Here is a 57,671-nt window from a genome sequence, read left to right on the forward strand (position 1 = left end):
GTTTGCAATATTCACGCCGTGATTACCGCAAACAGTACCCAGCCAGCCGATCATGCCCGGCGTGTCATTATTGGTTGTATAAAGCATGTGCTGACCAACTTCCGCATCCAGATTGATACCTTTGATCTGGATAAAGCGCGGCTTACCATCGGAGAAGCAGGTACCGGCAATCGAACGGGTGCGGGTTGTCGTGCGCACAGTGATCTTGATGTAACCGTCGAACACGCCGGATTTATCGCGCTTCACTTCTGATACGATAATACCGCGTTCTTTCACCATTACCGGTGCCGATACCATATTCACATCAGAGACCTGCGGACGGATCAGACCGGCAAGCGCTGCACTCATCAGAGCACGGGTATTCATAGCTGCGGTGGAACCGTCAAACAGGATTTCGACTTCCTGAATAGGTTCATCCGTCACCTGACCGATAAAGGCACCCAGAACTTCAGCCAATTTTACAAACGGCTTGAGGCGCGGCGCTTCTTCCGCAGTGATCGACGGCATGTTGATCGCATTGGTGACAGCGCCCTTGATAAGATAGTCAGCCATCTGCTCGGCAACCTGCAGCGCCACATTTTCCTGCGCTTCCGAGGTCGAAGCACCAAGATGCGGGGTACAGACCACATTCGGCAAATTAAACAATTCGGATTCTGTTGCCGGTTCTACTTCAAACACGTCAATACCGGCACCGGCGACTTTGCCCGACTTCAGGGCTGCAACCAGATCAGCTTCAACAATCAGACCACCACGGGCACAATTGATGATGCGCACGCCGTCTTTCATCTTGGCGATGTTTTCAGCATTGATGATATTGCGGGTCTTGTCGGTCATCGGCGTATGCAGGCTGATGAAATCAGCGCGTGCCAGCAGATCGTCCAGTTCGACTTTCTCAACACCCAGTTCTTCCGCACGGCCTTCGGAGAGGAACGGATCGAAAGCCACCACATGCATTTTGAGGCCAATGGCACGGGTCGCAACAATCGAACCGATATTACCGCAACCGATGACACCGAGCGTCTTGCCGGTGATTTCCACACCCATGAAGCGGTTCTTTTCCCACTTACCGGCGCGGGTTGACTGGTCAGCTTCCGGCAGCTGGCGGGCAACAGCAAACATCAGCGCAATCGCATGTTCCGCAGTGGTGATCGAATTACCAAAAGGCGTATTCATCACGATGATACCGCGGCGCGAGGCAGCCGGAATATCCACATTGTCCACACCGATACCGGCGCGGCCAACCACTTTAAGGTTCTTTGCTGCTGCAATCAGCTTATCGGTCACTTTGGTAGCGGAACGGATCGCCAGACCATCATATTGGCAGATAACTTCGAGCAGTTTTTCTTTGTCTTTTCCGAGATCCGGCAAATAATCCACTTCAACGCCGCGATCTTTGAAGATCTGCACTGCGGTTGGCGACAATTTATCCGAAACGAGAACGCGAGGTGCCATAACGGCCTCCGTAATTGTGTGATAGCAGAAAATAAGGGTGGTGTGCCGCAACCGTCCCAACACAGTTGCAGCGGGCATTACAATTTTTCAGAAGAGCCTTGCGGCCGTATGAATGATCTTAGGAAAGCTGTGCTTTTTGTGTCTGAAATGCCCAGTCGAGCCAATGCAACAATGCCTGCAAGTCTGATGTTTCAACCGTTGCACCGGTCCAGATACGCAGCCCCGACGGTGCATCACGATAGGCACCGATATCAAAGGCCACGCCTTCTTTTTCCAGCAGGGTTACAATCGCTTTCGCAAAAGCAGCCTGAGCATCTGCTGGCAGCGCTGCAACCTGTGCATCTTTGATCGACAGGCAAACAGAGGTATTGGAACGCGTTTCCGGCACAATAGCCAGATTGGCAAGCCAGTCGCTCTTTTCCACAAAATCATTGAGCACGGCAAAATTCTTATTCGCACGCGCCATCAGACCCTGAAGACCACCGATCGACTGCGCCCATTGCAGCGCATCCAGATAATCTTCAACGCAGAGCATCGAAGGTGTGTTGATGGTTTCGCCGGTGAAGATACCTTCAATCAGCTTGCCGCCTTTGGTCATGCGGAAGATTTTCGGCAGCGGCCATTGAGGCTTATAGCTTTCAAGGCGCTCTACTGCGCGCGGGGAAAGGATCAGCATACCATGTGCGCCCTCACCGCCGAGTACTTTCTGCCATGAGAAAGTAACGACATCGAGCTTGCTGTAATCCATATCCTGCGCAAAAGCCGAAGAGGTGGCATCACAAATGGTCAGACCTTTACGGTCTGCCGGAATGAAATCTGCATTCGGCACACGAACGCCGGAAGTGGTGCCGTTCCATGTGAAAACCACATCACGGTCGAAATCCACTTTAGCGAAATCAACAATTTCACCATAAGGCGCATCAAATGTGCGGACATCTTTGAGCTGAAGCTGCTTTACAACATCGGTGACCCAACCGGCACCGAAGCTTTCCCACGCGACCATATCAACGCCGCGCTCACCAAGCAGTGACCACAAAGCCATTTCCATCGCACCGGTATCCGATGCCGGTACAATGCCGATGCGGTAATCTGCTGGAATCTGAAGAATTTCACGGGTCAGGTCAATCGCTGCTTTGAGCTTTGTCTTGCCGAGTTTAGCGCGGTGCGACCGTCCGAGCGGTGCATCTGTAAGCGCTTCCAATGTCCAGCCTGGACGCTTGGTGCAAGGACCTGAAGAAAATTGTGCATTAGCCGGACGGATGTCTGGCTTTGGAAAAGTCGTCATCTGTATCTACCCTTTCAGATAGCACGCTTCCCGTTGGGGAGAAGTGGCCCACTGACGAAGCTATATAAAAGCTGCACCACGCGCAAGTGGGTCAGAAACGAAACCGTCACAGAATTTATCATCTGCGACAAAATTACATCATCCGCATCAATCTTGACATTTAGTTAGGCGCCATACTATATGTTGCCGTATGAATATTTTGGAAATCAAACATCGCGCTCTTCTGGGGACTGAAACGCAGCAAACAAGCCATTATCAGAATATGCGCCTGTGTTTTGAGCTGCTCAGCACTGCCAAAATGATTGATCTGAGCTGCGCACAACGCCTCGCCCCTTATCAGCTCTCCGAGAGCCGTTTTGTGATTCTGTTTTTGTTGCAGCAAGAGCCGGAAGGTCTGGCACCCCATCTTTTGGCAGAGCGTGCCGGAATCACCCGCGCCACGCTAACCGGCCTGCTCGACGGACTGGAGCGTGATGGATTCATCCTGAGGAATCACAGCCAGACAGACCGCCGCTCTATTATCGTGACTCTGACGGACAAGGGAAAACAGACCGCAACATCGCTGGTGAGCGATCATTCACAATGGATCGCCTCTCTGATGGCACCGCTGAATGAACAAGAGAAACAAATGCTCAGTACTTTACTGGGTAAAATCTGGACAGCGGCACAGGAGCCGACAGACCATGACCAAAGCACCCGTTAAATCTGTCCGCCGCATGAGCGACATCACACCGGAACGATTGGCCGAACTGAATAACGGCACCGCTGAAACCACTGTGCTGACTGAATGTCTGGCCATTGATTTCGCCCTTTTGATGCAGGCTGTTTTTCCGGATATTCCGGCAGAAATACATCAACAACTCAGCGGTACTACGGCTGGTATCACCGCCCGCATGGCACTGGCAGCACAATTACTACACAGCCACGGGAAAATCAGCCTGAGTGATCTGAATATCCATCAATCAGACACAATCCGTGGCTGGGCATGTTATTTCATCGCCCAGAAACAGCAGCTTTCCCTGCAAGAGAAGCTGGAACTGATCCGCCCTCTTGCCGATGATCATCATTTTGGCGTGCGCGAATGGGCATGGCTGGCACTACGCAATGATCTTATCGCGCAACCGGAACAGAGCTTCAGCCTATTGCAGCCATGGACGAATGACCCGTCCTATAAAATCCGGCGCTATGCCTGCGAGGCTGTCCGCCCGCGCGGCGTATGGTGCGCCCATTTTAACCTGCTGAAAACACAGCCGGAACTGGTACTACCTATCCTTGAAGCACTGCGCAGTGATCCGGAAATTTATGTGCAGGATTCTGTCGCCAACTGGCTGAATGATGCCTCCAAAACCACACCGGATTGGGTGCGCGCCCTTTGTGAGCGCTGGCAAAAAGAAAGCACATCACCGGCTACCGCCCGCATTTGCAAACGTGCTTTGCGAACACTCGACAAGTAATCCTCCATTAAACGAGACTGATATGACCCATTATCTTGCAGAATTATACAACCCTAAAGCGGCATGGCTTGCCCTATTGCCTGAACAACGACAGGCATTTTTCGCCAGCATTGGCGCAGGCATGGGCAGCCTGTCTGAATTCGGTATTGAACCATTAGCATTTGGTCAGACCGATCCGTCTCAACTCCATCCGGCACAGCAGCAGTTTTTCGCCATCTGGAAATTCACAGATAAAGCGGCCGTTACAGCTTTGCTGGAAGCCATTCATGCAACCGGCTGGCATGATTATTTTGACACCATCAATGCAGCAGGTGAAGCAACCGATATGAACACACATCTGGCACAGCTCGCCGCCTGCTAAACAAAAAATGCCGCGTTTTTATAAACGCGGCATTTCAATAATAGCAGAGATTTTAACCTGCTCACCAGGTTGTCATGCGCAAACCTGCGCGAATCTGATGCGATTCCAAACCTTTATCCGCAATCGTCAGAGACCCGACATTTGCGGCATCACCGGATGAAATACGTGCATAGCGGTAACCAAGATCAAATTTGATATTCTCGGTTACATCAATTGCAGCACCGGCCATCAGCGCCCATTGCAGACGGGTCGTATCACGGCCATTAATGAAATCACCAACTGGTCCGTGCACTTTGTAATCGACTTTCGCCATACCAAGACCGGCACCGACATAAGGTGTTACACCTGAAAAATTACCGATGTCGTAATAGGCATTTGCCATCACATCCCAGATACCGGCTTCAATCGGCTCACCGCTGATCTTCATCTTGCGATAGCCCAAAGTCACATCACCACGAATATTATCGGTAAACTGATAACCGACACCCCCGCTATAAGCAGCTGTGGCTTTGGTGTCGCCGCGTCCTTCGCCCACCCAGTCATAGCCCTTCAGGCGAGACTTAACATTATCGGACGGTACATAGGCGATATCACCGCGCAGATACCAGCCTGATCCGATTTCCACGGGCTTATAAACGTCCTGCTCGACAGGTGTCGCATAAAGAATCTGATCGAGATCGGCGGCCTGCGCCACTCCGCTTGCAGCGGATAGCGCGAAAACTGCAATCACTGCTTTATGCAATGATGTGAATGAAGATTTTTTCATCATCTGCATCCTGTAATTCTGTTTTCCGCCTCACATGAGACTGAAATACTAAATGGAAATCTGTGCGGACTGTGCTGCGCCTTTTAGGGCGCAGCACAAATTCACTTACTTATAAACCGGTGTTGTCACATCATTGTAAGCGACCGGACGGCTGTAACCGCCGAACTGGTAACGCAGACCAACGCGGACATCGTGAATATCAAAGCTGCGATCAAAGCCACGGCCGATATCTTTTGTTGCACCGAACATTTCGCCACCTTCAATGCGGCGGAAGCGATAACCGGCATCCAGCTTCAGGCTCTGTGTCAGATCATAGGAGAGACCGGCCATCAAAGCCCAGGTAAAGCGCCAGCTTGCAGAACCGTAATGAACCGTCGAGCCAGACTGATCAAAGCCAGGATCAATCGTATTGGTCAGATCACCCCATTTGATGCGCGTACCACCGATACCGGCACCGACATAAGGTGTAAAACCGTTGAAATTACCCAGATCAATATAGGCATTGGCCAGAATGGAAAGCGCCGACATTTTCGCTGTGTCGTTAGATACGCAATCGGCATAAGCATTATTGGCTGTGCAAACGCCGCTCGTGGAACCGCTGAACTTCGCGCGGGTCAGATAATCGACCGTCAGATCTGTACGGAAATAATCCGTCACCTGATAACCGACACCACCGCCGAGCAGGAATGAACCTTTCAATTTACCATCCAGTGAATTTTCACCGAAGCTGGTTCCCGAGCAGGTGCTGCCACATCCCTTGTCAATCGTCGCATAATTGGCACCTTTGAATTTCGCACCGGCATAACCGATATCGCCACGCAGATACCAGCCGCCGACAGGCGCAGGCGGAACCACAACTTCAGGAATGATTGGTTCAGGGATATCGACGATATCCGCCGCAAAGACCGAGGAAACAGAGCCCGCCATTGTCAGCCCTGCAACACCGGCGATAAGCAAATTCTTTAAGTTCATCATAGCGTGTCCTATCGCATTTCCACGGCCATGTAGCACCGGGACGACTATTCTCAGACACACCATAATTCGGAAAGGTTAAATGCTACTTAACCTTGTTTATTCACGATATTTATTAATAATTGCACATGTAACCATATAAAAAAGAGGGGCAAAAAATTCCCCTCTTTTTATTGAAAATATTCAGTTTTATACATGAGCGATACAGAGTACCGCATATGAAAACAGGCACAAATTCGTAAATCAGCCCGTTATTTTGCTGCTGTTCTGATCGATGTGATAATATCATCGACGACAGTTTCAACCAGTTTATGGTCGTCACCCTCAGCCATTACGCGGATCAGAGGTTCAGTCCCTGAAGGACGGATCACAACACGGCCAGTGCTGCCAAGAGCATTTTTGCCTTCTTCGATCGCCTGAATAACTGTTTTATTCTCAAGCAATTTTCCGCCGGCAACGCGGATATTTTTAAGAATCTGCGGCACGGGCTGAAATTTACGGCAAACTTCGCTCAGCGGACGTCCCTGCTCCTGCATAACAGCAAGAATTTGCAGCGCAGAGATCAAACCATCGCCGGTCGTACCAAATTCAGACAGCACAATATGACCCGACTGTTCGCCACCGACATTGAAACCGTTCTCACGCATATGTTCAACAACGTAACGGTCACCGACTTTGGTGCGCGCCAGTGTCAGCCCCTGATCGCCGAGGAAACGCTCCAGACCAAGATTGGACATAATGGTCGCAACAATACCGCCGCCAACGAGACGTCCGCTCTTTGACCAGCTTTCCGCAATCACAGCCATCAGCTGATCGCCGTCAATGATGGTGCCGTTTTCATCAACCATCAGCACACGATCCGCATCACCATCAAGGGCAATACCAACATCGGCGCGGGTTTCATGAACTTTACGGATCAGACCTTCCGGATGGGTGGAACCACAATCCTCATTAATATTCGTACCATTCGGTGTATTATTAATGGTGATAACTTCAGCACCGAGTTCCCACAAAGCAGCCGGTGCCACTTTATAGGCTGCACCATTGGCACAATCGACTACAATACGCAGACCATTCAGCGACAAATGACGCGGCATCGTACGCTTGGCAAACTCAATATAGCGATAAATATCACCGTCAACGCGTTTCGCCCGACCAACTTCGCCATGGCTGCTCATATGCGCGCTCATGTCATCATCAATCAGCTTTTCGATCTGCAATTCCAGCGCGTCTGACAATTTGTAACCGTCAGGGCCAAACAGCTTAATACCGTTATCATAATAAGGATTATGCGAGGCGGAGATCATCACACCAATATCTGCACGCAATGAACGGCACAGCATGGCAACAGCCGGTGTCGGGATCGGCCCCAGAAGAAACACTTCCATGCCCATGGAGGTAAAACCGGCAACAAGCGCATTTTCCAGCATATAGCCCGAACGACGTGTATCCTTGCCGATCACCACACGCTGTCCCTGTCCGCCATCACGGAATGACAAGCCTACAGCCATACCGACCCGCATAGCGATATCCGGCGTCATCGGAAAAGAATTAGCCTTACCGCGAATGCCGTCAGTACCAAAATATTTACGGGACATATTCAAGCCTTTTCTTTGCGCAGTGCCATACCTGCCTTATTCTAAAGAACAGAAAACAGGCTTCTCTTAAAACTAGCAATGCAGCGATTTTATATCTCTTGTCAAATATCCAGACCATGAAACTCATCATCTGGTAAACAGATCCGCTCAGGATATTTAAATTGCTGTCTCCGAATGACACAGCGTGCCCGTTCAGATCAACGAAATAAAAAACCGGGCTTTAAAAGCCCGGTTCTTATTTAACACAGTCGTTACCGGTACAAGTCTTATGCCTGTGGTTCAGGCTTCATATCCTGTCCGGCTTCCGGCTCGGCATCAGGCTTTTTGCGCGATGCACCGGCTTTAGGAACACCCGATCCGCGCGATGAGGATGAGTCATCACCTGTGTCGCGGTTCGGTTTCTGACCGGCGATCAGCTGTTTGATCTCTTCACCGCTCAGGGTTTCATATTCCAGCAGGCCTTCAGCAATGGCGACCCATGCATCATGCTTTTCTGTCAGAATACGGCGTGCTTCAACATAGGCATTGTCAATCAGCTCACGAACTTCCGCATCAATCAGCTGGGCTGTTGCTTCAGAAACATTCTGCGTACGCGATACGGAATGACCAAGGAAAACCTCTTCCTGATTTTCACCATAGGCAACATAGCCGAGCTTTTCAGAAAAGCCCCAGCGGGTCACCATTGCACGGGCAAGCTTGGTTGCCTGTTCAATATCGGATGACGCACCGGATGTGATGTTTTCCTTACCGAATTTCAGTTCTTCGGCAATACGGCCACCCATCATGATTGCAAGGCGCGACACCATCCATTTATAGCTCATGGAATATTTGTCGCCTTCCGGCAGCTGCATCACCATACCCAGCGCACGACCGCGCGGAATGATGGTTGCTTTATGGACCGGATCAGCCACAGGCACATTCATCGCCACAATCGCGTGACCGGATTCATGATAGGCGGTCAGTTCTTTTTCTGCCTGCGTCATCGCCGAAGAACGACGTTCTGCACCCATCATGATCTTATCTTTAGCGTCTTCAAATTCCTGCATAGTCACCAGACGCTTGTTACGGCGTGCTGTCATCAGTGCAGCTTCATTGACGAGGTTCATCAGATCCGCACCAGAAAAACCAGGCGTACCACGGGCAAGAACTTTCAGATCGACATTCGGTGCAAGCGGTACATTACGCACATGCACTTTGAGGATCTGTTCACGGCCGCTTACATCCGGATTAGGCACAACAACCTGACGGTCGAAACGACCCGGACGGAGAAGCGCAGGATCAAGCACGTCAGGACGGTTGGTGGCAGCAATCAGAATAATATTCTCATTGGCTTCGAAACCATCCATCTCAACCAGCAACTGGTTCAGCGTCTGTTCGCGTTCATCATTACCACCGCCTAAGCCCGCACCACGGTGACGACCAACGGCATCGATTTCGTCGATGAAGATAATGCAAGGAGAGTTCTTTTTTGCCTGTTCAAACATATCGCGGACACGGCTTGCACCGACACCAACAAACATTTCAACAAAGTCAGAACCGGAAATTGTAAAGAACGGCACATTGGCTTCACCGGCAACAGAACGCGCCAGCAAAGTTTTACCGGTTCCCGGAGGGCCTACGAGCAGCACACCGCGCGGAATTTTACCGCCGAGACGCTGGAACTTCTGCGGATCACGCAGAAACTCAACGATTTCTTCCAGATCTTCCTTAGCTTCGTCAACACCGGCAACGTCCTGAAAGGTCACACGGCCATGCGCCTCAGTCAGAAGTTTCGCCTTGGATTTACCGAAACCCATTGCGCCGCGTGAACCGCCCTGCATCTGACGCATGAAGAAAATCCACACGCCGAGGATCAGGATCATAGGCAGCCATGACAGAAGAATACCGAACAGCGATCCCGAGCCATCGCTTTCAGGCTTTGCGGTAATCGCAACATTTTTCTCTTCAAGGCGGCCGATCAGGCTGGCATCCGAAGGGGAATAGGTCTGGAATGTCGCATTATTATCAGCATAGGAACCGACGATACGCGGGCCGGTAATGGTGACGGATTTAACCCGTCCGCCCGATACATCTTCAATAAATTGCGAATAAGGAATCTCACGAGACGACGCGCGCTGCGCCGGACTCTGAAACAGGTTGAATAATGCAACCAGCAGGAGAGCAATGATCGCCCAGAGGGCGAAGTTGCGATAATTTGGATTCATCTCGGGTCCAATCGATTACCAACGTCTTTCCGGCTCATCTGCCGTTTTGGCGCTTTCCGGAAAAATATTCAAACCTAACATAGGTTCGATGCACGGCCTTGCCAAGGCGGTGTACAGCTTCATAAGTGATTCTTCTGCATTCTTTGCAGAATTTACCTGTAATTATGGTTGAAAGGCATGGTTAAAAGCCCTTTTACAACCTGTGCGACCTCAAAATCATGGCCGGAAAGCACCCTGTCAAAACAGGCAAGAGTGCATTTTATCCGAACTTCAGAACTTTGCGGAACCAGACCGGACAATGCAGGAAAACAGGTCACCACCCCGTCACAAAAGACAGCCGGTGCAGCGAGCAAACTGTTGCGGTCAAAATATCCCTGTTTCCCCTCTCCTGTACCTATCTTGTGCTGTTGCAAATAAGCAGACAACTGCTTTTCACTCAGCGCAGCAATGACAAGCGGTTCTGTTCCCTCATTGCGGATATGATAACGCCCGTCCCACAAGGCCTCTTCTTCCCTCTGCAATGGAATTACGGGCAAATTACGTCGTTCACGGCGGATAATCGTCCCATGACGGGATTTTTCAATCACACAGCGATGCAGGGTTTTCCTTTGTCCGGCCGGTATTGAAGGTTTATCAAGCCAGTTGGTAAGCTCAGCACAATCCCGCAGTGCCGGTAAAAAAGCCTGCCCGCCGATAGCAGCCAGCAAATAACCCAGTGTCAGCGGGATAATATCCCGATCTGATGCGCCCCATCCGGCAGGTAAAAACAAACTGTCACCGGCAAGCAGCCTGATCTGGCTGTTTTCCTGTTTCAGCAAGTCAGCCACGCGGTGATTATCTGCACGTCTTTGCACTGCTGCGGCATCAACGGCCTGCAACAGAGCTGGCTTATCCAGCATTTTCGCAACCTGCCTCACTCGCGGGCGCTCATAGGCCGGATTCTCATTGCTCGGATCATCCACCCAACGGATATTATGTGCTGATAAAAAACCTCTCAGCTCACCCCGCCAGATATCCAGCAGCGGGCGGCACAGCAGAACCTTCGTTTGCAGCAGAGTTTGCACAGCCATAGCGGCAAGCCCGCGCTCAGCTCCGGCAAGACCAGCTGTCAAGCCTTCTCTTTCCCGACGCATCAGATATGTCTCGACCTGATCGTCAGCCGTATGTCCTGTCAGAATAATATCAGCCTGATGGTGGCGTGCAGCCTGTACCAGCAGATCATAGCGTGCAGAACGGGCAGCAGACGCAAGACCACTGGCAGGCTTTTCGCCGGTCCAGCACAAAATCTGATGCGCAATGCCGATGTTCTTACAAAACTCAGCAACACCCGCCGCTTCATCCGCAGATTCCGCGCGTAGTCTGTGATCGACAGTCACTGCGATCAGACGGCATTCCGGCAGCTTTTCTTGTAAATAAAGTCTGGTCTGCAGTAACAGTGCCAAAGAATCGCTGCCGCCTGAAACCGCAACAATCATCACCGACGGATGCTGCCCCGCCAGCGCATTATCAAAGCCTGTAAAAATTCGCGGCAGAAAATCCGGCATTAGCATAGCGGTGCCACCGTCTGAAATTGCCGTCTTCGCAGCATTCACATCCGTGCCCTGCATCCGGCGTCAGCCCCCTGTGCCATATTTTATGAGCAGCGGTTGAGTTTACGCTCTTCATCCGCACGTTTCAGCACTGCCGGAGCGGCTGAAGGAAAACGGCTGCTGATTTTTGCCAGCGTCGCACAGGCAACTTCGCGGTCATTTAGCTTGGCCATAGCCATACCGAGCTTCAGCATATTCTCCGCACCACGCTTAGAATCAGGAAAATCCCGCTGATTGTCGATGAAAACCGTAGCTGATTCCGCAAAACGATCCTGTCCGTACAGTGCTTCACCCAACCAGTAACGGGCATCCGATGTCATAGGATCAGCCGGATAGCGGTCGATATGCGCACGAAATGCCACTTCTGCCGAGCGGTAATCACCGGCAAGAATAAACTGATAGGCGGCATTATAAAGTTCGTTGGGATTGTCGGTCTGCGGCAGGGAAACCGTTTGCTGCGCAGGCTCATCACTCAGACTGCCGCCGATTACATTGCCACTGGAATCAAAGCGGATAGAGCCGAGCGCACGCGGAGCCTGCGATGTGACTGTAACCGGCGTTTGCTGACCAGTAGCAACGGAAGCGGCGGAATTATCTGTATTGGCATCCTGTGCAGGCTGGAAATCAGATGAATCCTGAGCGGTGTTGTCATTATCCGCACTCGCCGAAGCCGTCTGGCGCGGTTCCTTATCTGCTGAAGCACCGTCAGAGGATACAGCGGCAGAATCTGCCGCCGCTGTTTGTGTGGATTGATCAGAACCGGCGTCGGCCTTTTTCTTTTTTTCCAGCTCTTCAAAGCGGAATTCATTGTCTTCCTGAATTTTACGCATCTGCTCCTGCATCTGCAAAATCTGGAAGTTCATTTCTTCAAGCTTGCCGGTCAGGTCACGAACCTGCTCCTGCAACTGAATTACCCGCTGATCACTGGCCTGAGCAAAGGCTGTTGTTCCGCCCGTTGCCATAGCCAGCAGCGGCAGCAAACTGACAGCCAAAGCCAGTCTTTTTATCGCTTTCTTCATTCGCAATACCTCATGCGCCCGAATTCTGTTCCAAGGGTCATCATCACATTCTCAGATGGACCGGTTCAATCTTTATAATCTCAGTTGAAATGGTGCAATTGAGTGCGGCCAAATTTTGGCTTTTATGTTCAAACTGAAAAAAGCGACCCTGAGGCCGCTTTTCCCATAAGTCTGTGTCTTTTTTATCGCGCAATTATTACGAGCAGCGAAAAATGACTTTTTAACTGCAGATTAGCTGCCGGCACCGTTCAGAACGGTTACTGCACGACGGTTCTGCGACCAGCAGGAAATATTGTCGCAAACTGCAACCGGACGTTCCTTACCGTAGGAAACTGTGCGCATACGGTTAACCGGCACGCCGCGGGAAGCCAGATAATCACGGGCAGCAGCAGCACGACGCTGGCCAAGTGCCAGGTTGTACTCGCGTGTACCGCGTTCATCCGAGTGACCTTCAACAGTGATCGAATAGTTCGGATAGCGAGCCAGCCACTGAGCCTGACGGGACAATGTCTGCTGTGCGTCAGCGCGGATCACGGAGCTGTCGAGATCGAAGAACACGCGGTCACCGACATTCACGGTGAAGTCCTGTGCGGAACCGGCAACAGCACCATTGGCACCCATACCGTTCAGACCAAGGTCACCTGCATTGTTCGGCAGGTTTTTCTTGTTGGCGCAACCGGCTACGGCAAGCGACAGGAAAAGGGCAACAGCAAACGGGCTGCGGGCAATCGACTGGGAACGGCGCATGGCCCGTACTCCTTAAGAATAATGCGTTTACATGATGTATGACTAACCAGATGATTAATCATATTGAGGTTAAAAACCGTTCAAATAACATGGTTAATTGTTACTTAATCAGCATAAAAACTCAAGATTTCTCCGTCAAAAATCCGTATTTCGGCTCATTCACAGAGACAGCTTCAAGTGGTTCTTCCCTGATTTCAAAGCGAACCATTTATCGGCAACCTAGAAAGCAATGCGGCAAAAACACGGCTTGTTATCACAAAAGCCTGATTTGACTAAAGCATCAGCCCTCAAAAATAAGCTCTGTGTCCTATTCAGCACACAGAGCTTATCTCAAACTTAATTCAGCAATGGTGACCATGCCGGATCAGAAGCCGCATTCGGCGTCTGGATCTGACGTTCGTTACGACCGGTCAGATCAATCGTATAGAGACGGGATGTACCGCCACTTTCACGGAAGAACATCAGAACACGGCCGTTCGGTGCCCATGTCGGACCTTCATTATGGAAGCCGCTTGTCAGCAGGCGCTCACCTGAACCATCGGTTTTCATCACGCCGATCGAGAACTGACCGCCGGACTGCTTGGTGAAAGCAATCAGATCGCCGCGCGGGGACCAGACCGGTGTCGAATAGCTGCCGTTACCGAAAGAAACACGCTGCGGGTTGGAGCCGTCGGCCCCCATGACGTAAATCTGCTGGCGACCGCCGCGGTCGGATTCAAATACGATCTTGGAACCATCCGGCGAATAGGAGGCCGAAGTATCAATGGCCTGACTGCTGGTCAGACGGGTGGTTGTGCGCGAACGCAGATCCATCGTGTAAATATTGGCGCTACCATCATCCTGCAGCAGGCTCATCACCACTTTCTGACCATCAGGAGAAAAGCGTGGTGCAATCGTCATGCCCGGGAAATTCCCGACAAGTTCCTGCTGTCCTGTTTCCAGCTGCAGCAGATAAACGCGCGGACGGTCACCGGCAAAAGACATATAAGTGATTTCCTGACGGCTTGGTGAGAAGCGCGGTGTCAGCACCAGATCTTTACCATTCGACAGGTAACGCACATTCGCGCCGTCCTGATCCATGATCGCCAGACGCTTGACGCGTTTCTGCGCACTGCCGGACTCATCAACAAACACGATACGTGTATCGAAATAGCCTTTTTCACCGGTCAGGCGCTCATAAATCGCATCGGCGATAATATGGGCAACGCGGCGCTTGTTTTCCGGTGTTGTGAAAAACTGCTGGCCTGCAAGCTGCTGTCCGGCAAAAGTATCCCACAGACGGAACTCAGCTTTCAGACGGCCATCCGGCTGCTTGGTCACGCGACCGGTAACCAGTGCCTGTGCATTGATGACTTTCCAGTCTTCAAAACGCGGTGCCACATCCGGATTGCTGATTTTTTCAATGAATGCTTTTTTGTCGATCGGCGCAAAAAGGCCGGAACGCTCAAGATCCGCAGCGATGATAGAGGTAATTTCCGCACCCAGCGCATCACCGGACAAGAAGTCGGTCAGAGCAATCGGCAGCGGGTCAACATTACCCTTGTTAATATTTACTTCCACAACGGCGCGTGCAGGCAGCACTGCAGCCGTGCTCACTGCCGCAGCGACAGCGAGAACTGAAAATAAGGTTTTAAACAGTGTTTTCATGATGGCGTGGACCTCGTTTGTCCTGATCATATTTGGTTCTGTGAGACGTCTCACATGCTTTGATATTGAAGAGCTTCACAGAAAGCCCCTGAAACCGGCGCTACGCAGCGCCGGTCCGTATTCCGTTTAGAACATTTCGCTCGGGTCAAAATTCACGATGACCGTCGCCCAGGTTTCATATTTATCCCGCGGCAGATTGTAAGGCGCTGCACGCATCACCGCACGCCGCGCACTGTCTGCTGCCGCACGGCCAACGATAGAATCGCCGCCCGTATAGGTGACTTCCGGCGAGCCGTTAATCGAGCCGTCTTCGTTCAGCTGCATCTTAACGGTAATACGCAGATCAGCGGCATCGGCCACACCCGAAGGGATGCTCCATTTGTCACTGATCTGACCTTTCAGAGCATCCATTTCCGTCTGGCTGAGTTTAGCTCCGCCGGTCGTTTTCTTGGCACCAAAGGCTTCCTTGTCGGTAGAGCGTTTAGCTCCGCCACCTGCAGATTTCTCACGGTTCAAAAGAACGGCAACCTCGTCAGCCTTTGCATCTTTATCTTTCGACGTATTCTGCGCGGTTGTGCTTGGCTTTTCCGGTTTCTTCTCGTCTTTTTTCTTATCCTCAGCCTTGGCCGTTTCCGTTGGTTGCGGTTTCGGTTTGGCTTCCGGCGCCGGAACGCGATCCGGCAATTTGACTTCTTCAGCCTGTTCCGGCTGCTGCGCAATTGCTTCCGCAACAGGATCCGGCTTCACCTCAGCCTTTGGTTCCGGCTTCGGCTCCACTTTTGGCTCCGGCGGCTTCACCGGTTCAGGCGGTTTAACCGGCTCCGGTTTTGGTTCCGGCTTGTTTTCCTGTACAGGCTCCGGCTTTTCAGCCGGTTTTTCCGCAGGCTTAGCCGCTTCTGCGGTTTCAACAGGCTTCGGCTTTTCATTCGGCATCGGCGGTGTTTTCAGATCAAGCTCGCTGTCGCCGGCATTTTCCGCCTGCTCAACCGTTTTCGGCTTAGTCGTTGGTTTTGGTGCTGCTTTTTCCGCTTTCGGCGCTTTTTTATCGCCCTGCTGTACCTGTGAAATATCTTCAATCGGTACAATATCGACAGGGAAGGATTCAGTATCAGTCATGTCAAAAGGCTTCGGCGAAGAGAACGAGAATAGTCCCCAGCCGATAATGACCACATGGATGAGTGTTGAGGAAGTCAGACCTGCCTTCATGATGGCGTCAGCTATCCTGCTCCTGGAGGGTCACCAGACCGATATTCTTGAAACCGGCAGCGGAAATACGTGACATCACTTTCATCACAGTACCGTAATCGGCATTTTTATCGCCGCGCACAAAAACGCGCTCTTCATAGCCGGTTTTGGCGATAGCTTCGAGTTTTGGCACCACTTCTGCAATGTCGATCTCGGTTTCCTGCAAATAAACCTGCCCCTTGTCATTCACGGAGACGGTAATCGGCTGAGTATCGGCATTCAGCGCCTTGGCCTGCGTATCCGGCAGATCAATCGGCACACCGGAGGTGAGCAGCGGTGCGGACACCATGAAGATAATCAGCAGCACCAGCATCACATCCACGAAAGGTGTGATGTTGATTTCGCTCATCGGAGCCTTCTTGCCGCCGCGTCTGCGACGACCGCCTGCTCCGCCCTGACTTCCTAATGACATACCCATATCTGGAACCTTCCGGCCTTAATCTTTTGACCTGATATCCGGCCTGAATTTAAAACGACTGACGCACACAAACCGGATAATTTATCCGCGCGGCGTCAGCTTCTCATCAATTTGTCGCGACAGTATGGCCGAAAACTCATCGGCAAAACCTTCCATACGTGCGGTGATTTTTGCCGAGTCTGCGGTCAGCTTGTTATAGGCAATAACCGCAGGGATAGCGGCCAGAAGACCAATCGCCGTTGCAAGCAATGCTTCCGCAATACCCGGTGCCACAACGGCAAGGCTGGTATTTTTGGAAGCGGCAATCGCCATAAACGAGGTCATAATACCAACAACCGTACCGAACAGACCGATAAATGGTGCGGATGTACCAATGGTGGCCAGAAAACCGAGGCGTGATTCCAGCTTGTCGTTTTCACGCGCCAAGGCCACATCCATCGCTTTTTCGATACGCATCTGCAACGCAATCGGGGAACGGGCGCCTTTTTCGAAAGACTTTTTCCACTCGCGCATCGCTGCCATGAAAATGGCGCTCATGCCGGTGGTACGGCGTTCACCGAGATTGCGGTATAATTCTTCTAAAGACTGGCCGGACCAGAAGACCTGCTCAAAACGCTCAATCGCACTTGTTGCACGGCGATAGGCCAGTGTCTTGTCGACGATAATCGCCCATGTCCAGATTGAGGCAGCCAGCAAGCCCAGCATGACCAGTTTCACAACCCAGTTGGCCTGCATGAACAGTCCCCAGAGACTGACATCAGCTGTATGTGCTGCAATGGGTAGCGTTTCCATTTGTCACCTGTCCTCGAATCCAAACGCCCGGCTCATCACCGGGCGGCAAAAGCAAAACGGTTCACCGCGCAGTTTTCTGCGCAACCGTTTCGATCTGTTGTTACCTTAAGCGGTCCGGATGCATTGTTTGCCTGCACGGCCCGCCGAATTGCTTTGCGCCGTATCTGCATAGTGCCGGACACAATCTTGTGCATGACCGGCTGTTTTGCTTTTTACGGTTAATTTTGGTGAAAGGAAGGCGACAGGCAGATTCATGCCCTCACCTCTCCGTCTTAGACTAAAGATGAACTATTATGGTTAAAGATAAGTTAGGATTCGCACTATTGCGGGCAATTTTACGTGCTGCGCCTGATTTTTCGCCGCCGGTTTTGAGGCTGTGCCTATTCAGCACTGCCTGCGCGATCACACCCGATTTTTGATATGCCGCAGGATTATGCCCGCCCAATTGTCCCGGCTTGATGATTAAAATCTCTGCCGAAAATTAAGCTGTAAACAGCGCTTTCCACTCTTTGGGCATCCGTTTCGGACGACCCTGCTTATTAATCAATGCCGCTTCGACCTGTGCTTCAATCAGCAGCTCACCATTTTTGCGCTGAATGCGCTGGCGCATTGTCACCCGCGCACCGGAAGCTTCAGTCACGCAAGTCTCAATTACCAGCATATCATCAATGCGGGCAGGCAAACGGAAATCAATCTCCATGCGCCGCACGATCCAGACAATCGGCTCGCCAAGCTGCCCCTCTTCCAGTTGCGTATGGTGCACACCTTTCAGACGCAGAAAATCAGTGCGGCCGCGCTCCAGAAACTCCAGATAGCGGGCATGATAAACCACGCCGGAAAAATCCGTATCGGCATAATAGACCCGCGCCAGCAACCGGTGCCCTTCCGGTGTCAGCGTGCCATTAATCACTTCAGATTCAGCCGCGCTTAAATCGTCTGGAACTGCTACATCCGGCATCAGGCTTCGTCCTCAAACAGGGTGATCTGCCGTGCAGCCAGATCAGTCGGTGCCGTCAGCCCAAGATGCTGCCATGCAAGTGCTGTCAGCACACGACCGCGCGGTGTACGCTGCAAAAAGCCCTGCTGGATCAGATAGGGTTCAATAATATCTTCAATCGCATCGCGGGGTTCAGACAGACCGGCGGCAATCGTCTCAATTCCCACAGGTCCGCCGCCAAAATTGCGTGCAATCATATTAAGATAACGGCGATCCAGCTGATCAAGACCAATATTATCCACTTCCAGACGGATCAGCGCCTCATCGGCGATTTTCGCATCCACAATGTCTGCTTTTGCTACCAGCGCAAAGTCACGGACACGGCGCAGCAAACGTCCTGCAATGCGCGGTGTTCCGCGTGCACGCCGCGCAATCTCGCGTGCACCATCATCGGAAATATTCAGCTGCATCAGCCGTGCACCGCGGTGCACAATATATTCCAGCTCATCAACCGTATAGAAATTCAGCCGTACCGGAATACCGAAACGGTCGCGCAAAGGCGTGGTCAGAAGACCGAGACGGGTTGTCGCCGCCACCAGCGTGAATTTCGCCAGATCAATCTTGACGGAGCGTGCCGCAGGCCCTTCGCCGATAATCAGATCGAGCTGATAATCTTCCATCGCCGGATAGAGAATTTCTTCCACCGCAGGGCTGAGACGATGAATTTCATCGATAAACAGCACATCGCGGTCTTCAAGATTGGTGAGCAATGCAGCCAGATCACCGGCTTTGGCAATCACCGGCCCTGAGGTGGAACGGAAATTAACGCCGAGTTCCTTGGACATAATCTGCGCCAATGTGGTTTTGCCCAAGCCCGGAGGGCCGACAAACAACACATGATCCAGCGCCTCACCTCGGGTTTTGGCTGCTTCGATAAAAATTTTCAGATTAGCGCGTGCTGCCGCCTGACCGACAAAATCATCAAGGCTTTGCGGGCGCAAAGCCGTGTCCGTATCCTCCCCGCGCTTTTGCGCAGAAATCAGACGATCTTCATCACTCATCAGTTACACCCGCATTTCATTTTCTCAGGCAACGCTCTTATCGCGCCAGTTCTTTCAATCCAAGCCGGATCAGCTTGGCAGAATCTGCATCTTCTCCGGCCTCGCGCAAGGCACTGGCCACCGCATTGGCAGCCTGATCGCGTGAATAGCCGAGATTGCTCAGCGCGGAAACTGCATCACTCACTGCCGTGGAAGCCACACCCTCACCGATTTCCTGCTTCAGTCCGATATTGGCCACAGCATCACCGGCAAATGCAGGCGCCTTATTTTTCAACTCGGTCACAATGCGCTCGGCTACTTTTTTGCCGACACCCGGCGCACGGGACACCATAGCAATATCACGCAAAGCAATGGCATTGGCGAGTTCAGACGGCGTTAATGTGCCCAGCACTGCCAGTGCCACTTTGGCACCAACGCCCTGTACATTCTGCAACAGACGAAACCACTCACGCTCCAATGCCGTGCCGAAGCCGTAAAGCCGCAGCACATCTTCACGCACATAGGTCTCAATCAGCAGAATTGCCGCTTCACCCGCTGAAGGCAGATTGCCCAGCGTGCGCGCAGAACAGAAAGCCACATAGCCGACCCCATGCACATCAAGAATGACGTGATCGTCAGCAATTTCATCGACAACACCTTTCAGTTTCCCGATCATGATATGGCTGCAATCCTCCCGCTTTTCTTCAGTTCTGCCAAATTATACAGGCTGTGCCGGTTATGGGCATGACAAATGGCAATCGCCAGCGCATCCGCCGCATCGCTGGTATCAAAACTCGCCCGCGGCATCAGCACTTTGACCATCATATGAATTTGCTGTTTTTCACCGTGGCCGACACCAATAACGGATTTTTTCACCGCATTCGGCGCATATTCAGCCACTCGCAATCCGGCCTGTGCAGGCACCAGCAGCGCAATACCGCGCGCCTGCCCCAGCTTCAGCGTTGCCGCCGCATCTTTATTGACGAATGTATGTTCAACAGCCGCTTCATCCGGCATCATCTGATGCAGGACAGCGCTCAATCCTTCATGCAGCTGGCATAAACGCGAGGCAAGATCCATTTTGTCATCAGAGGTGACAGTTCCCGCTGCAATAAAATGCAGGGAATTACCCATGGACTCAATCACGCCCCAGCCGGTGCGGCGCAAACCCGGATCAATACCAATAATGCGAATCGCCTGTTTCATATGCTGACCTTACCTTGTGTAAGGTGCATTCAACAATCAAAATGTGAACAAAATGGAAACATCGCAATTTAAAGACAGGAGAAGATGCCAGAGCATGTCTGGCTCAAATGGGTTTATTTAGCGTTCGCGAACATGCGACAATTAAATGAAACCAGAGCGTGTGCATTTAATCATAGCCACTGCGCTCGCTCTGTCTTTATTTTTTACGCATGTCGTTATCAGAAAACCGGTTCCCACTTTTCCGCGACATGCTCCGGCAGATCAATTACTGCCAAATGCTGTGCGCAACAGAACGATCTGATCCGAAACCGGATTACCCTTGCACTCAACCAGTTCACGGATCGGCTGATGATAGCTATCACCATCCATACAGCGCACGCGATCCTGAAGATGCAGCGAATGCGCAATCATATCGCGGAAAGCCTGCGGCAGTTCTTTCCAGCCTGCAGTCTTTTCACCGGCAGAATGGGTTTCCAGACTGACCTTTGCCTTCTCTTTTGCCACCATTTCGCGCGGCATATCGCCGGAACGGCTGGCACGCAATAGCAAAAGCCAGGAGGCAATATGCATCAGACGCGAGGTCAGACGCATGGATTCTGCGGCATAAAGTGTTGCAGCCTTGTGAGACAGAGAACGCGCAGCGTCTTTCCCCTCACCGTCAAGATAAGCGGCGGCTTCTTCCACCAGCGCCATACCTTCACTGTAAAGCGGTTTGAAACTGTCTGAAAACACCATACGCTCCGACAGACGGATCATATTATCCGGCACTCTGTTTTCGCTGCGATGTGTCTGTTCCATCATCTTGTTCTGCTCACTGGCAACTGCAGTTCACTGAACCGCAATTGTAATTTTTGACAAGCATTCCGACCACGTAAGGCACCGTATTTTCTCCGGTTTATAACCGGCCAAACAGGCGAATCCCCTATAATCAGGCTGCACTTCACTCGTTTGCATCACAAAGCGTGATCGTAAAAAACCGTTTGGCTATGGCCTATCCAAGCAAAATGCACGCTCATACACGCTCGCGCAATAATATGGTTAAAGAAAGATGAATTGTGATTTTGTGCTTGCCAGAGCAAATAATGCTATCCAGACGAATAAAGTAAGCCTGTTCAGATAGTTAAACAGAATCGCCCGTATTTTCTGCCAACAGCAACGCCTGCCCGCAAATTTTCTCAGAAACTCTTTATCCACAAAGCGGCTCTCAACTGCGGATAAACAAAGCAGGTCCGGAAATAAAAAAAGAGCCGCAAAAGCGGCTCTCAGAAGTTTAACAGGGAGGCGTCATACAGAGGGACCAAGTCCACTCGGTAAGAATCCGGCAAAACCGGATAGCCTTATATTCTTTTGTTAACTTTAATATTTGGTTAATGCGGTAAGTTCAGTTTCTAGAGCCTATCGCATTTAATTGTATCCGCTGCGCTTGCTCTATTTCCTTATTTCTACGCATGTCGTTATCGGAAAACCGGTGCCCACTTTTCCGCGACATGCTCTGCCACTTTCAAGACGCAGGAACCGAACGCGGCTTCACAGCTATAGGAGCTGGTTTCCGGCTTTCTGCCGCCCGTGCGGATCTTGCGATTTCCGGCACTGGGCTTTTCGAAACTGCTTTGCCTTTCCAGCCGATGCGCGGCAGCCATTCCAGATAATAGACCAGCGCAAACTGAGCCATAATACCGCCTGCAATCAGCAAGGTGTCAAAGGACAGGCTCACCGGATAAACATGGCGCAGCGCCTGACCAACCATCGCCAGAATAGTACCGGCTACAAAAACCGGCAGCGAATGTTTACCCAGCAAGGCCAGCGGATGGTTCATATCAAGACGGGCTTTTTCCGACAGCGCAGGAATACCGGCAATCACATAGGCAAGCGCCAGCACATGCAACAAACGGGTTGCCGAGAGATAGGTCTTGTCAAAACCGGTCAGCACCGCAGGCAGGCCGAAGGAAATATCCCAGTTCGGATGCGTCACACGTAGCCACAGCAGGGAGAAAACCAGATAACCGATCGCCGCAATCATCAGCGGACGGTTCTGATCAAAGCGGCCGCCCTGCTTCACATAGGTCATCGCACCAATACCGATGGCGAACAGAAACTGCCACGACAACGGATTAAGGAACCACACGCCCTGTGTCGGATAATTCACCGGCGCAATATGATAATAGCCGGACAGAAACCAGATCGAACAGGAAATTGTCAGCATCAGCGAAATGCTGATCCGCGACAGATAAAGCATGACCGGCGCAAACAGCATCAGTACCAGATAGAGCGACAGAATATTATTATAGCCGAGCTGGTGGCCAAGCGTGGCCAGACCGACAAAAGCCTGCGCAGGCTGTTCCATCACAGTCTTGATATTAATCATTTCCAGCATTTCCGGCCGTTTCATATAAATGGCCGTAAAACCGAAAATCGCCAGTGTGATGAGCGTTGTCATCATCTGCGCCATATAAAGCGTCATCGACCGGCGTGCCATTTTCAATGACAGCAACAGACGATTGCCTTCAACAAATTTGGAACTATAGGCAAGCGCAACAGCCAGACCGGAAATCAGCACAAAAGCTTCAGCAGAATCGGAAAAACCGAATTCGCGATGCGTGAATTTCTCATAAATTGTGCCCGGAACATGGTTGATGAAGATCGTCAGCAATGCCATCGCCCTGAAAACATCAAGACGCGTATCGCGCATTTTCACCATCTGTCCTGCATTATGTATTGTCATTGCCAGCCTGCCTTTTGCCTGACTTGCCTGAATGTTTTCATCTCTCAAGAAGCGAAAACATGTCCTGCAGACAGTTTTTGTCTGCATACAACAATACGACTCAAATGGGACACGAAAGCGGCTAAGCTACTGCTTACCCCCATCACATTATTTTCCAGAACTAAACAAAACGACAATGACAATAAGTTGTTAGCATCAAGATCGAAGGGAAATTCGGGGAAAAGGACAGCGCTCCGATGTTTTTGCACCTGTCTTTAAAAACCGCGTTATCTTTTGGCAAATATGCTCTAAACAGAAGATAATGACCGGTATATTGCATATTTTACACTATGCAATTCCCGAACTTTGCCATTTTTATGGGCTATTGGCGCCCGCTCAACGAGGCTTTATCTGATGAAATTTCCTGCAAACCGTCCGCGTCTGGTGCTGGTTGTCCCCTCTCCTTCTTCAGAAGGGCATACAGCAGATACGCTGCTTGCCACGCTGGATAAAGCCCTGACTGCAGGCGACATTGCCAGCGTCATTCTCGACAATGGGAAAACCGACGAGGCATCCTTTCAGGCTTTTGCAACATTGGCCGTCGGCAAAATTCAGGCAGCAGGTGCCGCAGCCATTATTCTGAACGATACCCGCACTGCCGGTCGTGTCGGCGCAGACGGCGTGCATATTGAAGGCTCTCTGGCTGATATTGCAGATGCAGTTGAGCGCTATACGCCGAGAATGATTGTCGGCACCGGCAATGTAAAAGAGCGCCACACAGCGCTGGAAGTCGGTGAGTTGCAGCCGGACTATATGTTCTTCGGCAAAATCGGTGCAGATACCAAACCGGAAGCCCATCCGCGCAATCTTTCACTGGCTGAATGGTGGGCGGCAATGGTTGAGATTCCTGCTATTTTGCAGGCCGGTGCAAAACTGGATGATCTCGCGGCTTGTTTTGCCACACAGGCGGAATTTATCGCGTTGGGTACCGCTGTGTTTTCCGCAGAAGATCCTGCACAGGTTATTGCCGATGCAAACCGCCAGCTCGATGAGATGAGTGCGGCTGAGACTGAAGAGTAACAGAGTTAGACCATGCTGAAAAAATCCGTTTTGTTCAACAGCACCTGTGCTTTCTGGTTGGTTGCCGCAGCGGCATCTATGCCGGCAACCACTGTCATGGCTGCAGAGGCCGCAAAACCGGCACCTGAGAAAACAGTGCCTGAAGCTGACAAGTCCAAAGCTGACAAGCCCAAAACGGACAAAACAGAGACGGATAAACCGGCAGATCCGACCGGCGCATCTATGGATGTACCGGCGGTTTCAACCGGCTTCACTATTCCGGAACTTGCCGGATCATGGTCGAAAAATCAGGCTGAAAAATCTGATATGCTTCAGCAACCGGCAACGACCGATGCCATGCCCGCTTTTAACGAGAACCGGTTCGGAGACAAAATTGCCGATCCGGCCTTTGGTGCATTTCAGCGCGGTCTTTATCTGACAGCCTTCAACCTCGGCATGGAACGCGCCAAAGCCGGTGATCCGGCGGCACAAACGCTGGTAGCGGAAATCTATGCCCGTGGTCTTGGCGTCAAATCCGATCAGAAACAAGCAGCGCACTGGTATGGCTTAGCCGCAGAAAAAGGCGAACATGAAGCCCAGTTCCGCTACGCCGCCATGCTGCTTCAGGGCATCTATGTCACCAAGGACGCGAAAAAAGCTGAAGAGCTGATGCAAAAAGCGGCCGAGGCAGGCAATGCCATGGCGCAATTCAATTATGCGCAAATGCTGATGATGCGCCGTCCCGGAGCCAAAGGGCTGGATGAAGCCGCACCATGGTTCCAGAAAGCGGCAGATGCCGGACTGGCCGATGGTGAATATGCTGTCAGTCAGCTGCTTGCCAATGGCACCGCAACAATCAAACGCGACGATGCGCAGGCACGGGAATATTTATTGCGTGCTGCCCGCAAAAATTATGACACGGCACAGCTTGATCTGGGCACATGGCTGGTCGAAGGGCGCGGCGGTGAGCGCAATTATGATGCCGGTTTCCGCTGGATGCTGACAGCAGCGCGGGGCGGCAATATTGCAGCCATGGCGCGTGTGGCACGGCTTTATCGTGACGGTATCGGCACAGACGGCAATTCGGTTGAGGCTGCGGCATGGTATATTCTGGCGCGGCGCTCAAAACTCAATGCCAAAGACCTCGATTCTTTCATGGACGGGCTGACAGATGAAGAAATTCAGCAGGCCATCGCCCGTGCAAACAATCTGCGCTGACCGGTAAAATTGCATTTTGCTAGCATAGAGCGCCATGCGCCCGATTGGGCGCATAAAACTCGCTCTGACACTTTGAATGAGAGCATAATTTTCGCTTAAACTGATTCAAGTTTAAGAAATTATGCTCTAGTGCAGCCCGAAGTCCGGCAAAGCATCGTATCAGACTTGCTAAAATTGCAGATTTATGGTCTTGAAAACCCCGATTGATATGGCTTGAGAGCCCTCTGATACCGCCTGCGGCATTTTTTGCCAAACCGCCACCGGTTTTGCGCGAAGCGACGCAGAATTTCAAAGGGTAAATCAGAGAAAATTTCACACTAATTCCGGATTGAACGAATATGAAGATCAACGGTAACGAAATCCGTCCCGGCAATGTCATTGAGCACAATGGCGGCCTGTGGGCAGCAGTTAAATGCAACGCGGTTAAACCAGGTAAAGGCGGCGCCTATAATCAGGTTGAACTGAAAAACCTTATCGACGGCACCAAGCTGAATGAACGTTTCCGTTCCGCTGAAACTGTTGAGCGCATCCGTCTTGAGCAGAAAGACTTCTCTTTCCTCTATGAACAGGGTGAAGCTCTGATTTTCATGGATACCGAAAGCTACGAACAGCTCGAACTGAACAAAGACTTTGTTGGTGAGCGCGCTGCATTCCTGCAGGACGGCATGATGGTCACCGTTGAAATGCACGAAGAACGCCCGATCGGCATTCGTCTGCCGGATCAGGTTACACTGGCAATCACCGAAGCTGATCCGGTTGTTAAAGGCCAGACAGCGGCTTCTTCCTACAAGCCTGCAATTCTGGAAAACGGCATCCGTATTCTCGTGCCGCCTTTCATTGAATCCGGCGAACGCGTTATCGTTGACACCAACGAACTGACCTACGTATCCCGCGCCTGATCCGGCTCAAATACCCCCTGTACTCTTCAGGATTTAAATATTGTTTCATCCGCAAGGCATGCTTTGCGGATGAAAAAGCTGTTAAGCACATTGACATTTGTGAATAGATCCAGAAAACGAAAGCACTTTTCGGAGAATGTGCGCGTGCTCATATTATCGGGCTGCGTCGATCTGATCCGGCCGTGCCGGACTATGCTCTAAACAGTCTCTCGCTTTTAGCTCAGATATTATTTATGCATGATCTTTATGCATATAAAAGATTATCCGGCGAACAGACGCTGCTCACATTTAACGTCTGTGCCAGCCGGTTTCCACACATGAAAACTGCCCCTCGTCTTTGGTGAGGCTTAGCGGTTTTCTCTTTGACACGAACGCATAAATTGTACCGGCCGGCGATGCAGACTTCAGCCAGCACCGGACTTATGCACTGACAGGACGAAAAATATGGCGCGCTCAGCAATTCTCAACGTTATGGTTCAGGCCGCAATCAAGGCCGGACGCTCACTGGCGCGTGATTTTGGTGAAGTACAGAATCTGCAGGTCTCGCTCAAAGGCCCCGGCGATTATGTAAGTCAGGCCGATAAAAAAGCCGAAGATATTATTTTCAGCGAACTGCGCCGTGCGCGTCCTGATTATAGCTTTCTGATGGAAGAACGCGGCGCGGTTGAAGGTGCTGACAGCCAGCACCGCTGGATCGTTGATCCTCTCGACGGCACCACCAACTTCCTGCACGGTATTCCGACCTTTGCCGTTTCCATCGCTCTTGAGCGTCAGGGACAGGTTGTTGCCGGTGTGATCTACAATCCTGCAACGGACGAACTTTATACCTCTGAGCGTGGTGGCGGTGCATTCCTCAACGACCGCCGCCTGCGCGTTGCAGCCCGCTCCAAGCTTTCCGATGCTGTGATTACCCATGGTATGCCGCATCTGGGTCGCGGCAAGCATGGTCACTACCTCATCGAACTGCGCAATGTTATGGGTGAAGCCGCCGGTATGCGTGCGTTTGGCGCCGCTTCTCTGGAACTCGCTTATGTCGCTGCCGGTCGCGTTGACGGCTACTGGGATGAGCCGCTGTCCCCTTGGGATATGGCAGCCGGTATTCTGATGGTGCGTGAAGCCGGTGGCTTTATCTCCGACAAAAACGGCCAGCAGGACATGTATGAGCAGAAAAACATCGTAGCCGGTAATGAGCTCATTCACGGCCAGCTGCTGCGGACAATCAAAAAGCCGGTCTGATAAAACGATCAGGCTGAAATCACCAATCCCCCGTTCATCTCTGATGCGCGGGGGATTTTTTTATATCCTGTTCCCGTTTTCACCGCTCTAGAGAGCGTCGTATTTAATGATATCCGCAGCGCTCGCTCTATCGCCTTATTTTTACGCATGTCGTTATAGGAAAACCGGTGTCCACTTTTCCGCGACATGCTATAGCTTGCCACAGTCGGAAATATGACAGGAATAAAAGTTTCAGTTTTGAAAATTTTGCAGTAGCGTCCTGTATCACAAAGCGGTTTCAGACAATGCAGAACAGCATCTGAAGCAAAACACATCAGGCTCAGGCGAGAGAATATTATGGCGCAGCGGGATATCAGCATGGGAACAGAATACGACCCGAACCGGCTTTCCAGCCCGCGGCAGGTCATGATGATTATGATTATATTCCTCGCTCTTGTCGCTTTTCTGGCTCTGGTACTGGTACGGCAGATTCAAACTTTCTTCGTCACTAATCCCGGCCTCAACGGCCTGATTCTCGGTGTATTGCTGGTCGGTATCATACTGGCTTTCATTCAGGTTCTGCGCCTTGTGCCGGAAATCCGCTGGGTCAATTCTTTCCGCAACGGTGATGACGGCGCGACGGATCCGGTGCTGCTGGCACCAATGCGGGCGATGATCGGCCGTCGCCAGTCCATGGCACTATCCGCCACATCGATGCGCTCTATTCTTGATTCCATTGCCACACGCCTTGATGAAAGCCGCGATATTTCCCGCTATCTGATCGGGTTGCTGGTATTTCTCGGCCTGCTCGGTACATTCTGGGGTTTGTTGGAAACTATCGGTTCCATCGGTCAGACCATTCAGTCGCTTGATCCGAAATCCAATGATACCGGCACGGTGCTGGATTCGCTCAAGAGCGGATTGCAGGCACCGCTCAGCGGCATGGGGACGGCTTTCTCGTCCTCCCTGTTCGGTCTGTCCGGCTCGCTGATTCTTGGCTTTCTCGATTTGCAATCCGGTCGCGCCCAGAACCGTTTCTATACGGAACTGGAAAACTGGCTGTCCTCGGTCACCGATCTTAATTCCGACCTGCGCGTTGATGCGGAAAGCGGCAATACAACGCTGGAAGAAATCCGCCTGTTCTCCGACCGCCTGCAAACAATGCAGGATGGCAGCGGCACCAGCCAGCGCACAACCGCTGCGCTGGCCAATTTGGCAGACGGCGTACAGGCATTGGTGAAAACCATGCGCCACGATCAGCAGAGCATGAGTGACTGGGTTGAACGACAGGCCGAAGAGCAGAAAGCTCTGCGTCAGGCTGTCGAAAAACTGAACACCATCCTCTCCGCTACCAAGCGCGAACAATAAGGCGGAACCGATGGCCTTATCCCGTAACCGCCGCAGTGAACGCCATGTCGATTACTGGCCGGGTTTTGTGGACGCGCTGTCCACATTGCTGCTGGCGATCATGTTTCTGCTGTCCGTCTTTGTGCTGATGCAGTTTCTGCTCTCACAAGAGGTCAATAACAAGGATTCTGTGCTGAACCGGCTCAACAGCCAGATCAGCGAACTGACCGAGCTCTTGTCGCTGGAACGCGGCAAGGGGCAGGATCTGGAAGATACACTGGCCGGTCTTCAGGCTTCGCTCACCGCCGCGGAAAATGAAAAATCCCGCCTGCAGAGCCTGCTCGCTTCCGGTGGCTCCGGTGCAGCTGCAGAGCAGCGGGCCGGTGAATTATCTGCAACGCTGGATGCTGAAAAACAGGTCAGCGCCCGAGCCTTGTCGCAAGTCGAATTGCTCAATCAGCAGATTGCAGCCCTGCGCCGCCAGATCGGTGCGCTGGAAGACGCACTCAATGCATCCGAAGCCCGTGACCGCGAATCCAATACCAAGATTGCAGATCTCGGCAAAAGGCTAAATGTGGCACTTGCCCAGCGTGTGCAGGAGCTAAACCGTTACCGCTCGGACTTCTTCGGACGGTTGCGTGAGATTCTCTCCGATCGTGAAAATATCCGCATCGTCGGGGATCGTTTCGTCTTCCAGTCGGAGGTGCTGTTCCCGACCGGCTCAGCAGATATCAATCCGCAAGGCCTGATCGAAATGAAAAAACTGGCCGATGCAGTGGTAGAGCTTAACAAGGAGATACCGGACGATATCAACTGGGTGCTGCGTGTGGACGGGCATACGGATAATGTGCCGCTCTCCGGCACAGGCCGTTATCGCGACAATTGGGAGCTCTCCTCAGCCCGCGCAACGGCGGTGGTCAAATTCCTGATTGCCAATGGTGTACCGGCGAACCGGCTGGTAGCCGCAGGTTTTGGCGAATATCAGCCACTGGAAGCGGATGACAGCTCCGATGCCCGCAGCCGCAACCGGCGTATCGAGCTGAAACTCACTGAGAGATAATAAAAAGCCCGCGATAATCGCGGGCTTTTTCATTTCAATGCACCTGCTGAAACTGCAGACTTTGTTAGTTTACCGCCTGCTGAAACTGCAGGCTGGCAAGGCGGGCATAAATCCCGCCGGACTGGCTCAGGCTTGTATGGGTGCCCTGCTCAACAATGCGCCCCTGATCCATAACCAGAATATGATCGGCCTTCAAAACGGTCGCCAAGCGATGCGCAATCACCAGTGTCGTGCGTCCCTGCATCAGATGTTCCAGCGCTTTCTGCACCAGCATTTCACTCTGCGCATCCAGTGCCGAAGTCGCTTCATCGAGCAGCAGCACCGGCGCATCCCGCAGCAAAGCGCGGGCAATGGCAATACGCTGACGCTGACCACCGGAGAGCATTACGCCACGCTCACCGACCGGTGCATCATAGCCACCCTCAAGCGCCATGATAAATTCATGTGCCTGCGCAGCCTTTGCAGCAGCTTCAATTTCCGCATCACTGGCATCCGGCCGTCCGAAAGCGATATTCTCACGAATACTGGCAGCAAAAATCGTCACATCCTGCGGCACCAGCGCAATATTGCCGCGCAGATCATCCAGCGACAATTGCCGCAGATCCTTACCATCCAGCAGGATTTTGCCCTGTAGCGGATCATAATAACGCAGCAGTAAGGCGATCAGTGTCGATTTACCGGCACCGGAGGCACCGACGATCGCAACAGTCTTGCCCGGTTCAATCACAAAGCTCATATCGTGAAGGGCTTGGTGCTCCGGTCGTGTCGGATAAGCAAATTCCACATGGGAAAATTCAACGCGGCCTTCAGCACGGATAAGTCTGACCGGTTGCGCCGGTGAAGCGACAGCTGATTCTTCATTCAGCAACTCCACCAGCCGCTCCGCCGCACCGGCAGCCTGTGCCAGCTCCGCCCAAACCTCCGACAAAGCACCGAGCGAACCTGCCGCCACCACCGCATAGATCAGAAACTGCCCCAACGTGCCTGCAGACATCCGTCCGTTCATCACATCATGAGAGCCGAACCAAAGCACGGCCACAACGCTGGCGAAGATGATGAAGATTGCAAAAGCAGTCAGGATCGAGCGGGAGAGAATCGATTGTTGCGCCGCATCATAAGCATGATCAACAGCGCCGGTATAATGTGCAATCGCCGGTGCTTCATGGGTAAAAGCCTGTACGGTGCGCACTGCGGCAATTTTTTCTCCCGCATAGGCAGTCGCCAGTGCCAGCTCGTCCTGCGCACGGCGTGACCGGCGGCGGACAGAACGGCCAAAGGCTACCAGCGGCAATACGATGAGCGGAATAGCAGCCAGCACAAGCGCCGATAATTTGGGACTGGTGACCACCATCATTACCACCGCACCGATCACCAGAATCAGATTGCGCAAGGCGATAGAAGCCGTAGCACCGACAGCGGATTTTACCTGTGTTGTATCGGCAGTCAGACGGGAAACGATCTCTCCGGACTGCACTTCATCAAAAAAAGCAGGTGAAAGGCGGGTAACATGGGCAAAAACATCGCGCCGCAGGTCAGCAACAATGCGCTCACCCAGCGTAATCACGAAATAATAGCGTGCAGCAGAGGCCACAGCCAGAACCGCTGCCAGAACCATTAAGGCAGCAAAAGACGTATCAACCAGACTGCTCGAAGCCGATATCAACCCGTTATCCAGCAGGCTGCGCACAGCCACCGGCAGAACCAAAGTCGCCATTGCTGCAGTGACCAATGCAACCAGCGCACCGGCAACAGAGCGGGGATATTGACGGACGTAAGGAAAGATTCGCGCCAGCGGCTTTAAGGACCGGCGTGGCTTTTTACCGCTCTCGGCCTCAGAAACCGCTTTGTTTTGTAAATTCGTCGCTGTCATTCTGCTTGCTTGCTATATTGCGCCCTTGTTATTAGCTGCTGCCTGATGTATAGGCTCCCCAACCCTTTTGGAAGCCGTAGCCGTATTGTCTGCAGCTTCAATGAGACAAGTGGGCGTATCTGCCGCAGTTCCGGTGATGGCCGGGGCGTGGCTAAATGCCATAAACCTTTCAGGAAGCTGACTATGAAAGCAGACATTCATCCGGATTACCACACCATCAAAGTTGTTATGACTGATGGTACCGAATATTCAACACGTTCCACCTGGGGTAAAGAAGGCGATACGATGAACCTCGATATCGATCCTTTGAGCCATCCGGCATGGACCGGCGGCAACCAGCAGCTGATGGATCGCGGTGGCCGCGTTACCAAGTTCAAGAACCGCTTCGGCAATCTGGGTATCTAATCCTCGATTTCTTGACAAGAATAAAAAAGCTCCGCAATGCGGAGCTTTTTTTATGACCTGTCTCTTTGTTTTGTGCATTTGCCTGACGCAAAACCGGTTCTCACTTTTGCTGGAAATGCACCAGGCTTTAATAGGGTCGCACCGGCTCAAGTGGAATATCAACGCCAATCGCGCTGAGCATCTTCCGGAATGTCGCCAGATCATAGCGCTCATCTTCCGTCACCAATGCACGGATCTTCCCCTGCCCTTTTGTACCCTGTCCGATCCGTGAAACCATATCTTTGGCAGGATCGAGAAAATGGCACTGCGGACGGGCATTTTCGAAAAACCGGCGCAACCACGGCAAATGCGTACTGGAAAGGGTCAGCACATCAATCTCCGGATATTTGGCAAAAACCTGCGCCAGAAATGCATCAACCGCTGTCTGTGTTTTCTCCGGTGCAAACAGAAACGCACCTGATTCTACCAGCTCCACCATCGGTGAGGCATTAATCAGCGCCACACGGTCACTGTAAGCACTGTGTTCAGCCACGAATTCACCGATCATCGGACTTTCCACCAGCGACTGAACACCCATGATCCCGACATGTCCGCTATGGGATAAGCCCCATGCCTCACGCAAAGGTGGATAGACGCCGAAAAGCGGCAGATGAATATCCTGACTGAGTTCCTCCAGCACCATAATCGACGGCGCATTGGAAGCGATCACAATCGCACAAGGATTGAAGCTTGAGAGATAATCAATCGTGCGGCGCATTACCTGAATCAGTTCCGCGCGGCTTTTGCCGCCATAGGGAAAACTGGCACGGTCAGCAAAATAAATAATATCCTGATGCGGCAAGCGGTTGCGGATTTCCGCAACGACAGCATAGCTGCCGATACCCGCATCAAAAACAGCAATCGGTCTGTGCATAGATCATTCTCCCGTTTCCGTATTGCGGAACGGTGTCCGCCTCGAGAGCGATTGACGCCCCGATTGAATCACAGCAATCGCTCTCGATTCTTAGAGTCGTCGCATTTCATTGCCATCAAACTATTCAACCTGACGGTGAAATGCTCCGGCCAGTCTCAGATATGCTCTATCAATTTAGTGTCCCGATTTTACCTGCCAAGGTCAACAGGACGATTATATGGCACAAAAAGCAAAACCTCCGGCAACATCAGCTGCCGGAGGTTTTAATATTGAATAAGGAGGCTAAATTATACGCTCAGCTTGGCCAGCACTTCTTCGCTGACTTCAAAATTGGCGTAGACGTTCTGCACATCATCATCATCTTCCAGTGTCGAAATCAGACGCAGAACGGACTGTGCCTTTTCTTCGTCAACCGGAGCCGAAGTCTGCGGCTTCCAAACTGCCTTGATGGACTCAGCTTCGCCAAGTGCCGCTTCAAGCGCTTTGGAAACTTCGCCGAGATCTTCAAAAGCACAGATGATGACGTGGCCTTCTTCATCAGACTGCACGTCTTCAGCACCGGCCTCAATCCCTGCTTCCATAACGGTGTCAGCGTCACCGGCAGTAGGCTTATAGACGATCTCGCCAACGCGGGAGAACATGAAGCCCACGGAGCCGGTTTCACCCAGCGCACCGCCGGATTTGGTGAAAGCAGCACGCACGTTGGATGCGGTACGGTTGCGGTTGTCTGTCAGCGCCTCAACGATGACGGCCACACCACCCGGGCCGTAGCCTTCGTAGCGTACTTCATCATAGTTCTCGGAATCGGCACCGGCAGCTTTTTTGATCGCGCGCTCGATATTGTCCTTTGGCATGGACTGCGCTTTAGCGTTCTGAATTGCCAGACGCAGACGCGCATTCATCGACGGATCAGGCAGACCCTGCTTGGCTGCAACGGTAATTTCGCGTGCAAGCTTGGAGAACATTTTCGACCGCATGGCATCCTGTCTGCCTTTGCGGTGCATAATATTTTTAAACTGTGAATGGCCGGCCATAGCACCCCTGTTCAGGTTCTAAAATTTGGGCACGGGATTGAATATGCGGCGCAGCAAGAGCGAGGCATCCGCATTCATCCCTGCGGAATGTGCGCTTTATAAGGAAAATGGTGCGCCACGTCCAGCCACACCACACCGCACTTCTTTGCAGGCTGCGATAATATCGTCTTTTCATTGCAGATGATAGTTTTTTACACCGGTTCCGAGCCCTGCAACTGGACACGCTCTGATATGCGCCTTATCAATAAAGTGAATATATTATGCCGCATCTCTGGCATTATACTCATTCTCAAACCTTTATTTGCCCGTACCTTTATTTGAATCCCATAATGCTCTATCCACGGGCAAGCTCTGAAACTGCCCGTTACACCGGATATAGATTGACGTGACCGAACAGCCAGCCGCACCGCGACAGAAAAACGACACGATAGCCGCACAGATCAGTAAGATTCTGTCGCAGCGTATCATCGCCGGTGAACTGGAACCGGGGGCAAAACTGCGTCAGGATCATATTGCAGATGAATTCGGCACCAGCCATGTACCGGTGCGCGAGGCTTTCCGCCGTCTTGAAGCGCAGGGACTGGCCGTATCCGAGCCGCGCCGTGGTGTGCGTGTTGCCTCTTTCTCGCTTGCAGAAATCCGCGAAGTTGCGGAAATGCGCGCCGCACTGGAAGTGCTGGCACTGCGCCATGCTGCACCGCACCTGACCCGCGCCATTCTGGATGAGGCGGAAGAAGCCACCCATGCCGGTGATAATTCAAGTGATGTACGTTCATGGGAAGCGGCCAACCGCAAATTTCACCGGTTGCTGATTACACCTTGCGCCATGCCGCGTCTGCTGGCGACGATTGATGATCTGCACGATGCCAGCGCACGCTTTCTGTTCGTCTCATGGCGCGCAGAATGGGAAGCCCGCACCGATCATGACCATCTGGCTATTCTTGCAGCCCTGCGGGACGGCGATGTGGAGCAGGCCGCGAATATCCTCACCCGCCATGTGCAGTGGATTGGCCGCAAGCCGGTGACCAGCCCGTCAGGCAAAGTGCGCGATGCCTTTGCGATTGTCGGTTAAAATAAAACCAATTCCGCATAAATTATCTATAAAATATATCAATTCATAAGTCTCAGAGCAGATGCGGGCAGTTTTAAAACCTGCCCTTGCCCGGATAGCTGCAATCCGCTCTGTTTACGACCCGTCTATAAACAATTTTACGACAATTCTGTCTGGCCAAGTCGCGCAAATTGACCTAATGATTTTTACGATAGATGCGCATTGCAAACTATCTATAATTTTCACCAGAGTGTGTCGCATATCATTTTACCCGCTGCACCCGCTCTCAGTTTTTGTTTATTGCATGATCGTGCCCGTCAAATAAGATCATTTGAATACACATCATGCTATAAGGAGCTTTTCATGTCTCTCGCACATGCAGTTCGCAAACCGGCTTTCAGCCCGCTCAATCTCGACAATCGCAGCGCGGCCATGAAATTATTTGCCGTCATTTCCGGCACCATGATTCTCGCACTGACCTCCCAGATCACAGTGCCTATGCTGCCGGTGCCAATCACCCTGCAGACACTGGTTGTTCCGCTGATCGGCGCACTTTATGGCTGGCGTCTTGGCGCACTGACCGTGCTTGCATGGCTCGGTGAAGCAGCAATGGGCATGCCTGTTCTTGCCGGTGGCAACGGCACTCTGGCCGCTTTTGCAGGCCCGACAGCCGGTTACCTGTTTGCATTCCCTGTTATCGCAGCCCTCACCGGCTATCTGGCCGAACGCGGCTGGAACGGCAGCAGCCTGCCAAAAGCTTTCGCCGCTTTCCTGACCGCCAATATTCTGGCTCTGGTTCTCGGCGCAGCATGGCTGAGCCTGTCAGTCGGCGTTGAAAAAGCCGTACTGGTTGGTGCTACACCATTCCTGATCGGCGCACTGATCAAATCCGCTCTCGGCGCTTCGATCCTGAAAGCTTCTTTCCGTAAAGATGCTTAATCGCTTTTGAGCTTCGGTAAAATAAAAGCCCCGTTGCAGCGATCTGCAACGGGGCTTTTTCATATGCGGATTTTATACTGATTTACTCAGCAGGTTTATTACGGCGACGTGCCAGCATATTGAGGATTTCGACCAGCGCCGAGAAGCCCATCGCAGCATAGATATAGCCTTTCGGCACATGATAACCGAAGCCATCAGCAATCAGGGTCATACCGATCATCAGCAGGAAGCCCAGCGCCAGCATAACGATTGTCGGGTTCTTACCGATAAAGTGCGACAGCGGGTCAGCAGCAAGCAGCATCACTGTGACAGCACCGACAACAGCAATCACCATGATCACGATCTCATCGGTCATACCAACCGCTGTGATGATACTGTCGACCGAGAAGACCAGATCAAGCAACAGGATCTGTGTAATTGCAGCACCCATGCTCAATGTCACAACTTTACCTGCACCGGCTTTGGCACCGTCATGAGGATCAACCGTGTGATGAATTTCCTTGGTCGCTTTCCAGACAAGGAACAGGCCACCGGCAATCAGAATAATATCGCGCCATGAGAACTGATTACCGAACAGCTCAATCACCGGATCCTTCATCTGTACGATAATGGAAATTGTGAAAAGCAGTCCGAGACGCAGGATCAGCGCAGCACCAATACCGATTTTTCGGGCTTTTGCCTGCTGATGCAGCGGCAGCTTATTGGTGAGGATCGAGATAAAGATCAGATTATCAATGCCGAGAACAATTTCCATGACCAGCAATGTGACCAAGGCAGCCCATCCCGCAGGGCTGTTCAAAAAACCAAAATACTCAGCGAAAAATTCCATTCAGGCGCCCTTTGCGTCGAAGAATTATTGATAGATCTGTAATGTAAGCATATCCGGCAAATACCATGCGGCTTTGCATCAGATAGTGCGCAAAGCCAAAGAGACAGGTGAGCTGCGTCATTTTACTTATGACAAAACAGTTCAAAACTCAGTCCATGTTCCGGTTATAAACCGCCTATACAGGCAATAAAGACTTGAACACGCACAGATATTCTACAATCTCATGAAATCACGAGACAGGCACATGGGAAAAGAATGCCTGTTTTTCAATAAAACAGAAGCCCAACATTTTATTTCTGCCTGAAATATTTCGCATGTTCAGCCAAACAAAAAACCCGCATATCCGTAAAATATGCGGGTCTTATAATTTTATTCAGCAAAACGATGCTTCAGCGCCAGAAAGACGGAATGGTTTCTTCAAGCCGCGGTCCGATGCGCAATGGTGCCGCCTTTTCTGCCAGACCGGTTCGATCAGAGATTTCAACCCCGATACCGCTGATGGTTGCAGGGCCGCTGGCAGCCTCAAAGCGCCCCTTCGGCACTTTGGAGAGAAAACGGTTGAGCGGCTCTTCTTTGTCCATGCCCAGCGATGAATCATAATCACCGCACATACCGGCATCAGACATATAGGCCGTACCATTGGTCAGAATCTGGCAGTCAGCGGTCGGTACATGGGTATGCGTTCCCACAACCAGACTGGCGCGACCATCAACAAAATGGCCGAAACACTGCTTTTCACTGGTGGCTTCCGCGTGAAAATCAAAGATCACCGCATCTGCCTGTTCACCAAGCGGGCACGCTCCGAGAATTTCCTCACCGGCCTTAAACGGATCATCCAGATCAGGATGCATGAAAACGCGCCCCATAATATTGGCGACCAGCACGCGCGCACCGTTCTTAGCAATATAGAGACCGGAACCTTTACCGGCAGTGCCTTTCGGAAAATTCGCAGGGCGCAAAAAGCGATCTTCGCGGCGGGAGAAATCCAGAGCCTCGCGCTGATCCCAGACATGATTGCCGGTGGTCATGACATCAGCACCTGCACGGATGGTCTCATGAAAGATTTCTTCCGTCACCCCGAAACCACCGGCAGCATTTTCACCGTTAACAACGACAAAATCCAGTTTCAGATCAGAAATCAGACCCGGTAATTTTTCAAAAACTGCTGTGCGACCGGAGCGGCCAACCATATCACCCAAGAAAAGAAAACGCATAGATCCTTCAAACCTGCTTTTGAATTTTCCGCAAATATCACGCAAATATCACACTGGCGATGCCGCAATAAGTCCGGTTTCAGTCAGAATATAATTCAATGCCACATCATGCGGCTCATGGGCTATGTGATCTACCCGTTGGGCATCAAACGCAACACCTATCAGCAGCGGATGCTTATTTTTATGGTGTAAAGCTGCAATTGCACGGTCATAATAGCCCGCACCATAGCCGATCCGGTTGCCTGCACGGTCAAATGCCGCCAGCGGAATCAGCATAATATCGGGATCAACAACCGGCGCATCGGCCGGTGGCCCCATTGTACCAAAGCCCGTCTCAACCAGCGTATCGCCAAAAGACAATGCGCGGAATTCAATAGTCTGTTTATCCAAAATCGCCGGCACACAGAGTGTCATGCCGCGCGCTTCAAGCACCCGCATTAATGGTCGCGGATCAATTTCCGAGCGGATCGGCCAGAAACCGGAGACACAGGCCTTCTCAGGCAGAGTTATGCCATTCAGAAAGTTCTGAACAATGGTCTCAGAAGCAGTGTTACGGAAAATTTCAGGGAGAGCATTTCGCGCCTGCAGAACGGATTTTCGCAAATCGGCCTTCTGCATTTTCAGATCACCATCCGCCATACTCTTTTCCTTCACTTCACACACCTAGAGCGCCGTGTGCCATACTTGGCACACAAAACTCGCTCTAATACTTTAAAATTAGAGCATAATTTCACCTTAAACTGATCCAAGTTTAAGGAATTATGCTCTAAACGCCTCTTCCCGATTAAAACAGAAAGACGCGAAAAAAGGCAAATATGAAAAAGGAAAGAGCGGCGAACCACAGCGACCGATGAAGCGATTGATCCCGGGAACCTACAACGTAGGTGGGCACCATATGAAGAAGCCCTCGAGCCTCCTCAGGGACAGTTCCCTTAGAGATCAATAAGGCCCCGGGGATGTTAAACCTTCTGTCGTGAAGAGCAGTACGCCTGTATTTATTATAGGGATTCTGATGCCCCTGCACCAGAGGGCATTCTCGCGGATACAGATTTTTTTATTCAACTCATCACAATAAATCAGAACTGCCCGATCAATTGCCGCGTGGTGCAATTTTTTTAGCCAGACCTTCAATCTGATGGGCAGCACGTGCCACTGCCTGTGTCAAAGCGCTGTCGCTTTTATCGGCTCGGGACAAGGCATCATCACGGGAGCGGCGCAGCGTTTCCGCTTCATTCTCCAACCCCTGCGAGCGTTTTTGCAATTCGGCCAGCTCGTCCATCACCATAATACCGGCCATAACGGTCAGGCGCAGATCGCCGATTTCACCGAAAGAGCCTTTGAGATGCATGACATATTGGTCAAAACGGTCAGCCAGACCGGAGAGATGCTCTTCCTGACCCTCGTCACAGGCCATACGATAGGCTTTGCCATCGATTGTCACTGTTACTGTAGCCATGGGACCTCCGTTCTGCCGTTTTTTATTATTTTGCCGTGCAAGCTATAGAACATAAATAGCTGCTAAATTTTGTCCGGCAAGAGTCTCAACGATCGAGAACCGTGCGGATTGTTTCCATAGCCGTTACCAGCCGCCGCGAGACTTCACGATTGGCTGTCTCCAGCCGCTCGGCACGAGCCTCAGACAAATCAAGTTCCTGTGCCAGTTTGGAGCGGTCAGCATTCATACGCTGTACTTCCTCTTCCGCTTCCACAAAGTCCCCCTCTTTTTCAAGCCGCAATTCAACAGCCTGCTCAAGAGTAGTCATTGCTTTTTCCAGTTGTTCAATCGCCTGTCTGAGCGTAATTTCTGAAGCCATATTCTTTCCCTTTGCCGATAACGGCTTTTCAAAATAAGGCCGAATCGTCATGCCGGAAGCGGCAGATTTGCCATCACTTTAATAAGCACAATGCTGTGAAGCAACAAATGTCACACAAAGGCGTTAACTCATACACCATATTTACAACGGGGTTTGACAAGCGCAGTTGTAACTTCAACCGTTTTAAGCGCGCACACTGTGTCGCATGCAGGCCTGAAATCCCCTGTTATACGTGCAGAATGCCAGCGCTTTGTTGACTCTCTTCATGCAAATGTTATGTGTCGCCAACCCTTGCAGCAGAGCTCTTTTTATCTTTTTACTGCAAGTTATGTCCTAATGCTCACAAATCTGCCGATGTCTGAGGCTAACAGCTCTTTACACATTCTGCAGGCACCACAGGAAAGACAGCCGAAACCATGAGTAATTCCGATAAACAGAACCAGATGGCCAACGCAATCCGCTTCCTGTCTGTGGACGCAGTAGAAAAAGCCAATTCGGGCCATCCGGGCCTGCCGATGGGCGCAGCTGATATTGCGACCACGCTTTACACCCGTTTCATGTCCCATGATCCGCAGAACACCACATGGCCTGACCGTGACCGTTTTGTCCTGTCCGCAGGCCATGGTTCGATGCTGCTTTACTCCCTGATGTATCTGACCGGCTATGAAGACATCACGCTCGACGAAATCAAAAATTTCCGTCAGCTCGGTCACCGCACCGCAGGTCATCCGGAATTCGGCCATGCTGCCGGTATTGAAACCACAACCGGCCCGCTCGGACAGGGTATTGCCAACGGCGTTGGTATGGCACTGGCAGAACGTATTCTGAACGCAGAATTCGGTGATGCACTCGTTAACCACCACACTTATGTTCTGGTTGGTGACGGCTGTCTGATGGAAGGCATCAGCCAGGAAGCGATTTCGCTTGCCGGTCACCTCAAGCTGAACCGTCTGATTGTTCTCTGGGATGACAACAATATCTCCATCGACGGTCCGATCTCCCTGTCCGATTCCACCAATCAGTGCGCCCGCTTTGAAGCTTCCGGCTGGAACACGCTGAAAGTTGACGGTCACGATCAGGATGCAATTGCCAAGGCTATTGAATTTGCCAAAGCTTCTGACAAGCCGACCATGATTGCCTGCAAAACCACCATCGGTTTTGGTTCGCCGCACAAAGCAGGCACCAGCAAGGTTCACGGTTCGCCGCTCGGCGCAGAAGAAATTGCGGCCACCCGTAAGGCACTCGGCTGGGAATATGAGCCATTTGTTGTTCCGCAGGATGTGCTTGATGCATGGCGTCTGGCCGGCCTGAACTCCGCGAAGAAGCGTATCGAATGGGAAAAGCGCTTTGCTGCCGCTGACGCATCGGTTCGTGCAGAATTTGAACGCCGTATGCGCGGCGATCTGCCAAGCGCCTTCGATCAGGCAATCATCGACTATAAGAAAAAGCTCTCGGAAGATAAGCCGAAGGTTGCCACCCGTAAATCTTCGGAAATGGCTCTGGAAGTTATCAACGGCGTTGTACCGGAAACCATCGGCGGCTCCGCTGACCTTACAGGCTCCAACAACACGCTGACCTCGCAGACCAAGCCGATTACACCGGATAATTACCATGGCCGTTTCGTCCATTACGGTATCCGTGAGCTCGGCATGTCCGCTGCAATGAACGGTATGGCGCTGCATGGCGGTGTTATCCCTTATTCCGGCACCTTCCTCTGCTTCTCCGACTATGCGCGTCCGGCCATGCGCCTGTCCTCACTGATGGGCATCCGCGTTGCTTATGTCATGACCCATGATTCCATCGGTCTTGGTGAAGACGGCCCGACACACCAGCCGGTTGAACATCTGGCTGCATTGCGCGCCATTCCGAACCATTTCGTATTCCGTCCGGCTGATGCGGTTGAAACTGCAGAATGCTGGCAGATTGCGCTGAATTCGACCAAAACACCGTCGACACTGGCTCTGACCCGTCAGAACCTGCCGACCGTGCGCACCCAGCACGATGATGACAATCTCTGCGCCTATGGTGCCTATGAACTGGCAACGGCTTCGGATGATGCAAAAGTCACCATCTTCGCCACCGGTTCCGAAGTTGAAATTGCGCTCAATGCCCGCACACAGCTGGAAGCCAAAGGCATTCCGACCCGCGTGGTTTCCGTTCCTTGCTTTGAGCTGTTTGAAAACCAGACAGCAGCCTATCAGAAAGCACTGATCGGCAATGCGCCGGTACGTATTGCGGTTGAAGCTGCAATTTCCATGGGCTGGGAACGCTTCATCGGCGAAAACGGCACATTCATCGGCATGAAGGGCTTCGGCGCTTCCGGCCCGATCAATGATCTCTACAAGCATTTCGGCATCACTGCAGAAGCTGTGGTTGCCGCAGCAGAAGCCAAGCTGGGCTAATTTATCAGGAGTAATCAGGTCACCTGATTACTCCTTTTTCTCTCTCAGCCTGCAAAAGCAGACTGAAAAACATCGAACAGTTTCGGGAGTCATAATATGGCAGTTCGCGTCGCTATTAACGGTTTTGGTCGTATCGGCCGTAACGTCCTGCGCGCCATCATCGAATCGGGTCGTACCGATATCGAAGTTGTAGCAATCAACGATCTGGGTCCGGTTGAAACCAATGCGCATCTGCTGCGCTATGACAGCGTTCACGGCCGTTTTCCGGCAGAAGTGACTGTCAAAGGCGACACCATCAATGTTGGCCGCGGCGCGATGAAAGTTCACGCTGTGCGCAATCCTGCTGAACTGCCATGGGCAGCTGAAGGCGTGGACATTGCTCTGGAATGCACCGGTATTTTCGCAACCCGCGATAAAGCTGCTGCCCATCTGGAAGCCGGTGCCAAGCGCGTTATCGTTTCCGCACCTGCGGACAATGCTGACCTGACCGTTGTTTACGGCGTCAACCATGACAAGCTGAGCAAAGATCATCTGGTTATTTCCAACGCTTCCTGCACCACCAACTGCCTTTCACCGGTGGCTCAGGTTCTCAATGACGCAATCGGCATTGAAAAAGGCTTCATGACCACGATCCACTCCTATACCGGTGACCAGCCGACGCTGGATACCATGCATAAGGATCTGTATCGTGCCCGCGCTGCTGCCCTGTCGATGATCCCGACTTCAACCGGTGCGGCTAAAGCTGTTGGTCTGGTTCTGCCGGAACTCAAAGGCAAGCTTGACGGCGTTGCAATCCGCGTACCAACCCCGAATGTTTCCGTTGTTGACCTGACATTTGAAGCAAAGCGCTCCACAACTGTTGAAGAAATCAACAATGCAATCCGCGAAGCTGCCAATGGCCGCCTCAAAGGTATTCTCGGCTTTACTGATGAGCCGCTGGTTTCCATCGACTTCAACCACAACCCGCATTCATCCGTATTCCATATGGATCAGACCAAAGTTATGGACGGCACTATGGTGCGTATCCTGACCTGGTACGACAATGAATGGGGCTTCTCAAACCGCATGAGCGATACTGCGGTTGCGCTTGGCAAGCTGATCTAAGCATCTGCTCGGACCAAATATGCCGAAGCCGCGTGACCTCACTGGACGCGCGGCTTTTTTATTCCGCAAAAACCGGAGACCTCTTATGAATTTCCGCACTCTTAAAGACGCAGATGTTGCTTCAAAACGCGTGCTTGTCCGCGTTGACCTGAACGTACCTATGCAGGACGGCAAAGTCTCAGATACCACCCGTATCGACCGCATCATTCCGACCATCAATGCTTTACGTGAACGTGGCGCCAAAGTCATTCTGCTTGCGCATTTCGGTCGCCCGAAAGGCGAAGTGAAGGCTGAATTCTCGCTGGAACAGATCGTGCCTGCTTTGGCACATGCGGTTAAGCACCATGTTGCTTTCGCCAAAGATTGCATCGGTGATGCAGCCGCTGCAGCCGTTAACGCCATGAAAGACGGCGATGTTCTGCTCCTTGAAAACACCCGTTTTCACAAAGGCGAAGAAAAGAACGATGCCGATTTCGTCAAGGCGCTCGCTGCCAATGGCGATATCTATGTCAATGATGCTTTCTCGGCTGCGCACCGCGCCCATGCCTCGACCGAAGGTCTGGCACATGTTCTGCCTGCTTTTGCCGGTCTGACCATGGAAGCCGAGCTGACTGCATTGGAAAAAGGTCTCGGCCAGCCAGCCCGTCCGGTGATCGCGATTGTCGGCGGTGCCAAAGTTTCCACCAAGATCGACCTGCTTTCCAACCTTGTTGAAAAGGTTGATGCTCTGGTGATCGGCGGTGGTATGGCCAATACTTTCCTTGCAGCACAAGGCCACAATGTCGGTAAATCGCTCTGTGAACATGATCTGGCCGATACAGCCCGTGCGATCATGGCAAAAGCGGATAGCGCCAATTGCGCCATTATCCTGCCGGTTGATGCTGTGGTTGCATGGCATTTTGCAGCGGATGCCCCGCACCAGAATTATGGTGTGGATGCCATCCCGCATGACGGCATGATGCTGGATGTGGGCCCGCTCTCGGTTGACCGCATCAATGCGGCAATCAGCGATGCCTCCACTCTGGTCTGGAACGGCCCGCTTGGTGCCTTTGAACTGCATCCTTTTGATGCGGCGACTGTATCCGCAGCCAAACATGCAGCAGAACGCACCAAACAGGGCAAGCTGGTTTCCGTTGCCGGCGGCGGTGATACTGTTGCAGCGCTGAACCACGCCAAAGTCAGCGATGACTTCTCCTATGTCTCTACCGCAGGCGGCGCTTTCCTTGAATGGATGGAAGGCAAACCGCTTCCGGGTGTAGACGTGCTGAAAGCCAAATAAGACATATCCGAAAATCAAAAAAGCCCGCTGAGTTTCAGCGGGCTTTTTTTTAATATCTGATCATTTCGGTGTGAGGCGTAGTAACCGCCCCGGAATATCATCTTCGATCACATAGACGGAACCGTCTTTGGCAATCGCCACATCGCGGATACGGTTTTCCATATCATAGCGCTCCGCTTCATCAGCACTGCCATCCTCTTTGAACGCAACCCGTATCAAAGCCATGGAAGCAAGGCCGCCGATCAGCGCCGAGCCTTTCCAGTTTTTGAATAATACGCCTTCATAAAAAGCGAGCCCTGCAGGGGCAATCACCGGTGTCCAATAGACCACCGGCGGTTCAAATTCCGGCCGCGTATCATGGTGCGGGATCGGCTCACCACTATATTGCGTGCCATTCGACACCACCGGCCAGCCGTAATTCAAGCCCTGTTTAATCAGGTTAAGCTCATCCCCGCCTTTGGGGCCCATTTCATGCAGCCATAATTTGCCATCGGGAGCAAAAGCCAGTCCGTAAGGATTGCGATGGCCGGTTGTCCATGTCAGCGCCCGTGCATTATCCTCATCCTGCCCTGCCAGATCGGCACGCGGATTATCCTGCGGCACAGAACCGTCACGGTTAAAGCGCAGCACTTTACCCAGAGCCAGTTTCGGATCTTGTGCGGTTTTCGGGTTCATCCGGTCACCGGAGCTTAAATAGAGATATTTTCCGTCCGGTGAGAAAGCGATAATGCCGCCCGGTTGCCCCCATTTGCTTTTCGGCAGCTGTCGCCACATCACAGTCAGATCATCGAGCGAAGCTTTGCCATCCTTTTCGCTCAATTTTGCCCGTGCCAGCACCAGCGAACTGACAATATCTTTCCCGCTGCGTTCCGGCTCAGCATAGGTGAAATAGACCAGCCGGTCAGAGGTAAAATCCGGTGAAACAGCAATATCCAGCAAGCCATTCTGCCCTTCAAAAGACACGGCAGGCACATTGCTGACTTCGGTCTTTTTACCGGCCCGATCCGTCAGAAAAATATGTCCGGCTTTTTCCGTTACCAGCAGACGCTGATCCGGTAAAAAAGTAATCGCCCACGGCGTATTAAATTCGGCAATTTCCTGCACTTTAAACGGATTTTCAGCAACCGCTGCGCGGCCACCGGCATTAACAGATTGGGATGCAAAAACCGGCAAGCTGAACAGAGTGGCAGCTATTGCAGAGGCCAGAAAATAACGAATGCCTGCATGTTTCAGACCTGTAATCTTGACGCGTCCGTTCAGCACGCTCTCCCCCTTGACCGGTTGATTATGACTGGCTGTATCAAACGCAATCCGGCGGCTGTTGACAAGTCTGTTGTGCAGATAAACTTATCCGGTAATTTTAACCAGTTTTAAGAAAACTTGTCCGAACTTAATCGGTTAAAATTAATTCAATCGGTTCAAGTGCTTGGCACAGTATTTGTTTTATCCGGCACATCTGCTATCGGCTGGGTACCAATTTCCAACGCCCTTCTTAACACGGAGTTTTTTATGAGCGAACGTCTCGAAGATATTGCAGTTGCCATGGTAGCAAAAGGCAAAGGCATTCTTGCCGCCGATGAAAGCTCCGGTACTATCAAGAAGCGCTTTGACAGCATCAATCTGACTTCGACAGAAGATGCCCGCCGCGATTACCGCGAAATGCTGTTCCGCGCAGATGATGCGATGAAGAACTACATTTCCGGCGTTATTCTTTATGATGAAACCCTGCGCCAGAGCGCCCGTGACGGCACTCGTCTTGCAGACCTCATCAAAGCAGCCGGCTCTATCCCGGGTATCAAGGTTGATGCCGGTGCCAAGTCTCTGGCCGGTTTTGCTGACGAAACCATCACCGAAGGTCTTGATGGCCTGCGTGAACGCCTGAATGAATATTACGAACTCGGCGCACGTTTTGCCAAATGGCGCGGTGTTATCGCAATCTCCGATACTCTGCCAACATGGGGCGCAGTGCGTCAGAATGCACAGGCACTGGCTCGCTATGCAGCTCTGTGTCAGGAAGCCGGTATCGTGCCGATCGTTGAGCCGGAAATCCTGATGGACGGCGTACCGGGCAACCATTCGATTGAGCGTTGCTACGAAGTGACCGATCTGGTTCTGAAAACTGTTTTCAACGAACTCTATGATGCCCGCGTTAAGCTTGAAGGTATGATCCTGAAGCCAAACATGGTTATCGACGGTAAGAACGCCCGTAAGGCTTCTGTTGAACAGGTTGCTGAACTCACCGTTCGCGTGCTGAAAGCCAATGTTCCTTCCGCAGTTCCTGGTATTGCATTCCTCTCCGGCGGCCAGTCGGATGTTGAAGCAACCGCACATCTCTCCGCAATGAATGCCGGTTATGATATGCCTTGGAACCTGACCTTCTCCTATGGCCGCGCTCTGCAGGCTGCTGCCATCAAGGCATGGGGCGGTAAAGACGAAAACGTTCCTGCAGCACAGGCTGCCTTCACCCACCGCGCCCGCATGAACGGCCTTGCCGCGACCGGCGCATGGACTGAAGCACAGGAAAAGAATGCTTAATCAGTATTACTGATGCATTGAAAAAGCCCGCGTTAAACGCGGGCTTTTTTTATTTCGGACCTTTAATAACCGGTATGAGCCTGCAGCAAGACTGTAATCATCATCACGGCAATGGCCGCAACGGCAATTTTCCAAAAATCACTGCGCCGCTTCAACCCCGGCAATCCCAATGGCTTAAGCAGATGCAATCCCATCAGGATCAGCAATAAAACCGGTGCAATCTTTGCCATTGCGCATCCTCTGAATATTACTGCGACCTGACTTGTATCTTGCCCCCTCTTTAGTCGAATGGACGTCACTTTAACAGTGTGGATTAATATCGGCTGAGGAGAATGGCGTAGTTTATATTTTTCAAAACCGCACAAAGATCCGGTGAAAGTTATTCTGCGCCTGAGAGGTGCAAGCACAGCTTGCATTGCAATGGGAGGAATACATGACTTCGGCTTATCCCGAAATTTATCAGGCATGGAAAAATGATCCCCAAACTTTCTGGGGCAAAGCATCCGCGCTCATCGACTGGTATAAACTAGCGACAAAAATCTTCGATCCTTCACAAGGCCCTTACGGACGGTGGTTTGCAGGCGCTGAATGCAACACCTGCTACAACATGCTTGACCGTCATATCGAGGCCGGTCGCGGTGATGTTCCCGCCATTCTCTATGACAGTCCTGTCAGCGGCCAGAAGGCTCGTTTTACCTATAGCGAGACTCTGGAACAGGTCATGCGCCTCAGCGCCGTGATGCAGGATTTCGGCATTCAAAAAGGCGATCGGGTACTGATTTATATGCCGATGGTGCCGCAGGCATTATTTGCCATGATGGCCTGTGCCCGCCTCGGCGCTATTCATTCTGTGGTCTTTGGCGGTTTCTCAGCCGATGAGCTGGCAGCACGTATTGATGACGCCACCCCTGCCCTGATTATCGCCAGCTCTTGCGGACTGGAAGCCAATAAAACAGTCAATTACAAACCGCTGCTCGACAAAGCCATTGCCAGCGCCAAACATCAGGTAAAGCATTGCCTGATCCATCAGCGCGAACAATGCCGTTGTGACCTCATTACAGGCCGCGATCACGATTTTACAGAGCTTTGTGAGCAGGCAGCAGGACGTGATGTGCCTTGTGCATCCATTGCCGCAACTGATCCGCTTTATATTCTCTACACTTCCGGCACCACAGGTAAGCCCAAGGGCGTTGTGCGCGATAATGGCGGCTATATGGTAGCGCTGGCATGGTCGATGGGTGCCCTCTATGACATTCATGCCGGTGATATTTTCTGGACAGCCTCCGATATCGGGTGGGTCGTCGGCCATTCCTATATTGTCTATGCCCCGCTGCTGATCGGCGCTACAACAGTGCTGTTTGAAGGCAAACCGGTCGGCACGCCCGATGCTGGTACATTCTGGCGCGTGGTTGCTGAGCACAAGGTGAAAGTGCTGTTCACTGCACCAACCGCTCTGCGCGCGATTAAGCGAGAAGACCCCGAAGGCAAGCTGCTGCATCAATATGATCTCTCCAGCCTTGAAGCACTTTATCTCGCCGGAGAGCGTGCAGACCCGAATACGCTGGAATGGGCAGAGCAGATGCTCAACCGCCCTGTTATTGACCATTGGTGGCAAACGGAAACCGGCTGGCCGATTGCCGGTAATCCGCGCGGCCTTGGCATATTGCCGGTCAAACACGGCTCCACCTGTGTACCAATGCCCGGTTATGATGTGCAGGTGCTGGATGATGCCGGCCATCCGTCGAAAACCGGCGAGCTCGGCAATATTGTTATCAAACTGCCGATGCCGCCCGGCTGTCTGCCGACTTTATGGCAGGCCGACCAGCGCTTCCATGAAGCCTATCTTGATGAATTCAAAGGCTATTATAAATCCGCTGATGCCGGTTACATGGATGAAGACGGCTATATTTTCATCATGAGCCGCACTGATGACATCATCAATGTTGCGGGACATCGCCTGTCTACCGGCTCGATGGAAGAGGTGATTGCCGGTCACCCACAGGTGGCGGAATGTGCGGTGATCGGCATTGCCGATAAGCTCAAAGGGCAAATCCCCTGCGGCTTCATCGTGCTCAAGGCCGGTGTGACGCAAGCCCATAGTGAGATTGAAGCAGAATGTGTGGAGCGGGTACGCGATCAGATCGGGCCTGTTGCCGCGCTGCGCACAGTTCTGACAGTCAACAAATTACCCAAAACCCGCTCCGGCAAAATTCTGCGTTCAACCATGCAAAAAATCGCTGACCACGAGCCATGGAAAATGCCTGCCACGATTGAAGACCCGCAGACACTGGATGATATCCGTGACTGCCTTCATCAACGTGGCATCGGCACCTGCTCCGAAGCAACAAAACCTGCAGCCTGACAATTATCAGATACGAAAAAGCCGCCGAAGATGCTCCGGCGGCTTTTTAAAACTATAACATAAGCTGATCTTACAGATCGTCTTCTTCGTCTTCCGGTGCGCTCTTCATTGAAGAAAGCTTGGCGAAGACTTTATCCGCATCCAGCTCATCCGATTCGTCATTGCGGCTGTAATCCAGATTTTCTGTTGCCGATGCCGGCAGCAATGTATCACCGGATTCCGGCTCAATCGGACGATTGCGGGCTGCGCGGTCAACTTCAATATCCAGATCAATCTGCGAGCAGAGACCCAGTGTTACCGGATCCATCGGCTGAAGATTGGCCGAGTTCCAGTGAGTACGGTCACGAATCTGTTCGATGGTGGATTTGGTGGTGCCGATCAAACGGGAAATCTGGGCATCTTTCAGTTCCGGATGGTTACGCACCAGCCAGAGAATCGCATTCGGACGATCCTGACGCTTGGACAAAGGCGTATAACGCGGGCCTTTGCGTTTGGCTTCCGGAACACGCACTTTTGGTTCGGACAGTTTCAGTCGGTAATTAATGTCTTTTTCAGCGCGTGCGATTTCTTCACGGGAAAGCTGGCCGGTGATGACCGGATCAAGACCCTTGATACCCTGTGCAGCTTCACCATCCGCAATCGCTTTCACTTCAAGCACATGCAGTTTGCAGAAAGTTGCAATCTGGTCAAAAGACAGAGCAGTATTATCGACAAGCCATACGGCTGTTGCCTTAGGCATAAGAAGCTGAGTGGCCATAAGATATAATCCTCTCGTTCGCCCGCTCCGGTAGCGCGGGACGTGGGGTAAACCACAATTTCCGGGAATTCGTTCCCTCTATAACCAAATTTTACACAATGAGCAAGAAAACCCTGCACAGGAATTCAGCGCATTTGTAACTCACTCCCCCTGCTTGTAGGGAGATTTCGGTTATGGCGTGCCGAAAATGGTGTTTTTTGAGAACCGGAGCGGAGTGTACATTTAAAGTACATGAGCACCGGACTCACAGAAAAACGCCATTTGCAGGCCGCCAGAGGCGAAATATCAACCGACGTCGAGGACAATTTTGCCGATATGATTGCCCTCTTCCATGCGCTCATGGGCGCGCCAGGCATCTTTCAGCGGGTAGATCATATCCATCACCGGAGAAATAGTGCGGCTTGCCAGCAACGGCCAGACTTTTGATTCCAGTTCCGCTGCAATCTGCGCTTTGAAAGCAACATCACGCGCACGCAGGGTCGAACCGGTATGGCTCAGACGCTTGGTCATCAGCTTGGCAAAATTGGCTTTCGCCTTGGCTCCGCCAAGAAAAGCGATCTGCACAATGCGCCCCTCAATCGCCGCCGCATCATAATTACGGTCAACATAATCGCCGCCAACCATGTCGAGAATGACGTCTGCACCCTTGTTATTGGTGGTAGCTTTCACCTGCTCGACAAAATCCTGCTCACGATAATTAATCGCAACATCCGCACCGATCTTCAGACAGGCGGAGCATTTTTCCGCAGAGCCTGCTGTTACGATCACTTTGGCACCCAGTGCCTTGCCAAGCTGAATTGCCGTTGTGCCGATACCGGAACTGCCGCCGTGAATCAGTAATGTCTCACCGGCCTGCAACTGCCCGCGCTGCACCACATTGTGCCAGACGGTAAAAAGTGTTTCCGGTAGAGCCGCCGCTTCCACATAACCATAACCGGATGGCAGCGGCAGCGCATTGCCTTCACAAACCACGGCATATTCAGCATAACCGCCGCCTGCCAAAAGGGCAGTCACCGCATCGCCGACCTTATAACGCTGCACGCCTGTGCCAATAGCCACCACATCACCAGCCACTTCCAGCCCCGGCAAATCTGAAGCACCGGCAGGCGGTGGATAATGCCCTTGTCGTTGCAACACATCAGGACGGTTCACACCCGCAGCTTTCACACGGATCAGAATTTCGCCTTTACCCGGATGCGGCACGGCACGCCTGACCGATTTCAGTACCGATGGCGCACCGGCCTGTTCAATCGCAATTGCCATCATCTGGGAAGCAAGTTCCGTTGTCATATCCGCTCCTTAAATTCTCTGGTCCGCCCAAAGCGCGTTCCCTGATCTAGTGGTCAGATTACGACATTTGCGCCCGTTCGTGACAGGCGCAGAGCAAATGTCGCAATCAAAAAGACCACTAGCAACTAAATAATGCTAGTGGATTTTTCGAATTTGCCGTTTGAAACAACATTTGTGTCGACGGGAGCTCAAACGGCAAATTCAATCCACTAGCCATATTATGCAGAAAAGATGCAATGTATAAAAATCATATCGCTAATGATGCAGGTTTATGAGATGCTGAAAACTTATGTGGCCTGCCCGCCCTGCATTTAAAGGCAGACAGGTCACGAATATTGCGAACCATATTGAAAGCTGCCGTGGACAGGCTGCAGCAGGAAGTGAGGAAAACGCCATGTTCTTTGATGATAATGCGCAGGAGACAGCAACCTATAATCACCATATCGGTGAGGATGTGACCCTGCTTTCAGCGGCTGAAATCGACAATCGTATTGCCTTGCTTAAAGCGGAGATCCGCCGGTTGGAAACCGATCGCAATGACCGAAATCGCAGCCGTGCGGCTGCTGAGGCACTGTTTCGCCTGTAAGCCTTTGCTATTTCCGCATGCACCATAGTTTCAGAACCTCTGCTCTCAAACAGGCGGAGGTTCTTTTTATTTTACCTGACACAATATCTCATCAATACAAAGCCTTGCACTCTTTCAAGTGATAGGTCAGCATGGTTGCACTCAATCTGTCCGAAGCGGCAATTTCACCTTGCAGTTTCGGGCGAACAGGTTTCAAGATCAGAAAACTGTAAAATTGCCTGCAATAGAATAAAGGATTCTGCGTGTTCCGTTCTTATGTCCAGATTTTCGCACTGCTTTGCGGCACCGCTTTTCTGCTGATCGGTTCAGGTCTGCACGGTCTTTTATTGCCACTGCGCGGAAATGTGGAAGGCTTCTCGGTTACGGCTCTGGGTCTGATCGGCACAACATGGGCAGGCGGTTTCGTTGCTGGCTGTATTTTTGCACCGCGTCTGGTGCGCCGTGCCGGACATGTGCGGGCTTTCGGCTTTTTCGCATCCACTGCGGCGATTGTGGTTTTGCTGACCGGCCTGATGGTTGACGCTTCAATCTGGGTGGTTCTGCGTGCCATTACCGGTTTTGCGATGGCCGGTATTTTCATGGTGATTGAAAGCTGGCTGAATGAAAAAGCCACCAATGAAACACGCGGTAAAATTTTCGGCCTCTATATGATGGTCAACTACGGTGCTGTCATGACCGGCCAGATGCTGGTGATTACCGGCGATGTCGAAGGTAGTTCGCTGTTTATGATTGCCGCGATCTTCTTCTGCCTTGCGCTGCTACCAACCGCAGCTTCCAAAGCATCTTCGCCGCGCCCGCTGACCGAAGTGCAGCTTGATCTGAAAAAGCTTTATGCCAATTCACCTGTTGCCTTTGTCAGCGTGATCCTGATCGGCATTGCCAATGGTGCATGGGGTACACTCGGTGCGGTTTTCGGCTCGCTCAGCGGTATTGATAAAACCACAATCGCGCTGATGGTCAGCTTTACCATTGCTGCCGGTGCATTAATGCAAATCCCTGTCGGACGTTTTTCCGACCGTATCGATCGCCGTTATGTCATGGCCAGCGTTGCCGGTTCCGCCGCTCTGATCGGTTTTCTTATTTTCGCCATCGCACCAACCAACGGCACACTCATTCTGGTCATGACCGCGCTTTACGGTTCGCTTGCTTATGCGATTTATCCGGTTGCGGTTGCCCACGCCAATGATCACGCAACACCTGAGACTTTCGTCAAGGTTTCCGGTGGTTTGCTGCTGCTTTATGGTTTCGGCACCATGCTCGGGCCGCTGATTGCTGCGGAATCGATGAATAATTTATGGCCTTCCGGCCTGTTTCTGGTGACAGCGGTCTCGCATATTGCCATTGCCGGTTATGCTATTCTGCGCTCGCGTAAACGCGCCTCGCCGCTACCTTCCGAAAAAGAGCAGTTCCAGAGCATGGCTGCGGAACGCCCTGCCACACAGGAAAGTGTGCTGCTTGATCCGCGCTCTGAGGCTGCACAGGAAGACAAATCCGCCCCTGTACCGGAACCGGCAAAATCAGAGAACTGACGCACGGATAGTTAGCTCTTATACCCAATATAGCTATTTACGCGCATGAAGTGCTGCCTGCATCAGCCTGCGGAATTTTGGACATTCCGTATGGGTTTCTGCAGGGCATTCAGCTACATGCCGCAAAGCTTTGCTGAGTGTTGTCAGCTGGCGGACCTGCAAATCCAGCTGGTCTGCCCGCTGATGTAGCGCCTGCCGCGGCAGATCAGCCGAGCCGTCTTTGCCAAACATGCCTTTCATCTCGGACAGCGGAAAACCCGCTATCTTCCCCAGCGAAATCAAAGCCAGTTGCTGCAGTACCTCCGGTGCATATTGACGGCGCAAACCATGGCGGCTGAAGGATTCAATCAGCCCGATCTCCTCATAATAACGGAGTGCGGAAGGTGACACTCCGCTCTTCTCCGCCAGCACACCTATATCCAGAAGTTTCATACTTGACCTCAAGTTGACTTGAAGTGGCAATGTAACAGCGACTCAAACAAGCCACAAGAGGAACAGTTGTGCGTTTCGCCCTCTCTGATACTTCCCCTCGCCTAGCAATCCTTGCTCTTTCAGGTTCCATGCTGCTTGCCTCCATGGCCGTGAGCATCACCGCTGTCGCATTACCGGCGCTCAGCAGAACACTGGATGCTCCTGTGTCTGCTGTTCAGTGGATTGTGCTGATTTACCTGTTGTCCGTCACAATAGTGATTGTACTGGCGGGGCGTTGTGCCGACCTGTTCGGCCATCGTTTTATCCTGCTGACCGGACTGATAATCTTTACAATCAGTTCGCTGCTTTGCGCCGCAGCACCAAATCTCACACTGCTCATTGCAGCCAGAGCGATACAGGGCATAGGCGGCGCCATTCTCATGGCATTACCGGTCTCAATCATAAGAGGCATGGTTTCCGGCGAACAGACAGGCTCCGCCATGGGGCTTCTCGGTTCCATGTCAGCAATCGGAACTGCGCTCGGCCCTGCACTCGGAGGCATCCTGATTGCTGTCTTTGGCTGGCGCTCCGCCTTTATCCTGCTGGCAATATCCGGTTTTGTCTTACTGGTACCGGCTATCAAAGCGATACCGGCATCACCACCAAATCATAAAACCAGCCGCTCGCTGGATCTGTCAGGCGCGGCCTTACTGGCTATTGTGCTGTTTCTCAATGCAGTGATAACGACTGGAAATAAAAACGGGCTGAGCTGGGATATGGCTGTCACCATTCCGGCGGTTCTGGTTGCCCTGATAATTTTTGCGGGTGTTGAAATCCGGTCTTCTTCGCCGCTGGTGCCTCTGTCACTCTTGCGCAATCCTGTTATCAGCGCCTCGCTGATAACCAACCTGCTCATCAGCTCAGTGATGATGGCGATGCTGGTGGTCGGGCCATTCTTCTTGTCATTCGGCCTGCTGCTTGGGGAAGCGACAACAGGACTGGTTGTCGCTGTCGGCCCTGTTGTTGCAGCGCTGGCCGGTATTCCTGCCGGACGCATTACAGACCGGTTTGGTATAAGACGCGCGCTGGCTTACGGGCTGGCTGTCATGAGCATTGCTCTCATCTGCATGGCCTTACTGCCCGTCAGGTTCGGAACTGCCGGATATATTTTATCGCTGATAATGCTGACACCGTGTTTTCAGCTATTTCTAGCCGCCAATAATACAGCCATCATGCTTGCAGCACCGGAAGACCAGCGCGGTATCTTGTCCGGATTGCTGGGCCTGTCGCGCAATCTGGGACTGATGACCGGCGCATCTGTCATGGCCACAATATTTATTACCGCACTGGGACAGGAAGAGCTTGTTCATGCAGCTGCAAAATCCGTCGGATTTGCCTTTACTGTCACCTTGCTGACGGCAGCAGGACTTGCACTGCTTTCACTGATAATCACGCTCATCAGCATAAGGAAATAAATCCGGTGCGGGCCTGATATCCGGCCTGCACCTCATCTTTCAGAGCCTGCCCATCCGGCGGTTCTGTCTGAAACTGTGCTTTACAGTTTAGCGTAATTAATGTCGGGTGACTTGTGTCCTAAGCTTTTCTATCTGTTCCTTCAGATACAGCTTTTTGCGTTTAAGATCGGCGATCGTCAGCGTATCAGTAGCTGGCAATGCTGCGGCGTCGGAAATTTCCTTTTCCAGTGCATCATGCTTCTTTTCCAGTGAGGCAAGATGGGATTCAAGTGCCATTATTGCTTCTCCTTTATATTTACGCGTCACTCTCATTTTGTCAGCGGATCAGGCTCCAAGACCCGTTCGGTCTGCAGGAACCTGCTTGTGACAGTTCCCAGCCTCGAACCAGACTATGACAAAACAATGACAGTCTTGCATGAGATTTGATTAATGTCGAATTCATATTTGGCACATTTCAACTTTGCCAAATTTGTGCTACGGCAAAGCTGAAAAAGGGCGGATTATACTGACCTGCGGTGCTTCTGTGAAAATCGCAACCCATATTGGTGAGCGATAAATACAGATGTCTGCGGTTCTGTTCTCGCTGTGAAGACAAGATCAGATGGAATATGCCATGGCCGATCAGGAACAAGCCGAAATTCGCCTCTCCGTTGCACGGTTGCGCCAGGAACACACGGATTTTGATCTTGCCATTAATGCGATGATGCAGACCGGCTGTAACCAGCTCAGCATTCAGCGCATGAAAAAGAAAAAACTCGCGATCAAGGATCAGCTGAGCAAGCTGGAAGATAAAATCATTCCGGATATTATTGCCTGAGTTCGGCACCAAAACCGACTCGACCACTTTACATTCTCACAGCAAATAAAAGACCGGCAGACTTTTACGAAGCCTGACCGATTTTTTATTTTTTAAATCCAGCACCTGACAGGACATTTCATGGCAGATAACACTCCAACTTCCCCGAAAGTCGCCATCATTATGGGCAGCCAGTCCGACTGGCCAACCATGCGCAATGCGGCGCAGGTACTGGATACGCTGGGGGTTGCTTATGATGCCCGTATTATTTCTGCGCACCGCACGCCGGATCGCATGGTTGAATTTGCCAAAACGGCACGCGATCAGGGCTTTCATGTGATTATCGCCGGTGCAGGCGGTGCTGCCCATCTGCCGGGTATGGTTGCATCCATGACGCCGCTGCCGGTCTTTGGTGTGCCGGTACAGTCCAAAGCACTGTCGGGTCAGGACTCGCTGCTTTCCATCGTCCAGATGCCTGCGGGTATTCCTGTCGGCACAGTAGCCATCGGCAATGCCGGTGCCACCAATGCTGCACTGCTTGCCGCTGCGGTTCTCGCACTGCATGACAAGCCGCTGGCAGACCGTCTGGATGCCTATCGCAAAGCCCAGACCGATGCCGTGGCTGCCGCCCCGAAAGATGAGGACTGAGCCATGCTGCAAGCAGGATCAACAATCGGGATTATCGGCGGCGGTCAGCTTGGCCGCATGCTGGCCATGGCGGCAGCGCGCCTGAGTTTCAAAACCATTATTCTGGAACCGCAGGCGGATTGCCCTGCCGCACAGGTCGCCAATCACCAGATCGTAGCTGCCTATGATGATCGCGCCGCCTTGCTGGAACTGGCTGA

At 52.0% G+C, this 57,671-nt stretch carries 56 protein-coding genes and 1 other RNA gene (2 of these 57 only partly in view); 23 read left to right on the plus strand and 34 right to left on the minus strand.

The genetic code is table 11. The features are described from left to right. Both serA and KHQ09_RS15060 read right to left on the minus strand, forming a co-directional pair. Positions 1-1,452: the 5' portion of a phosphoglycerate dehydrogenase gene (serA, locus tag KHQ09_RS15055; RefSeq protein ID WP_213599101.1), read on the minus strand. Its footprint begins 150 nt before the window's first position; only the first 1,452 of its 1,602 coding nucleotides appear in the window; it begins with the start codon at positions 1,450-1,452; the stop codon falls past the left edge of the window. 118 nt (positions 1,453-1,570) lie between these two features. After that, a complete protein-coding gene (locus KHQ09_RS15060) occupies positions 1,571-2,737 on the minus strand; it encodes a phosphoserine transaminase (RefSeq protein WP_213599103.1) in 1,167 nt (388 codons plus the stop codon). Between the two features lie 190 nt (positions 2,738-2,927). On the opposite strand from KHQ09_RS15060, the gene KHQ09_RS15065 reads away from it, so the two are divergent. From KHQ09_RS15065 to KHQ09_RS15075, 3 genes are read left to right on the plus strand one after another with little or no spacing between them, the layout of a single operon-like run. Further along, complete coding sequence (locus KHQ09_RS15065) at positions 2,928-3,440, plus strand: MarR family winged helix-turn-helix transcriptional regulator (RefSeq protein ID WP_213599105.1); 513 nt, start codon at positions 2,928-2,930, stop codon at positions 3,438-3,440. Continuing rightward, entirely contained in the window at positions 3,421-4,191 is a 771-nt protein-coding gene (locus tag KHQ09_RS15070; protein WP_213599107.1) for a DNA alkylation repair protein, read from the plus strand. Before KHQ09_RS15065 ends, KHQ09_RS15070 begins: the two co-directional genes overlap by 20 nt. Before the next feature lie 22 nt (positions 4,192-4,213). Continuing rightward, positions 4,214-4,552 (plus strand): DUF6616 family protein, encoded by a 339-nt coding sequence (locus tag KHQ09_RS15075; protein WP_116089035.1) that lies wholly within the window; start codon positions 4,214-4,216, stop codon positions 4,550-4,552. Between the two features lie 61 nt (positions 4,553-4,613). Here KHQ09_RS15075 and KHQ09_RS15080 read toward each other — a convergent pair whose 3' ends face one another. The 17 genes from KHQ09_RS15080 to KHQ09_RS15160 form a co-directional block, all read right to left on the minus strand. Then, positions 4,614-5,321 carry an outer membrane protein gene (locus KHQ09_RS15080; protein WP_238481655.1) on the minus strand — a complete coding sequence of 236 codons (708 nt, stop codon included), beginning with the start codon at positions 5,319-5,321 and terminating at the stop codon, positions 4,614-4,616. A 102-nt stretch (positions 5,322-5,423) separates the two neighbouring features. Further along, complete coding sequence (locus tag KHQ09_RS15085; protein WP_370627107.1) at positions 5,424-6,290, minus strand: outer membrane protein; 867 nt, start codon at positions 6,288-6,290, stop codon at positions 5,424-5,426. A gap of 251 nt (positions 6,291-6,541) precedes the next feature. Continuing rightward, the gene (glmM, locus tag KHQ09_RS15090; protein ID WP_022710540.1) at positions 6,542-7,888 is read right to left on the minus strand and encodes a phosphoglucosamine mutase; all 1,347 of its coding nucleotides are present in this window, start codon (positions 7,886-7,888) and stop codon (positions 6,542-6,544) included. Positions 7,889-8,154: 266 nt separating this feature from the next. Continuing rightward, on the minus strand, positions 8,155-10,092 hold the full coding sequence (gene ftsH, locus KHQ09_RS15095; protein WP_075657311.1) for an ATP-dependent zinc metalloprotease FtsH: 1,938 nt from the start codon (positions 10,090-10,092) through the stop codon (positions 8,155-8,157). A gap of 152 nt (positions 10,093-10,244) precedes the next feature. Continuing rightward, complete coding sequence (gene tilS / locus KHQ09_RS15100; RefSeq protein WP_213599110.1) at positions 10,245-11,699, minus strand: tRNA lysidine(34) synthetase TilS; 1,455 nt, start codon at positions 11,697-11,699, stop codon at positions 10,245-10,247. A gap of 26 nt (positions 11,700-11,725) precedes the next feature. Further along, positions 11,726-12,700 (minus strand): tol-pal system protein YbgF, encoded by a 975-nt coding sequence (ybgF, locus tag KHQ09_RS15105; protein ID WP_213599112.1) that lies wholly within the window; start codon positions 12,698-12,700, stop codon positions 11,726-11,728. 231 nt (positions 12,701-12,931) lie between these two features. Beyond that, positions 12,932-13,447: a peptidoglycan-associated lipoprotein Pal gene (gene pal / locus KHQ09_RS15110; RefSeq protein WP_022710535.1), complete on the minus strand. Its 516-nt coding sequence runs from the start codon at positions 13,445-13,447 to the stop codon at positions 12,932-12,934. 336 nt (positions 13,448-13,783) lie between these two features. After that, on the minus strand, positions 13,784-15,094 hold the full coding sequence (tolB, locus tag KHQ09_RS15115) for a Tol-Pal system beta propeller repeat protein TolB (protein ID WP_022710534.1): 1,311 nt from the start codon (positions 15,092-15,094) through the stop codon (positions 13,784-13,786). Positions 15,095-15,220: 126 nt separating this feature from the next. Next, positions 15,221-16,300, minus strand: coding sequence for a hypothetical protein (locus KHQ09_RS15120; RefSeq protein ID WP_022710533.1), 1,080 nt, complete (start codon positions 16,298-16,300; stop codon positions 15,221-15,223). Positions 16,301-16,307: 7 nt separating this feature from the next. Beyond that, a complete protein-coding gene (tolR, locus tag KHQ09_RS15125) occupies positions 16,308-16,757 on the minus strand; it encodes a protein TolR (protein WP_022710532.1) in 450 nt (149 codons plus the stop codon). A gap of 81 nt (positions 16,758-16,838) precedes the next feature. Next, on the minus strand, positions 16,839-17,549 hold the full coding sequence (gene tolQ, locus KHQ09_RS15130) for a protein TolQ (RefSeq protein WP_022710531.1): 711 nt from the start codon (positions 17,547-17,549) through the stop codon (positions 16,839-16,841). 481 nt (positions 17,550-18,030) lie between these two features. Continuing rightward, complete coding sequence (gene ybgC, locus KHQ09_RS15135; protein ID WP_213599114.1) at positions 18,031-18,507, minus strand: tol-pal system-associated acyl-CoA thioesterase; 477 nt, start codon at positions 18,505-18,507, stop codon at positions 18,031-18,033. Beyond that, positions 18,507-19,547, minus strand: a complete 1,041-nt coding sequence (gene ruvB, locus KHQ09_RS15140) for a Holliday junction branch migration DNA helicase RuvB (RefSeq protein WP_213599116.1) — start codon at positions 19,545-19,547, stop codon at positions 18,507-18,509. Before ruvB ends, ybgC begins: the two co-directional genes overlap by 1 nt. Before the next feature lie 37 nt (positions 19,548-19,584). Beyond that, positions 19,585-20,202, minus strand: a complete 618-nt coding sequence (gene ruvA, locus KHQ09_RS15145; RefSeq protein WP_213599118.1) for a Holliday junction branch migration protein RuvA — start codon at positions 20,200-20,202, stop codon at positions 19,585-19,587. Beyond that, on the minus strand, positions 20,199-20,732 hold the full coding sequence (gene ruvC, locus KHQ09_RS15150; protein WP_213599120.1) for a crossover junction endodeoxyribonuclease RuvC: 534 nt from the start codon (positions 20,730-20,732) through the stop codon (positions 20,199-20,201). Before ruvC ends, ruvA begins: the two co-directional genes overlap by 4 nt. Positions 20,733-20,993: 261 nt before the next feature. Beyond that, positions 20,994-21,500, minus strand: a complete 507-nt coding sequence (gene rcdA, locus KHQ09_RS15155; protein ID WP_213600037.1) for a protease adaptor protein RcdA — start codon at positions 21,498-21,500, stop codon at positions 20,994-20,996. A 733-nt stretch (positions 21,501-22,233) separates the two neighbouring features. After that, positions 22,234-23,454, minus strand: a complete 1,221-nt coding sequence (locus tag KHQ09_RS15160; RefSeq protein ID WP_213599122.1) for an OpgC family protein — start codon at positions 23,452-23,454, stop codon at positions 22,234-22,236. 393 nt (positions 23,455-23,847) lie between these two features. Here KHQ09_RS15160 and KHQ09_RS15165 point away from each other — a divergent pair, with 393 nt between their 5' ends. The 6 genes from KHQ09_RS15165 (at position 23,848) to KHQ09_RS15190 (ending at position 30,231) form a co-directional block, all read left to right on the plus strand. Then, positions 23,848-24,513, plus strand: coding sequence for a thiamine phosphate synthase (locus KHQ09_RS15165; protein WP_213599125.1), 666 nt, complete (start codon positions 23,848-23,850; stop codon positions 24,511-24,513). Positions 24,514-24,525: 12 nt separating this feature from the next. Further along, positions 24,526-25,710, plus strand: coding sequence for a tetratricopeptide repeat protein (locus KHQ09_RS15170; RefSeq protein ID WP_238481656.1), 1,185 nt, complete (start codon positions 24,526-24,528; stop codon positions 25,708-25,710). A 338-nt stretch (positions 25,711-26,048) separates the two neighbouring features. Next, positions 26,049-26,609 carry an elongation factor P gene (gene efp / locus KHQ09_RS15175; RefSeq protein WP_022710520.1) on the plus strand — a complete coding sequence of 187 codons (561 nt, stop codon included), beginning with the start codon at positions 26,049-26,051 and terminating at the stop codon, positions 26,607-26,609. Between the two features lie 444 nt (positions 26,610-27,053). Continuing rightward, positions 27,054-27,845 carry an inositol monophosphatase family protein gene (locus tag KHQ09_RS15180; RefSeq protein WP_022710518.1) on the plus strand — a complete coding sequence of 264 codons (792 nt, stop codon included), beginning with the start codon at positions 27,054-27,056 and terminating at the stop codon, positions 27,843-27,845. A 336-nt stretch (positions 27,846-28,181) separates the two neighbouring features. Next, a complete protein-coding gene (locus tag KHQ09_RS15185) occupies positions 28,182-29,192 on the plus strand; it encodes a MotA/TolQ/ExbB proton channel family protein (protein ID WP_420801452.1) in 1,011 nt (336 codons plus the stop codon). 10 nt (positions 29,193-29,202) lie between these two features. After that, positions 29,203-30,231 carry a peptidoglycan -binding protein gene (locus KHQ09_RS15190; RefSeq protein ID WP_116089049.1) on the plus strand — a complete coding sequence of 343 codons (1,029 nt, stop codon included), beginning with the start codon at positions 29,203-29,205 and terminating at the stop codon, positions 30,229-30,231. 64 nt (positions 30,232-30,295) lie between these two features. Here the strand turns inward: KHQ09_RS15190 and KHQ09_RS15195 are convergent, their stop codons facing one another. Beyond that, positions 30,296-32,101, minus strand: coding sequence for an ABC transporter transmembrane domain-containing protein (locus tag KHQ09_RS15195; protein WP_213599126.1), 1,806 nt, complete (start codon positions 32,099-32,101; stop codon positions 30,296-30,298). Between the two features lie 183 nt (positions 32,102-32,284). Between KHQ09_RS15195 and rpmE the strand changes: the two genes are divergently transcribed. Further along, positions 32,285-32,506 (plus strand): 50S ribosomal protein L31, encoded by a 222-nt coding sequence (gene rpmE / locus KHQ09_RS15200; RefSeq protein ID WP_075657301.1) that lies wholly within the window; start codon positions 32,285-32,287, stop codon positions 32,504-32,506. Positions 32,507-32,633: 127 nt separating this feature from the next. On the opposite strand, the gene KHQ09_RS15205 is transcribed toward rpmE, so the two are convergent. Both KHQ09_RS15205 and KHQ09_RS15210 read right to left on the minus strand, forming a co-directional pair. Then, positions 32,634-33,419, minus strand: a complete 786-nt coding sequence (locus tag KHQ09_RS15205) for a glutamate racemase (RefSeq protein ID WP_151160251.1) — start codon at positions 33,417-33,419, stop codon at positions 32,634-32,636. Between the two features lie 287 nt (positions 33,420-33,706). Continuing rightward, complete coding sequence (locus KHQ09_RS15210) at positions 33,707-34,453, minus strand: YebC/PmpR family DNA-binding transcriptional regulator (RefSeq protein WP_022710828.1); 747 nt, start codon at positions 34,451-34,453, stop codon at positions 33,707-33,709. Positions 34,454-34,838: 385 nt separating this feature from the next. On the opposite strand from KHQ09_RS15210, the gene KHQ09_RS15215 reads away from it, so the two are divergent. Beyond that, a complete protein-coding gene (locus KHQ09_RS15215) occupies positions 34,839-35,525 on the plus strand; it encodes a GntR family transcriptional regulator (RefSeq protein WP_075657299.1) in 687 nt (228 codons plus the stop codon). Positions 35,526-35,867: 342 nt separating this feature from the next. Continuing rightward, complete coding sequence (locus tag KHQ09_RS15220; RefSeq protein ID WP_238481657.1) at positions 35,868-36,443, plus strand: biotin transporter BioY; 576 nt, start codon at positions 35,868-35,870, stop codon at positions 36,441-36,443. 82 nt (positions 36,444-36,525) lie between these two features. Here KHQ09_RS15220 and KHQ09_RS15225 read toward each other — a convergent pair whose 3' ends face one another. From KHQ09_RS15225 to KHQ09_RS15250, 6 genes are all read right to left on the minus strand, one after another. After that, positions 36,526-37,272 (minus strand): TerC family protein, encoded by a 747-nt coding sequence (locus tag KHQ09_RS15225; protein WP_075657297.1) that lies wholly within the window; start codon positions 37,270-37,272, stop codon positions 36,526-36,528. A 389-nt stretch (positions 37,273-37,661) separates the two neighbouring features. After that, positions 37,662-38,486 carry a TIGR00282 family metallophosphoesterase gene (locus tag KHQ09_RS15230; RefSeq protein ID WP_075657296.1) on the minus strand — a complete coding sequence of 275 codons (825 nt, stop codon included), beginning with the start codon at positions 38,484-38,486 and terminating at the stop codon, positions 37,662-37,664. Between the two features lie 48 nt (positions 38,487-38,534). Next, positions 38,535-39,125, minus strand: coding sequence for a 5-formyltetrahydrofolate cyclo-ligase (locus KHQ09_RS15235; protein WP_238481658.1), 591 nt, complete (start codon positions 39,123-39,125; stop codon positions 38,535-38,537). 192 nt (positions 39,126-39,317) lie between these two features. Then, positions 39,318-39,476: non-coding RNA, 6S RNA (ssrS, locus tag KHQ09_RS15240), on the minus strand. 100 nt (positions 39,477-39,576) lie between these two features. Next, positions 39,577-39,942 (minus strand): cell division protein ZapA, encoded by a 366-nt coding sequence (locus tag KHQ09_RS15245; protein WP_213599127.1) that lies wholly within the window; start codon positions 39,940-39,942, stop codon positions 39,577-39,579. 85 nt (positions 39,943-40,027) lie between these two features. After that, positions 40,028-40,300 carry a DUF4164 domain-containing protein gene (locus KHQ09_RS15250; RefSeq protein WP_028233611.1) on the minus strand — a complete coding sequence of 91 codons (273 nt, stop codon included), beginning with the start codon at positions 40,298-40,300 and terminating at the stop codon, positions 40,028-40,030. A 416-nt stretch (positions 40,301-40,716) separates the two neighbouring features. On the opposite strand from KHQ09_RS15250, the gene tkt reads away from it, so the two are divergent. The 3 genes from tkt to KHQ09_RS15265 all read left to right on the plus strand — a co-directional run bounded on the left by tkt (position 40,717) and on the right by KHQ09_RS15265 (position 45,085). After that, the gene (gene tkt / locus KHQ09_RS15255) at positions 40,717-42,702 is read left to right on the plus strand and encodes a transketolase (protein WP_075657294.1); all 1,986 of its coding nucleotides are present in this window, start codon (positions 40,717-40,719) and stop codon (positions 42,700-42,702) included. Between the two features lie 96 nt (positions 42,703-42,798). Then, a complete protein-coding gene (gene gap / locus KHQ09_RS15260) occupies positions 42,799-43,806 on the plus strand; it encodes a type I glyceraldehyde-3-phosphate dehydrogenase (RefSeq protein WP_213599128.1) in 1,008 nt (335 codons plus the stop codon). A gap of 85 nt (positions 43,807-43,891) precedes the next feature. Beyond that, positions 43,892-45,085 carry a phosphoglycerate kinase gene (locus tag KHQ09_RS15265; protein ID WP_075657292.1) on the plus strand — a complete coding sequence of 398 codons (1,194 nt, stop codon included), beginning with the start codon at positions 43,892-43,894 and terminating at the stop codon, positions 45,083-45,085. A 60-nt stretch (positions 45,086-45,145) separates the two neighbouring features. On the opposite strand, the gene KHQ09_RS15270 is transcribed toward KHQ09_RS15265, so the two are convergent. Beyond that, complete coding sequence (locus KHQ09_RS15270; protein WP_420801453.1) at positions 45,146-46,348, minus strand: PQQ-dependent sugar dehydrogenase; 1,203 nt, start codon at positions 46,346-46,348, stop codon at positions 45,146-45,148. 246 nt (positions 46,349-46,594) lie between these two features. On the opposite strand from KHQ09_RS15270, the gene KHQ09_RS15275 reads away from it, so the two are divergent. Continuing rightward, positions 46,595-47,620, plus strand: a complete 1,026-nt coding sequence (locus tag KHQ09_RS15275) for a class I fructose-bisphosphate aldolase (protein WP_213599129.1) — start codon at positions 46,595-46,597, stop codon at positions 47,618-47,620. A 62-nt stretch (positions 47,621-47,682) separates the two neighbouring features. On the opposite strand, the gene KHQ09_RS15280 is transcribed toward KHQ09_RS15275, so the two are convergent. Further along, on the minus strand, positions 47,683-47,850 hold the full coding sequence (locus tag KHQ09_RS15280) for a hypothetical protein (protein WP_022711757.1): 168 nt from the start codon (positions 47,848-47,850) through the stop codon (positions 47,683-47,685). Between the two features lie 203 nt (positions 47,851-48,053). Here KHQ09_RS15280 and KHQ09_RS15285 point away from each other — a divergent pair, with 203 nt between their 5' ends. Beyond that, positions 48,054-49,982, plus strand: coding sequence for a propionyl-CoA synthetase (locus KHQ09_RS15285; RefSeq protein WP_213599130.1), 1,929 nt, complete (start codon positions 48,054-48,056; stop codon positions 49,980-49,982). Positions 49,983-50,052: 70 nt separating this feature from the next. Here KHQ09_RS15285 and KHQ09_RS15290 read toward each other — a convergent pair whose 3' ends face one another. Together KHQ09_RS15290 and KHQ09_RS15295 are read right to left on the minus strand one after the other, a co-directional pair. After that, positions 50,053-50,739, minus strand: coding sequence for a DUF1013 domain-containing protein (locus KHQ09_RS15290; RefSeq protein WP_022709100.1), 687 nt, complete (start codon positions 50,737-50,739; stop codon positions 50,053-50,055). Positions 50,740-51,024: 285 nt separating this feature from the next. Continuing rightward, positions 51,025-52,029, minus strand: a complete 1,005-nt coding sequence (locus KHQ09_RS15295; RefSeq protein ID WP_213599132.1) for an NAD(P)H-quinone oxidoreductase — start codon at positions 52,027-52,029, stop codon at positions 51,025-51,027. Between the two features lie 289 nt (positions 52,030-52,318). Here KHQ09_RS15295 and KHQ09_RS18615 point away from each other — a divergent pair, with 289 nt between their 5' ends. Both KHQ09_RS18615 and KHQ09_RS15305 read left to right on the plus strand, forming a co-directional pair. After that, positions 52,319-52,615 (plus strand): DUF1192 domain-containing protein, encoded by a 297-nt coding sequence (locus tag KHQ09_RS18615; RefSeq protein WP_420801454.1) that lies wholly within the window; start codon positions 52,319-52,321, stop codon positions 52,613-52,615. A 242-nt stretch (positions 52,616-52,857) separates the two neighbouring features. After that, the gene (locus KHQ09_RS15305; protein ID WP_213599134.1) at positions 52,858-54,144 is read left to right on the plus strand and encodes an MFS transporter; all 1,287 of its coding nucleotides are present in this window, start codon (positions 52,858-52,860) and stop codon (positions 54,142-54,144) included. 33 nt (positions 54,145-54,177) lie between these two features. Here the strand turns inward: KHQ09_RS15305 and KHQ09_RS15310 are convergent, their stop codons facing one another. Further along, positions 54,178-54,576 carry a helix-turn-helix domain-containing protein gene (locus KHQ09_RS15310; protein ID WP_116089059.1) on the minus strand — a complete coding sequence of 133 codons (399 nt, stop codon included), beginning with the start codon at positions 54,574-54,576 and terminating at the stop codon, positions 54,178-54,180. A 68-nt stretch (positions 54,577-54,644) separates the two neighbouring features. Between KHQ09_RS15310 and KHQ09_RS15315 the strand changes: the two genes are divergently transcribed. Continuing rightward, a complete protein-coding gene (locus KHQ09_RS15315; protein WP_238481659.1) occupies positions 54,645-56,030 on the plus strand; it encodes an MFS transporter in 1,386 nt (461 codons plus the stop codon). Positions 56,031-56,126: 96 nt separating this feature from the next. On the opposite strand, the gene KHQ09_RS15320 is transcribed toward KHQ09_RS15315, so the two are convergent. Next, positions 56,127-56,309, minus strand: coding sequence for a YdcH family protein (locus tag KHQ09_RS15320; protein ID WP_028233180.1), 183 nt, complete (start codon positions 56,307-56,309; stop codon positions 56,127-56,129). A 334-nt stretch (positions 56,310-56,643) separates the two neighbouring features. Here KHQ09_RS15320 and KHQ09_RS15325 point away from each other — a divergent pair, with 334 nt between their 5' ends. The 3 genes from KHQ09_RS15325 to KHQ09_RS15335 all read left to right on the plus strand — a co-directional run. Then, on the plus strand, positions 56,644-56,847 hold the full coding sequence (locus tag KHQ09_RS15325; RefSeq protein WP_033315775.1) for a YdcH family protein: 204 nt from the start codon (positions 56,644-56,646) through the stop codon (positions 56,845-56,847). A gap of 120 nt (positions 56,848-56,967) precedes the next feature. After that, positions 56,968-57,474 (plus strand): 5-(carboxyamino)imidazole ribonucleotide mutase, encoded by a 507-nt coding sequence (gene purE / locus KHQ09_RS15330; protein WP_213599136.1) that lies wholly within the window; start codon positions 56,968-56,970, stop codon positions 57,472-57,474. A gap of 3 nt (positions 57,475-57,477) precedes the next feature. Continuing rightward, positions 57,478-57,671, plus strand: the start of a protein-coding gene (locus KHQ09_RS15335; protein WP_213599138.1) for a 5-(carboxyamino)imidazole ribonucleotide synthase. The gene runs 880 nt beyond the window's last position; only the first 194 of its 1,074 coding nucleotides appear in the window; its start codon is at positions 57,478-57,480; the stop codon falls past the right edge of the window.

The organism is Pseudochrobactrum algeriensis (assembly GCF_018436245.1).
GTDB classification, from domain to species: domain Bacteria; phylum Pseudomonadota; class Alphaproteobacteria; order Rhizobiales; family Rhizobiaceae; genus Pseudochrobactrum; species Pseudochrobactrum saccharolyticum.

Coding starts and splice junctions, on each gene's coding strand:
- KHQ09_RS15210 (WP_022710828.1), bottom strand. CDS start 34,453: ATGGCCGGCCATTCACAGTTTAAAAATATTATGCACCGCAAAGGCAGA.
- KHQ09_RS15235 (WP_238481658.1), bottom strand. CDS start 39,125: ATGGCGGATGGTGATCTGAAAATGCAGAAGGCCGATTTGCGAAAATCC.
- KHQ09_RS15190 (WP_116089049.1), top strand. CDS start 29,203: ATGGCCTTATCCCGTAACCGCCGCAGTGAACGCCATGTCGATTACTGG.
- KHQ09_RS15060 (WP_213599103.1), bottom strand. CDS start 2,737: ATGACGACTTTTCCAAAGCCAGACATCCGTCCGGCTAATGCACAATTT.
- KHQ09_RS15285 (WP_213599130.1), top strand. CDS start 48,054: ATGACTTCGGCTTATCCCGAAATTTATCAGGCATGGAAAAATGATCCC.
- KHQ09_RS15250 (WP_028233611.1), bottom strand. CDS start 40,300: ATGGCTTCAGAAATTACGCTCAGACAGGCGATTGAACAACTGGAAAAA.
- tkt (WP_075657294.1), top strand. CDS start 40,717: ATGAGTAATTCCGATAAACAGAACCAGATGGCCAACGCAATCCGCTTC.
- KHQ09_RS15075 (WP_116089035.1), top strand. CDS start 4,214: ATGACCCATTATCTTGCAGAATTATACAACCCTAAAGCGGCATGGCTT.
- KHQ09_RS15225 (WP_075657297.1), bottom strand. CDS start 37,272: ATGGAATTTTTCGCTGAGTATTTTGGTTTTTTGAACAGCCCTGCGGGA.
- KHQ09_RS15230 (WP_075657296.1), bottom strand. CDS start 38,486: ATGCGTTTTCTTTTCTTGGGTGATATGGTTGGCCGCTCCGGTCGCACA.
- KHQ09_RS15265 (WP_075657292.1), top strand. CDS start 43,892: ATGAATTTCCGCACTCTTAAAGACGCAGATGTTGCTTCAAAACGCGTG.
- KHQ09_RS15080 (WP_238481655.1), bottom strand. CDS start 5,321: ATGATGAAAAAATCTTCATTCACATCATTGCATAAAGCAGTGATTGCA.
- KHQ09_RS15275 (WP_213599129.1), top strand. CDS start 46,595: ATGAGCGAACGTCTCGAAGATATTGCAGTTGCCATGGTAGCAAAAGGC.
- pal (WP_022710535.1), bottom strand. CDS start 13,447: ATGCGCCGTTCCCAGTCGATTGCCCGCAGCCCGTTTGCTGTTGCCCTT.
- tilS (WP_213599110.1), bottom strand. CDS start 11,699: ATGCAGGGCACGGATGTGAATGCTGCGAAGACGGCAATTTCAGACGGT.
- KHQ09_RS18615 (WP_420801454.1), top strand. CDS start 52,319: ATGTGGCCTGCCCGCCCTGCATTTAAAGGCAGACAGGTCACGAATATT.
- KHQ09_RS15165 (WP_213599125.1), top strand. CDS start 23,848: ATGAAATTTCCTGCAAACCGTCCGCGTCTGGTGCTGGTTGTCCCCTCT.
- KHQ09_RS15220 (WP_238481657.1), top strand. CDS start 35,868: ATGTCTCTCGCACATGCAGTTCGCAAACCGGCTTTCAGCCCGCTCAAT.
- tolR (WP_022710532.1), bottom strand. CDS start 16,757: ATGGGTATGTCATTAGGAAGTCAGGGCGGAGCAGGCGGTCGTCGCAGA.
- efp (WP_022710520.1), top strand. CDS start 26,049: ATGAAGATCAACGGTAACGAAATCCGTCCCGGCAATGTCATTGAGCAC.
- KHQ09_RS15245 (WP_213599127.1), bottom strand. CDS start 39,942: ATGGCTACAGTAACAGTGACAATCGATGGCAAAGCCTATCGTATGGCC.
- purE (WP_213599136.1), top strand. CDS start 56,968: ATGGCAGATAACACTCCAACTTCCCCGAAAGTCGCCATCATTATGGGC.
- KHQ09_RS15195 (WP_213599126.1), bottom strand. CDS start 32,101: ATGACAGCGACGAATTTACAAAACAAAGCGGTTTCTGAGGCCGAGAGC.
- glmM (WP_022710540.1), bottom strand. CDS start 7,888: ATGTCCCGTAAATATTTTGGTACTGACGGCATTCGCGGTAAGGCTAAT.
- ruvA (WP_213599118.1), bottom strand. CDS start 20,202: ATGATCGGGAAACTGAAAGGTGTTGTCGATGAAATTGCTGACGATCAC.
- KHQ09_RS15180 (WP_022710518.1), top strand. CDS start 27,054: ATGGCGCGCTCAGCAATTCTCAACGTTATGGTTCAGGCCGCAATCAAG.
- KHQ09_RS15280 (WP_022711757.1), bottom strand. CDS start 47,850: ATGGCAAAGATTGCACCGGTTTTATTGCTGATCCTGATGGGATTGCAT.
- KHQ09_RS15065 (WP_213599105.1), top strand. CDS start 2,928: ATGAATATTTTGGAAATCAAACATCGCGCTCTTCTGGGGACTGAAACG.
- ybgC (WP_213599114.1), bottom strand. CDS start 18,507: ATGCCGGATGTAGCAGTTCCAGACGATTTAAGCGCGGCTGAATCTGAA.
- ybgF (WP_213599112.1), bottom strand. CDS start 12,700: ATGAAGAAAGCGATAAAAAGACTGGCTTTGGCTGTCAGTTTGCTGCCG.
- KHQ09_RS15290 (WP_022709100.1), bottom strand. CDS start 50,739: ATGGCCACTCAGCTTCTTATGCCTAAGGCAACAGCCGTATGGCTTGTC.
- KHQ09_RS15160 (WP_213599122.1), bottom strand. CDS start 23,454: ATGACAATACATAATGCAGGACAGATGGTGAAAATGCGCGATACGCGT.
- ruvC (WP_213599120.1), bottom strand. CDS start 20,732: ATGAAACAGGCGATTCGCATTATTGGTATTGATCCGGGTTTGCGCCGC.
- ftsH (WP_075657311.1), bottom strand. CDS start 10,092: ATGAATCCAAATTATCGCAACTTCGCCCTCTGGGCGATCATTGCTCTC.
- KHQ09_RS15185 (WP_420801452.1), top strand. CDS start 28,182: ATGGCGCAGCGGGATATCAGCATGGGAACAGAATACGACCCGAACCGG.
- KHQ09_RS15295 (WP_213599132.1), bottom strand. CDS start 52,029: ATGACAACGGAACTTGCTTCCCAGATGATGGCAATTGCGATTGAACAG.
- rpmE (WP_075657301.1), top strand. CDS start 32,285: ATGAAAGCAGACATTCATCCGGATTACCACACCATCAAAGTTGTTATG.
- KHQ09_RS15085 (WP_370627107.1), bottom strand. CDS start 6,290: ATGAACTTAAAGAATTTGCTTATCGCCGGTGTTGCAGGGCTGACAATG.
- KHQ09_RS15170 (WP_238481656.1), top strand. CDS start 24,526: ATGCTGAAAAAATCCGTTTTGTTCAACAGCACCTGTGCTTTCTGGTTG.
- KHQ09_RS15205 (WP_151160251.1), bottom strand. CDS start 33,419: ATGCACAGACCGATTGCTGTTTTTGATGCGGGTATCGGCAGCTATGCT.
- tolQ (WP_022710531.1), bottom strand. CDS start 17,549: ATGGAAACGCTACCCATTGCAGCACATACAGCTGATGTCAGTCTCTGG.
- KHQ09_RS15070 (WP_213599107.1), top strand. CDS start 3,421: ATGACCAAAGCACCCGTTAAATCTGTCCGCCGCATGAGCGACATCACA.
- KHQ09_RS15120 (WP_022710533.1), bottom strand. CDS start 16,300: ATGAAGGCAGGTCTGACTTCCTCAACACTCATCCATGTGGTCATTATC.
- tolB (WP_022710534.1), bottom strand. CDS start 15,094: ATGAAAACACTGTTTAAAACCTTATTTTCAGTTCTCGCTGTCGCTGCG.
- KHQ09_RS15310 (WP_116089059.1), bottom strand. CDS start 54,576: ATGAAACTTCTGGATATAGGTGTGCTGGCGGAGAAGAGCGGAGTGTCA.
- gap (WP_213599128.1), top strand. CDS start 42,799: ATGGCAGTTCGCGTCGCTATTAACGGTTTTGGTCGTATCGGCCGTAAC.
- KHQ09_RS15325 (WP_033315775.1), top strand. CDS start 56,644: ATGGCCGATCAGGAACAAGCCGAAATTCGCCTCTCCGTTGCACGGTTG.
- ruvB (WP_213599116.1), bottom strand. CDS start 19,547: ATGAGTGATGAAGATCGTCTGATTTCTGCGCAAAAGCGCGGGGAGGAT.